We start from the raw sequence: 54333 nt of genomic DNA on the forward strand, positions 1-54333 counted from the left end.
GCAAAGCCGCGCCAGCTCTTGCTCGACGCCATCGGAGTGCCGGTCATCAACACAGATTTGTGACAGAGCCAAATTCTACCGCCTACGTTCGATAGCTGGATGCGCATTCTGCAGGCTGTGCCGGGCAGCGTACTATGGTTGCTGCAGGACAACCCGTTCGTCCTGCCCAATCTGCAGCGCGAAGCGCAGGTACGCGGCATAGACCCGCAACGGCTGGTGTTTGCCCCGCGCATGGAGCTGGACATGCATCTGGCCCGCCACAGCCTGGCAGACCTGTTCCTGGACACCTTGCCCTATAACGCCCACACCACTGCAAGCGATGCCTTATGGGCTGGCCTGCCGGTATTGACTTGCGCGGGAGCGTCATTCGCTGGCCGTGTGGCTGCAAGCCTGCTGCACGCAGTGGGGATTCCTGAGCTGGTGACTGACAACCCTGCTGATTACGAAGCGCGCGCGATTGCGCTGGCTGGCGACTCTTCTCTGCTGCAATCAATTCGTAGCAAGCTGCGTGCACAGATTGCGACGGCGCCGCTATTCGACACCCAGCGCTTCGCACGAGACATCGAATCGGCCTATGTTGCTATGCATGCACGCAGCCAGGCAGGGCTTCCCCCCGACGTGATTGACGTCTGATATCAGCGACTCAGTGCTGGTGAGCTTCCTGCTGGTACAAGTGGCGATGAGCGTTTTGGCCCTTGTCCTGCACCGCTGGTACGGGCCGTGCGCGATGATGGGCGCATGTCGCAGCTTCCCGATTCCCATGTACTGGCCGGTGTGGACATCGGCGGCACCAAGGTCGCCGTGTGCCTGGCCGCCTTCTCCGACTCCGATGCTCCCCCGACGCTGCTCGCGCGCCTTGCCGAGCCCACGGTGAAGACCGGCGCGCCCGACGCGCTCGCGCGCCAGGTGCTGCGCCTGCTGGACGCGGCCTGTGCCGGGCGCGGCCTGGGGCGGGGCGACGTGGCGGCGGTGGGCGTCGCATCGTGCGGGCCGTTCGTGCGCGTGGACGGCATGGTGGAGGTCACCAACCCCAACATCTGCGGCGGCCTGGCCGGCGCGGCCCGCGGCCTGCACAACGACTGGACGCGCGTGCCGCTGCAGGCGCCGCTCGCGCAGGCGCTGGGCGCGCACGTGCACATCGCCAACGACGCCGTGGCCGCGCTGCAGGCCGAGCGCCGCTGGGGCGCGCTGCGCGGCGCGGCCGACTGCGCCTACGTGACCTGGAGCACCGGGATCGGCGTGGGCCTGTGCGTGGATGGGCGCGTGCTGCAGGGCAAGAACGGCAACGCGGGGCATGCGGGGCATTCCTTCGTGGGCGACGTGGCGGGCGAGCCCGCGGTGTGCGGCTGCGGCAACCGGGGCGACGTGGAGTCGCTGGTCGCGGGCAACGCGCTCCCGCGCCGGCTGGGCGTGGATGCGCCGGCGCTGCTGCGGGCGGCGGGCGCGGGGGATGGGGCGGCCCTCAATGAAGTGCGGGGGCTGTGCGTGCTCATGGGGAGGTTGCTCTACAACCTGGTGGCCACGCTCGACCTGCAGCGCATCAGCCTGGGCGGTGCGGTGTTCCTGCACCACGAGGCGCTGCTGCTGCCGCTGCTGCGCCAGGAGCTGGCGCGCTACTTTCCCGCGCTGACCGAGGGCGTGGAACTGGTGCGCGCAGGGCTGGGCGACCGCGTGGGCGATTACGCGGCGCTGGCGCTGCTCGGTGCGGATATTCAAAAAGAATAGCTGCTCGCGCTTGCTGGATAAGCGCTGGAGGCCGATTTGGCTTCTATTCCTGTTCTTCCCCTTCCAGCGCGCGCAGGAAGTTGCGCCGCCACCAGTGCACGTCGTGCTCGCCGATGCACGCCATCAGCCGCTGGTGCCGCGCCTGCCGCTCGGCCAAGGGCATGCGCAGCGCGGTCTGGATGGCCTCGGCCATGCCCTGCGTGTCGTAGGGGTTGACCAGCAGCGCGTCGCGCAGCTGCTCGGCTGCCCCTGCGAAGCGCGAGAGCACGAGCACGCCGGGGTCTTCGGGGTTTTGCGAGACCACGTATTCCTTGGCCACCAGGTTCATGCCGTCGCGCAGCGGCGTGACCAGCCCCACGCGCGACGCGCGGCACAGGCCGGGCACGCGCTTGCGCGCCACGGTGCGGTGGATATAGCGCAGCGGCATCCAGTCCAGGTCGCCGAAGTCGCCGTTGATGGCGCCGCACAGGCCTTCCAGCTCCTGGCGCAGGTCGGCGTAGGCGTTCACGTCGTCGCGGCTGGGCGAGGCGATCATCACCAGCGTGGCGCTGTGGGCGTTCTCCGGGTAGCGCTCCAGCAGCTGGCGGAAGGCCCGCACGCGGTGCGGGATGCCCTTGGAATAGTCCAGCCGGTCGATGCCTAGCAGCAGCTGGCGGCGCGAGTATTCGGCGCGCATTTCCTCATAGGTCTGCATGGCGTCGGGGGTGCGCCCCAGGCGCTGGAATTCCTCCACGTCGATGCCGATGGGGAACGCCGCCACGCGCACCGTGGCGTTGAACGCGCGCAGGCGCTGGGCGCCCAGGTCCTGCGCGTCGGCCTCCACGGTCATGTAGCGCGTGAAGTGGGCCACGTCGGCCTCGCTTTGCAGGCCCACGAGGTCGTAGGCGAAGAACGAGCGCATCAGCCACTCGTGCTGCGGCAGCGCGGCCAGCACCAGCGGCGGCGGCACGGGGATGTGCAGGAAGAAGCCGATGCGCTGGCGGCAGCCCAGCGCGCGCAGCTCGGCGGCCAGCGGGATCAGGTGGTAGTCGTGCACCCAGATCACGTCGTCCTCGCGCAGCAGGGGCAGCAGCTTGTGCGCGAACATGCGGTTCACGCGGCGGTAGCCGTCCAGGTAGCCGGAGGAGAAGTCGGCCAGGTCGAGCCGGTAGTGGAACACGGGCCACAGCACGCTGTTGGCGTAGCCGTGGTAGTAGGCGGCATGGTCTTCGGCGCAGAGGTTGACGCTGGCCAGCGTGACGCGGCCGGCCTGGCGGGTCTGCAGCTCGCCTTCGCCGGGCGTGCCGTGCGCAGCGACGGTGCCGCTCCAGCCGAACCACAGCCCGCCGGTGCGGCTGAGCGTGTCGCCCAGCGCCACGGCCAAGCCGCCGGCGGCGGGCTTGCGCGGGTCGGCCAGGCGGTTGGAGACGACGACGAGGCGGCCCATCAGATCACGCTGTCCCAGGGGGCCGACAGGCGCATGGCGGCGTTGATGATGCCCACCATCGAATACGTCTGCGGGAAGTTGCCCCACATCTCGCCGGTGGTGGCGTGCGTGTCTTCCGACAGCAGGCCCAGCGGGTTGCGCACGGCCAGCATGGCCTCGAAGATCTCGCGCGCCTGCTCGCGCCGGCCGGTGCGGGCCAGCGCGTCGATGCGCCAGAAGGTGCAGATGTTGAACGAAGTCTCGGGCTTGCCGAAATCGTCCGCCGCCTCGTAGCGGCGCATGTAGGGGCCATCGCACAGCGACCGCTCCATGGCGTCCAGCGTGTCCACGAAGCGCGGGTCGGTGGGGTGGATCAGCCCCACCTCGGCCATGAGCAGCACGCTGGCGTCCAGCTCGCTGCCGCCGAAGCTCTCGGCGAACGCGCGGCGCTGCGGATTCCAGGAGCGCTCCAGGATCTCGGCGCGCATGGTCCGCGCGTGGCCGTGCCAGTGGGCCGCGCGCTCGGGCAGGGCCAGCGCCTCGGCGATCTTGGCCAGGCGGTCGCAGGCGGCCCAGCTCATGAGGGCAGACGAGGTGTGGATGCGCGCGCGCGTGCGCAGCTCCCACATGCCCGCGTCGGGCTGGCCGTAGACCTGCACGGCGAGCTGGCCGATCTGCTCGAGCCGATGGAACTCGGCCGGACCGGCCGGGTGCAGCAGGCGCCGGTCGTGGAAGGCCTGGGCCGCGCCCAGCACGATGTTGCCGTACACGTCGTGCTGGAAGTGCTCGGCCGCCTGGTTGCCCACGCGCACCGGGCCCATGCCGCGGTAGCCGGGCAGGTGTTCCACGATGCTCTCGGGCAGCTCGCGCTCCAGCCCGATGCCGTAGAGCGGCTGGATGTGGCTGCTGCCCGCCTCCACCACCACGTTGCCGAGCCAGCGCAGGTAGTCCTCCATGGTGCCGATCTCGGACAGGCTGTTGAGCGCGCGCACCACGAAGAACGCATCGCGCAGCCAGCAGTAGCGGTAGTCCCAGTTGCGGCCGCTGTGCGCCGCCTCGGGGATGCTCGTGGTCATGGCGGCGACGATGGCGCCCGTGTCCTCGAACAGCGACATCTTCAGCGTGACGGCCGCGCGGATCACCGCGTCCTGCCACTCCAGCGGCAGATGCAGGCGCTGCGTCCAGCGCTTCCAGTAGGCGATGGTCTCCTGCTCGTAGTGGCGTGCGGTGTCGGCGATGCCGGTGGGCAGCGACTCGTCGGCGCCCAGCAGGAAGCTGTGCTCGCGGCCCACCACGAAGGGCTGGCCCGAGAGCACGTAGGTCACCGGCGCGTCGGTGTTCAGGCGCACCGTGAGCGCGGGGCCCACGTAGCGCACGTGGTTGCTGCCGCGCGTGATGGCGGGCGCGCTCTCGCCCCAGTCGTAGCGCACGTTCAGCAGCACGCGGATGCGCGGCGAGCCGCGCACCGGGCGGATGCGGCGCACCAGCATCACCGGCCGGAAGAGGCGCGAGCGCGCGAAGAAGCGCGGCGCGAAGTCGGTCACCTCCAGGCAGTTGCCGTGGGTGTCGGTCAGGCGCGTGCGCAGCACGGCGGTGTTCGGCTCGTACCACTGCTCGCTGCTGGCGAAGTCCTCCAGCGCGATGGCGAAGCGGCTGCCCTCCTCGCCGGGGTGCAGCAGCGCGTTGAACACCGGGTCGCCGTCGAAGCGCGGCAGGCAGCACCAGACCACGGTGGCCTGCTGGTCCACCAGCGCGCTGATGGTGCAGTTGCCGATCATGCCCAGCGCGAGCGAGTGCTGCGCGCCGGTGTCTTGCGTACTGCTCATGGATGGCACTCCCCGGCCAGGGCCGGCGCCTGCTGCGCCAGCGCTTGCGCGGCCAGGCGCAGCCAGGTGCGCACTTCGGCCGGGGAGCCCAGGCGCGCGTGCGCCTGAGTGGGGCCGTCGCCCACCTTGATGCCCACGCCGCCCAGGGCCTGCACGGCCGTGAAGCCGGCTTCGTCCGTCACGTCGTCGCCAATGAACAGCGGCACGCGGCCGGCGAACGGCGGCTGGCGCATGAAGTCCGCGATCGCGCGGCCCTTGCTCGGGCCGGCGGGCTTGGCCTCCAGCACGCACTTGCCTTGCAGCAGCTCCATGCCCGGGGCCTGGCGCAGCGCATCGTGCATGGCCTGCAGGCACAGCGCCTGCAGGTGCGGCGCGCGCCGGTAGTGCAGGGCGACGCCGGCGCTCTTGACCTCCACCAGCAGGTCGGGGTGCTGCGCCACCAGGGGGCGCAGCACGTCCAGCAGAGGCGCCAGCGGCGGCGCAGGCAGGCTGCCCGCGCGGCCGTTGCCCAGGCGGTACTGCGCGCCGTGCTCGCAGGCCATGGGCAGGCGCAGCGGGCACAGGTAGCGGTCGATGTCGGCCATGGTGCGGCCGGTGACGATGGCCAGCGCGCCGTGCAGTGCGGCATGCAGCGCCTGCAGGCCTTGCGGCACTTCGGGCAGCACGTGAATGGCGTGGGGTTGTGCGGCAAGGTCGGCGAGTGTGCCGTCGAAGTCCAGGAACAGCGCGTGCCGCGGCGTCAAAGGCGGAGGGGTATGCATCGCAGGCCACCATACCCCAACCGCGCGCGGCCGGTGTAGGCCGGGGGCGCACGGTAGCGTCGGTATTGAAAAAGGGCCCTGGGCTCCGCATCTGGCGGGCATGAGCGAAGCACTGCACATCGTTTGCCCCCATTGCCACACCACCAACCGCGTGCAGGCCGCGCAGCTCGGCAGCGCGCCCGACTGTGGCCAGTGCCACCGGCCCCTGTTCACGGGCGAGCCGCTGGCGTTGGACGCCGCCAGTTTCGACAAACACGTGGGCCGCAACCACGTGCCCGTGCTGGTGGACTTCTGGGCCCCCTGGTGCGGCCCCTGCCGGCAGATGGCCCCGGCCTTCGCCCAGGCCGCGCGCGAATTGGAGCCGCAGGTGCGGCTGGCCAAGCTCGACACCGAAGCGCAGCCGCAGATCGCGGGGCGCTACGGTATCCGCAGCATTCCCACCATGATCCTTTTCAAGGGCGGCAAGGAGGCGGCGCGCGTCTCCGGCGCCATGGGCGCGGCCGACATCGCGCGCTGGGTGCGCTCAGTTCCCTGATTCAGCCGCCGCGCAGCCACTGCGCCAGGGCGTCCTCGCGCGCGCGGCGTATCCATTCGCCCACCTGCGGCCCCCGCACTCCCGCGGCAGCGGCGCGCGCGGCCACCTCGGCCGTGGGCAGGGCCAGCGCGGCCTGCAGCGCCGCCCCGAGGCGCCCGCGCGGCGGGTAGGGTGCCTCCTCGAAACCCAGGCGCCCGCGCGCGTCGCATTCGCAGGCCAGCAGCACGTCGGCGAAGCGCGCGGGCTTGCGCAGCGCGTCGCAGCGCTCCAGCAGCCGCAGCAGGGCGGCGGCGCCCAGGTCTCCGCTGCGGTGGATGTTGCCGTGCTCGCGGGCCACCACGTCGGCCGTCTCGCGGCAGTCCACGGGCACGCGCAGGCGCTCGGCCACGCCCTTGAGCAGCCGGCTGCTGCGCTGCTCGTGGCCGATGTGGCGCGGCAGCACGTCGGCCGGCGTGGTGCCCTTGCCCAGGTCGTGCGTCAGGCAGGCGAAGCGCACGGCCAGCGGCGCGGCCAGGCGCGCGGACATGTCCAGCACCATCATCAGGTGCACGCCGGTGTCCACCTCGGGGTGGTATTCGGCGCGCTGGGGCACGCCCCACAGGCACTCCACCTCGGGCAGCAGCACGGCCAGCGCGCCGCAGGCGCGCAGCACCTCGAACATGCGCGAGGGCTTGTCCTCCATGAGGCCGCGCGCCAGCTCCTGCCACACGCGCTCGGGCACGAGGTGGTCGGCTTCGCCGGCTTCGACCATCGCGCGCATCAGCGCCAGCGTCTCGGGCGCCACCGTGAAATCGGTGAACCGCGCGGCGAAACGCGCCACGCGCAGGATGCGCACCGGGTCTTCGCGGAAGGCATCGGTCACGTGGCGCAGCACGCGCGCCTGCAGGTCGCGTGTGCCGCGGTATGGGTCGAAAACGGCTCCAGCGCCCGTCCAGTCAGCGGGAGCAGCTATCGCATTGATAGTGAGGTCGCGCCGCGCCAGGTCTTCCTCCAGCGTCACGTCGGGCGAGGCCTGCACCACGAAGCCGCGGTAGCCGCGCCCGCTCTTGCGCTCGGTGCGCGCCAGCGCGTATTCCTCGCGCGTCTCGGGGTGCAGGAAGACGGGGAAGTCGCGGCCCACGGGCAGGTAGCCCTGCGCGGCCATGTGCTCGGGCGTTGCGCCGACGACGACCCAGTCGTGGTCGTGGACGGGCCGGCCCAGCAGGCGGTCGCGCACGGCGCCGCCAACCATGTAGATCTGCATGCGGGGAGTGTAGGCGGCGCAGACGCGGAGCTATGGTGCGGCGTGTGCGCCCAGGGCAGCATCCCACACCGACGGAGTGCCGATCCGCTGCTGCAGATGCTCGGTGAACGCACGGATGCGCGCGCTCGCGCGTGGCAGTGCACGCAGCAGGTAAATGCCGCTTTCCGGAGGCGGGCTGGCGTCGGAAAGCGTGATCAGCACCAGACGCCCGGCGCCGATATCCGCGCCTGCCGACCAGTTGGGCATGAGTGCGATGCCCAGCCCCTCCAGCGCGGCGAAGCGGCGCGCGTCGCAGTCGTCGCACTCCAGGACAAACCGTGCGTGCTGTGCCCACTGGCCATCGCCCAGTTCGCGCCAGCCGCGCACGCTGGTGCTGTGGCGCCGGTCGATGAGACGGTGGCGAGCGAGATCCGCCAGTGTGTGGGGCATGCCGTAGCGTTCGAGGTACGACGGCGCGGCGCATAGGAGATAGCGGTGGCTGCCGATGCGCTGGCCGATAAGGCTGCTGTCGGGCTGCTGCCCCACGCGCACCACCACATCCATGCGCTCGACCACCGGATCCACGACGCGCTCGGTCAGCTCCAGTTCCACGCGCAGGTGCGGGTGGCGTTCGCCGAGCTGGCCGAGCATGGGAATCACGTAGCGCCGCGCGAAGGCGGGCAGGCAGCTCACGCGCAGCAGCCCCTGCACGGTCTGCTCCAGGGAGATGACCTCCGAGCGTGCCTCCGTCATATCGTGGAGGATCTTCACGGCGCGCTCATAGAGCACTTCTCCCGCCTCGGTGGGCACCAGCGCACGCGTGGAGCGCACGAACAGCGGCACTTTCAGCTCGGACTCCAGTGCCCCAATCTGCCGCGCCACCGAGGAGGCCACCATGCCACGGCGGCGCGCCACTTCCGAGAAGCTCTGGGTGCGTGCCACGTCTACGAAGATCGACAGGTTTTCTGCGAATTTGACGGTTTCCATCTGTGCGTGATGTGCAAAGGCTTTTGGCGTGGAGGAGGGATTATCGAAAGGAGCTGGTGTGCCTACGATGCCGTGGATCCCGGCATCTTGGCAATTTTGGCAAAGAACGCTGCGGGTGTGCACTCTCATCCACCCTACACAGGAGACAGCCATGAACCTTTCACCCCTTCCTTCCCGCGGCCGCCGCCTGCTGCTGGCCGCAGCCCTTGGGGCCTGCGCCTGGGCCGCTGCCGCCAGCCCGGCCGCGGCGCAGGCATATCCTTCCAAGCCGGTGACCGTGGTCGTGCCCTTTGCGGCGGGCGGCACGGTGGACAAGGTAGCACGGCAGGTGCAGCAGGTGCTCCAGGACAAGCTGGGACAGTCCGTCATCATCGACAACCGCGGCGGGGCGGGCGGCACCATCGGCATGGCACATGTGGCCAAGTCGGCTCCTGACGGCTACACGGTGGCGATGGTCTTCGACTCCTACGCTACCGAGCAGCACATGTACCCGCGCCTGCCCTACAGCCACGAGCGCGACCTGACGGGTGTGTCGTACATGGTGCGCTCGCCCATGGTGCTGGCGGTGAACGCGGCCAGCCCGTACCAGACCCTGGCGGACTACATCGCCACGGCGAAAAAGAGCGGCGTGTCGTTCGCGTCGGTGGGGTCGGGCAGCTCCAACCACCTCGCGGCGGAGTTGTTCCACCAGACCGCGGGCACGAGCGGCATCCATACTCCCTACAAGGGCGGTGGTCCGGCGGTGTCGGACCTGATCGGCGGCCATGTGGACTCCATCATCGCCAGCCTGCCGCTGGTGCTGCAGCATATTCAGAGCGGCAAGCTGCGTGCTCTCGCGGTGACCGCTCCGCGGCGCGTATCCGCGCTGCCCGGGGTGCCGGCGATTGCCGAGACCTTCCCGGGGTTCGAGATCTATTCCTGGGTGGGCATGGTCGCTCCGGCGAAGGCCCCCGAAGCCGTGCTGGACACGCTGGCGGCAGCGACCACCGCCGCTTTGCGTGATCCGGGTGTCGCTCAGCGCATGCAGGAATCCGGCTTCGAGGTGGTCGCGGGTGGACGTGAGGAGATGAATCGCCTCGTGCGCTCGGAATCCGTCCGCTGGGGCCAACTGATCCGCAAGCTCAACATCACTGCGCAATGACGATACGCACTGCATTCACCTACCAGGCGCGCGCGCAGCGCGTCGTGTTCGGCGCGGGCAGCCTGGCCCGGCTTCCCGAGGAAATGCACGCACTGGGGCTGTGCCGGGCACTGGTGCTGTGCACGCCGGCGCAGCGTGCCCAGGCCGAGCAGGTGGCCGTGCTGATCGGCCCGGCCCAGGTGGCCGGTGTGTTCGATCAGGCCGTGATGCACGTGCCCATCGGCACTGCCCACGCTGCGCGCGAGGCGGCGCGCGCACGGGGAGCGGACTGTGCTATTGCCATCGGCGGGGGCTCGACCATTGGCTTGGGCAAGGCCATTGCGTTGGATACGGATCTGCCCGTGCTGGCTGTGCCCACCACCTACGCGGGTTCGGAGATGACGCCTATCTACGGCATCACGGAGGATGGCCTGAAGCGGACCGGCAAGGACGACCGTGTGCTGCCGCGCAGCGTGGTCTATGACCCCCTGCTCACCGGAGGCCTGCCGCTGGCCCTGAGCGTGACCAGCGCCATCAACGCCATCGCCCACGCGGCCGAGGGGCTGTATGCGATGGATGGCAATCCGGTCATGGACCTGATGGCGCAGGAGGGTATCCGCGCGCTTGCACAAGCCATCCCCGCCCTTCATGCGGGAAGCCTCGACGGCGCTTCCAGCGCGCGCGCCGGCGCGCTCTATGGGGCCTGGCTGTGCGGTGCGGTGCTGGGCAGCGTGGGCATGGCGCTGCACCACAAGCTCTGCCACACCCTGGGCGGCAGCTTCAACCTGCCCCACGCGGAGGTGCACACGGTGGTGCTGCCGCATGCCCTGGCCTACAACGGCCCGGCCGCGCCGCTGGCCATGGAGCGCATTGCGCGGGCGCTGGATGCGCCGCACGCAGCGCAGGGCGTGTATGACTTGGCGCAGCGCCATGGCGCTCCGGTGGCGCTGCGCGACATTGGCATGCGGGAGGCCGATCTGGAGCGCGCCTGTGATATCGCCCTGCAGACGCCCTATCCCAACCCGCGCCCGCTGGAGCGGGCGGCGTTGCGGCAACTGCTGCAGGACGCATACGAAGGGCGGAGGCCACTCCGTTAGATTGATGGGCTGCCAAACATAGAAAGACTGTCCATGCGCCCACCGTCCGACCTGTTGATCCGCAACGTCCGCCCCCTGGGCGGAGCGCCTGCCGACGTGCTCTTGCGCGCGGGCTGCATCGCCGCCGTCGGCCCCGCGCTGGCCGCACCCGCGGGCTGCGCAGTGGAGGAGGGCGGCGGCGCGCTTCTGCTGCCCGGCCTGGTTGAGAGCCACACGCACCTGGACAAGACGATGTGGGGCATGGACTGGTACCGCAACGAGGTTGGCCCGCGCCTCACCGACAAGATCGACAACGAGCGCGCCTGGCGCGCCGCCAGCGGGCACGACGCGGGCGCGCAGTCGCTCGCGCTGGCCCGGGCCTTCCTGGCGCGCGGCACCACGTGCGTGCGCACGCACGTGGACGTGGACACGCAGGCCGGCCTGCGCCATGTGGAGGGCGTGTTGCGCACGCGCGCCGCGCTGCAGGCGGTGCAGCGCATCCAGGTGGCGGCGTTTCCGCAGTCCGGCCTGCTGGGCCGCCTCGGCACGGCCGAGCTGCTGGAGGCGGCGCTGGCCGCCGGGGCCGACGTGCTGGGCGGGCTGGACCCGTGCGCCATCGACGGCGACCCGGTGCGCTCGCTGGACACGCTGTTTGCCATCGCCGAGCGGCGCGGAGTGCCGCTGGACATCCACCTGCACGAGCCGGGCGCCATGGGCGCGTTCTCGCTCGGGCTGGTTTTGGAGCGCACCGCCGCGCTGGGCCTGCAGGGGCGGGTGGCGGTCAGCCACGGCTTCTGCCTGGGCGACGTGCCCGAGGCCGAAGGCCGCGCGCTGCTGGAGCGCATGGCGCGCCTGGGCGTGGCGCTGGTCACCAGCGCGCCGCCATCGCGGCCCGTGCCGCCGCTGAAGATGTGCCTGGAGGTCGGCGTGGTGGTGGCGGGCGGCAACGACGGCATCCGCGACGCCTGGACGCCCTACGGCAGCCCCGACATGCTGGAGCGTGCCATGTTCATCGGCCTGCGCCACAACCTGCGCCGCGACGACGAGATCGCGCTGGCGCTCGGCTGCGTGACGCAGGCCGGCGCGCAGGCCTGCGGCTTCTCGGATTACGGCCTGGCGCCCGGCTGCCGGGCCGACCTGGTGCTGGTGGATGCGCAGGCCGTGGCACACGCGGTGGTGGCGCGGCCCGTGCGCAGGCTGGTGGTGTCGGGCGGGCGCATCGTGGCGCGCGGTGGCGAATTGATCGTTTAGCGCCCCAGCCGGTACGGCTCCTCGAATTCGCGGAAGTCGGCTTCGGCCAGTGCGCCGTCGATCCATGCCTTCACGCCGGGCAGCGCCTGCACGCGCTGCACGTAGGCGGCGATGGCTTCCGGCAGCGGCAGGGCGTAGGTGGCCAGGCGCATGCATACGGGGGCGTAGAACGCGTCGGCGATGGTGAAGGCGCCGAACAGCATGGGGCCGCCGTGCTGCTCCAGCAGCGCGCTCCACATCTGCACCAGGCGCTGCACGTCGGCGCGCACGCCGGCCTGATCGCGCCAGAGCAGGGCGCCCACCTCGGGCAGGCGCGCCTCGATGTTCATCGGGCAGTGGCTGCGCAGCGCGGTGAAGCCGCTGTGCATCTCGGCCGTGACGCTGCGTGCGCGGGCGCGCGCGGCCTTGTCCTGTGGCCACAGGTGCTTGTCGGGGTGCGCCTCGGCCACGTATTCGGCGATCGCCAGGCTGTCCCACACGCTCACGCCGCCATCGACCAGCACGGGCACCTTGGCCGTGGGAGACACGGCCTGGAGCTGGCGCTTGAATTGCGAGCCGGCGTCGAAGCTGTCGAAGCGCACGGGCACTTCCTCGAAGGCGATGCCTGCCTGGCGCAGCAGCACCCAGGGGCGCATGGACCAAGACGAATAGTTCTTGTTGCCGATGTAGAGCTGGAGCATGGTGAGCCTTTTTTGGTGGAGCCAGGTATGCGTTACATGCAGCACTGAAGGCGGGTGCGGCCCAGGCGCGGGTAGCCGCGCAAGGGCCGCCCCGCCGCGCTGGCTGCGTCCTCCCTCCCACGCGGAGCGTGAGAGAGGGGGGAAGACGCGAAGCGTCTCAGGGGAGTGTTCCTCATACCGGCCAGACGACGCCGTTGTCGTTGAGGATGGCGTCGAGCGGCAGGTCGTGCGGCTCGGGCTCGAAGTCGTCCAGGTAGCCCACGGTGTAGCCCAGCCCCACGGTGGCCGGGCGCGGCTGCAGGCTGGCCAGCGTGCGGTCGTAGAAGCCGCCGCCGTAGCCCAGGCGGTAGCCGCCAGGGCCGTAGCCCACGCAGGGCACGAAAAGCAGCGTTGGCACGATCAGCTCGGTGTCCTTGGGCTTGGGGATGCCGTAGGCGTCTTCCTCCATGGGGCAGCCGGGGTACCAGGCGTGGAAGGTGAGGGTCTTGTGCGCCTTGTTCACCACGGGCAGGCCGATACGGCGGCGCTGGGGCTCGTCGAGCAACTCGCCGTCTTCCTTCCAGCGGTGCAGGGCGGGCAGGGGGTCGAATTCGCCCTTGATGGGCCAGTAGGCGCCGATCACAGTGTCGCTCTGGTTCAGCAGCCACAGGCGCATCACGCGCTGCAGCGCGTCGGCCCGCTGCAGGCGGTCGGGCAGGTTCAGGCGCTCTTCTACCAGTGCGCGACGCAGGGCTGCTTTGTCCATTACATAATTCCCGGATGCAATTGCTGCCGAAGATTTTGACACCGCTCGTCGCTGCCGCGGCGATCGCCCTGGCAGCGCCGCTGGCCATGGCGCAAAACCGCGGCGACGAGGCCCTGCTGGAGATGCGCCAGGCCTTCCGCAAGAGCGACCGGCCCAAGCTCGCCGGGCTGCTGCCCGCCGCGCGCGGCCATGTGCTGGAGCCCTGGGCCGCCTACTGGGAACTGCGCGCGCGGCTGGAGGAGGCGCAGCCTGCCGAGGTGGAGGCCTTCCTGCGCCGCTGGGCCGGCACCTACCAGGAGGACCGGCTGCGCAACGACTGGCTGCTGCTGCTCGGCCAGCGCCGCGAGTGGGACCGGTTCGCCGAGGTGCACCCGCACTTTCGCATGTCGGACGACCGCGAGGTGCGTTGCTACGCGCTGGTGATCGACCAGCTCAAGGGCACCGCCGCCGAGGATGCGGGCGCCGAGGTGCTGCGCAACTGGTACGCGCTGCGCGACGTGGACGACGGCTGCTCCAACGCTGCCGCCGAGATGCTCGCCGCCAAGAAGATCAAGCCCATCGACGTGTGGCGCAAGGCGCGCCAGGCCGCAGAGGCCAACCGCCTGCGCGCCGCGCGCAAGGCGGTGGAGATCGTCGCGCCCGATGCGCTGCCGCAGCTGCGCGAGGCGCTCGACGCGCCCACCAAGTACCTCACCGGCCGCGCCACGGCCCGGGGCAAGGAGCGGCAGGAGCTGGTGGTGCTGGCCCTGGTGCGCATGGCCATGAGCGACACGGCCGCCGCCGCGCGCCTGCTCGACAGCAAGTGGGGCCCGCAGCTCTCGCCCGAGGAGCGCAACTGGCTCTGGGGCCTGATCGGCAAGCAGTCGGCCATCGCGCTGTCGCCCGATGCGCTGGGCTACTTCGGCAATGCGAGCCGCGACGCCGACCTGACCGATGACATGCTGGCCTGGAAGACGCGCGCCGCGCTGCGCGCCGGCCAGTGGAAGCTGGCCGGCCGCAGCATCGACGCCATGAGCCCCGCGGCGCGCCAGGACAGTGCCTGGACCTACTGGAGGGCGCGCGCGCTGATGTCCAACCGCCCCGGTGACGAGGACCGCGTCAACGCCCGCCGCCTGTTCGAGAGCATCGCCGGCACCACGGGCTTCTACGAGCAGCTGGCGCTGGAAGAGCTGGGCGAGCGCGTGGTGCCTCCGCCCGCGCCCGCGCCGCTGAGCGACGAGGAAAAGGCCGCCGCGCGCGCCAACCCGGGCCTGAACCGGGCGCTGTACGCCATCCTGCTGGGCTTGCGCAGCGAGGGCGTGCGCGAGTGGAACTACACCACCAACCTGCACACCCCCGGCGGCATGGGCGAGCGCGATCTGCTGGCAGCGGCCGACTTCGCCTGCCGGCAGGAGGTGTGGGACCGCTGCATCAACACCAGCGAGCGCACCAAGGGCGTGATCGACATGGCGCAGCGCTTTCCCATGCCGTTCCGCGGCGCGGTGGTGGAGCGTGCGCAGGGCATCGGGCTGGACCCGGCCTACGTCTACGGCCTGATCCGGCAGGAAAGCCGCTTCATCATGGACGCGCGCTCGGGCGTGGGCGCCTCGGGCCTCATGCAGGTCATGCCGGCCACGGCGCGCTGGACGGCGCGCAAGATCGGCCTGGCGGGCTTCACGCCGGACCAGATCTACGACCGCGACACCAACATCACCATCGGCACGGCCTACCTCAAGCTGGCGCTGGACGACTTCGACGGCTCCATGCCGCTGGCCGCCGCCGCCTACAACGCCGGGCCGGGCCGCCCGCGCAACTGGCGCAACGGGCCGGTGATCGACGCGGCCATCTGGGCGGAGAACGTGCCCTTCACCGAGACGCGCGACTACGTGAAGAAGGTGCTGGCCAACACGGTGAACTACGCGGCCATCCTCACGGGGCAGCCGCAGTCGCTCAAGAGCCGGCTGGGCCTCGTCGGCCCGCGCGACGCGGGGCGCCCGGAGCCCAACAAGGATTTGCCCTGATGCTATCGAATAAGGAGCTGCTGGCGCTTGCTGCATAAGCGCCAGAGGTCGATTCGGCTTGGATCCAGGCGCCGCCTACACCTCGGCCCACAGGCGCAGCAGGTTGTGGTAATGCCCCGTCAGCGTGACCGTCTCGGGCGTCTCGCCCAGGCGCGCGCGCAACTGCTGGATGGCCTGGTCCATCTCGAACAGCATGGCGCGGCGTGCGTCGTCGCGCACCATGCTCTGCGACCAGAAGAACGAGCACACGCGCTCGCCGCGCGTGACGGGCTCCACGCGGTGCAGGCTGGTGGCGGGGTAGACGATCAGGTCGCCCGCGGGCAGCTTGACCTCGTGCGTGCCGTAGGCGTCCACCACCACCAGCTCGCCGCCGTCGTAGTCCTCGGGGTCGCAGAGGAACAGCGTGCTCGACACGTCGGTGCGCAGCCACCCGGGCGCGCCCGGCACGCGGCGCACCGAGCCGTCCACGTGCAGGCCGTAGGTCTCGCCGCCCGCGTAGCGGTTGAAGAGCGGCGGCGCCGTGCGCGCGGGCAGCGCCGCGGCGAAGAAGACCGGGTTGGCCGCGAGGGCCTGCAGGATCACCTGGCCCTGCGCGATCGACACCGGCGAGGTGTCGGGCAACTGCCGGTTGCGCTTGACCTGCGCGCCTTGGCTGCCGGCGGTGGCGCGGCCGTCCACCCAGTCGGCGGCGTCGATGGCGGCGCGCATCTGGCGCACCTGCTCGCGCGTGAGCACCTGGGGGATGTGCAGCATCATGGTGGAAGCTCCTCAATGAAAAAGCCCCGGCGCAGGGCGTGTCATCCAATAATTCCCCACGCGCTGGCCCCGCAAGGGGGATGGATGCGCGAAGCGCGGCGCGGCCAATAGCCGCAGCTATTGGCAAGCCGTGCGACAAAGCAGACGCCCCATTGCGGAGCCAGCCCGCAGGGAGGGGCATCCGGGCGGCGCATTGCGTCGTTGCGGCTCGCTTGCGTAGCCGAGCTACGCGGCACTCACCGCGCCTAGCACTGCACCGCCCGGATGCCCCTCGCGTGGTGAATTATTGGATGACGCGCCCTGGGCCGGGGCGCAAGCGTAACGCCCGCGCGCGGGCGCCCTTGGAAAGTCAGAAGCGGAAGTTCGCCGTCACGCGCGCCGAGCGCGGGATGCCGGGGAAGTAGCGGTAGCCGCTCTTGTTGATGGCCGCCACGTATTCCTTGTCGAACAGGTTGTAGACGTTGAGCTGGATGTCCACGTTCTTGTTCACCTGGTAGGAGGCCATGGCGTCGAACACCCAGAACGACTCGGTGAAGTTGGGCGTGCCCACGGCGCCGTCGGTGCCGCGCTTGAGGCCGCCCGAGTAGCGCGCGCCGCCGCCCACCGTCAGGCCGAAGGGCAGGCGGTAGGTGCTCCACAGCGAGAAGGCGTCCTTGGGTGTGTAGGTGAGCTGGTCGGAGCCGTCCGCCGCCAGGTTGGCGCCGTGCGCGATCTTGGTCTTCTGCACCGTGTAGCCGGCGCTCACGCCCCAGTCGGCCGTGATCTGGCCGGCGGCGGACAGCTCGAAGCCCTGCACGCGCTTCTTGCCGGTCTGGTCCACGGAGCCGTCGGAGGTGGAGACGATCTCGTTGTTGACCTCCGTGCGGAACACCGCGCCGGCCAGCAGCAGGCGCTTGTCGAACAGTTCCCACTTGGTGCCGATCTCGGCCGTCTTGGCCTTTTGCGGATCCACGTTGGGGCTGTTGGCGTTGTTGGCGGTGGCCGACAGCGTGAAGTTGCTGCCGCCCGGCGGCTGCTGCGACAGCGCGTAGTTCACGTAGACGCTGCCGTTGGGCGCGGGCTTGTAGAGCAGGCCGGCCTTCCAGCTCAGGATGGTGTCCGACGTCTTCAGGCCGTTGGAGGTCGTGGGCACCACCGTGCCTGCGGGGTTGGTGCCGCAGGGCTGCGTTGCCGAGGTGGCCGCGCAGACGGCCGTCTGGTAGTACTTGGTCTTGTAGTGGTCCCAGCGCAGGCCCAGGTTGGCCTGCCATTGCTCGTTGAACTTGAGCGTGTCGAAGGCGTAGAGCGCGAAGGTGTTGGTCGTGCCCTGGCTGTCGGCGCCGTTGCGCAGGTAGGCGGGCAGGGTGACGCTGGAGTCCGGGTCGTACACGCTCACGCGGCCCGGCACGGTGCCGGTGGTGGCCAGGCCGTAGTTGTTCTGCTCCTCGCGCGTGAACTCCACGCCGGTGCTCAGGTCGTGCCGCACGGAGCCCGTGGCGAAGCGGGTGCTCAGGTTGGTCTGGTTGGTCAGGATGCGGTTGACCTGGTCCTTCACGTTGATCAGGCGCGACATGGTCCAGGTGGACGGGTCGGCGGGATTGGGCGTGAGCAGCGAGCCGTCCGACCAGACGCCGGTCGTGGCGTTCTGGGAGCGGCCCGCGGCCATGAACGCCGACAGCAGGTAGTCCTGCTTGGTCTGGCCCCAGCGCGTGACGTTGCGCAGCGTGGTCGTGGGCGACAGGTCGCGCTCCAGGCGCAGCGTGGCCATGTCGGCCGTCACGTCGTCGTGGTCGGAGGCCGTGCCGTAGAAGTTGCGGCTGTTCACGCGCGCCGCGCTGTTCAGGAAGTTGCGGCGCAGCGGGTCGTTGGCGCGGTCGGGTGTGCTGTAGCCCGGCATGCCCATGGTCAGCACGCCGCCGTCGGGCACGTTGCTCTGCTTGACGTGCAGCAGGTTCACGAACACGCGGGTGTCCGTGTTCAGGCCGAAGGCGAACGAGGGCGCGATGCCCCAGCGGTCGTTCTCGATCTCGCGGCGGCCCGCCACGCCCGCGTCCTGCAGCACGGCGTTGAGGCGCAAGGCCGTGCCCTTCTCGTGGTCGAGCCCCTTGTTCCAGTCCACGGTGGAGCGCTTGTAGCTGCCGCTGCCCACGCTGATGGAGGTGCCGAAGCTGTCCACCAGCGACGGCTGCTTGGTCACCATGTTGATCGTGCCCGTGGGCGCGCTGCGGCCGTAGTCGGTGCTGGCCGGGCCCTTGGTCACCTCGACCTGCTCGGTGTTGAACACGTCGCGCGAGATGGAGCCCAGGTCGCGCACGCCGTCCACGAAGATGCTGTTCGACGTATCGAAGCCGCGCATGTAGATCGCGTCGCCCGTGCTGGTGTTGCCGTTCTCGCCCGCGTAGAACGTGCCCGCGCCGGGCACGTTGCGCAGCGCCTCGGTGAGGGTGGTGGCGCCCTGGTCCTGCAGCACCTGCTCCTTGATGACGGAGATGGTCTGCGTGGTGTCCACCAGCGGCTGGGTGAATTTCGGCGATGCCGGCGCGGTGGGCGTGTAGCCCGCGTCGCGCGAGGACTCCACCTTGACTTCCTTCAAGGTGGGAGCAGCGGTGGAGGTCTGTGCCTGGGCGGGAACGCCCAGTGCCATGAGGGCGGCCGCGGCCGCCATGCCGGCGGCATGCGGCCTGGCGGCCGGGGAATGCTTGCGGCTCTTGATGTATGAGATTTTGTGCGCCATGAGAGGGGCCCGTCTGAGAGGGTGCGGATGTTGGCTTGCCGCTCGGACGGGGGGTGGCACGGGCCGCCTGCCTGGAGCCTCGACGGCTGGCTGAGGTCAAGCTGCAGGGCTCGCGGAATGCGTAATCCATCGACTTGATGATGTCAATGATAACTATTCTTGTTTACATATCTATATTCAGATGCATTGATCCGACGCAGATGTAGTGAAACGGCAACAATTCGCGCGCTCGCTGGCGCGCGGCGCAGGCTCAGGCGTTGAGCAGCCAGTCTTCCTCGCGGCGCGCGGCGCCCGAGCGCACGAGGTCCTGCTCCAGCCGTTCCAGCCACGCCTCCAGCGGCTCGCTGCCGAAGTGGCGCGCATGCAGCATGCCGAAATAGGGCGTGGCCCGCACCCAGGCGTGCAGGTCGGCGATGCCGATGCGCTGCCATTCGAGCAGCTTGTACTTGAGCAGCACCTTGGCCGCATAGAGCGCATGCCGCTCGGGTGCGCGCACGAAGCCGTCCAGGCGGCGGCGCGCCGTGTCCAGCGCCTGCGGCACGTCGGCGAACACGCTGCCGTGGCCCGGGATGACGGTGCGCGGCGCGAGCGACGCGATGAGGTCCAGCGTGGCGTCCACCTCGGCGAAGGCGTGCTCCCCTTCGAGTTCGGGGAAGACCACGCCGAAGCCGTTCTGCCACAGCGCGTCGGCCGAGAGCAGGAGGGCATCCTGCGGCTCGAACAGCACGACGGAATGCGGGTCGTGCCCCGGCGCCGCGTGCACCTGCCAGTCGCGCGTGCCCAGGCGCAGGGTGCCGCCGGGCTGCAGCACGCCGTCCATGCGAAAGCGCGGGCATTCCTGGCCGGTGGGGGTGTAGCTCAGCGCGTAGGGGTCCCAGTCGCGCACCTGCCGGGCCTGGCCCGGCGGGATGAGCGTGCGCACGCCCGGCCAGCGCGCCTGCAGCGCGGCGTTGCCGCCGCAGTGGTCGCTGTGCAGGTGGGTGTTGACCAGCAGGTCGAGCGCCTGCCCACCCAGGGCGCCCTCCACCAGCGCCACCGTCTGCGCGGCATGGGTGCAGTAGCCGCTGTCCACCAGCGCGGCATGCCCCCCGCCCACGATGAGCACGTTGTTGGCCGAGAGCCAGCCGCGTTCGAATACGGTGATTTCGGGGGGTAGCGCAGGTGGGGTAAGCGTCATCAGCTATGAAAATGGAAGCGGTCAGCCGCGCAGCTCGCGGCGCAGGATCTTGCCCACGTTGGTCTTGGGCAGTTCGTCGCGGAATTCGATGTATTTTGGCCGCTTGTAGCCCGTGAAGTGCTCGTTGCAGTAGCGCACCACGTCGTCCTCGGTGAGCGAGGGGTCGCTGCGCACCACGAAGACTTTGATGGCCTCGCCCTGCTTGTCGTCGGCCACGCCCACGGCCGCGCACTCCAGCACGCCGGGGCACTGCGCCAGCACCTGCTCCAGCTCGTTGGGGAACACGTTGAAGCCGCTCACCAGGATCATGTCCTTCTTGCGGTCGATGATGCGGATGTAGCCGCCCTCGTCCATCACGCCCACGTCGCCGGTGCGCATGAAGCCGTCGGGCGTGAAGGCCTTGGCATTCTCCTCGGGCTGGTTGTAGTAGCCGGGCATGACGTTCGGGCCCTTGATGCAGATCTCGCCCGGCGCGCCCAGGGGCAGGCTGGCGCCCTCGTTGTCCTTGATGGCGATGTCGATGCCCGGCAGCGGCAGGCCGATGGCGCCGGTGAACGCGGTGTTGCTGACCGGGTTGTTGGTGCCGATGGCGCAGGTCTCGCTCATGCCCCAGCCCTCGATCATGGTGCTGCCCGTCACGTGCTGCCACTGCTGGGCCGTGGCCTCCGAGGCGGCCATGCCGCCGGCCTGCGACACGCACAGGTGGGAGAAGTCGAGCCGGCGGAACTGCGCGTTCTGCAGCAGCGCGTTGAACAGCGTGTTCACCGCGGGCAGCAGGTGGAAGGGGCGCTTCTTGAGCACCTCGACGAACTTGGGGATGTCGCGCGGGTTGGGGATCAGCGTCAGGTGCGAGCCCTGGCGGATGGCCAGCAGGCACAGCGTGAGCGCGAAGATGTGGTAGAGCGGCAGCGCCGCGATGCTGTTGGCGCGGCTCAGGTCGCCCATCTTGGAAAGCGCCGGGGTGAACCACGCCTCGGCCTGCAGCGTGGCGGCGATGATGTTGCGCTGCGTGAGCACCGCGCCCTTGGACAGGCCCGTGGTGCCGCCCGTGTACTGCAGGAAGGCCGGCGTGTCCGGCGCGACGCGCGCGGGGTTGAGCGTGCGCCGCTCGCCCAGGGCCAGCGCGCGCTTGAACGGCAGCACCTGCCGCCCCGCGGTCAGGGGCAGCTCGTAGGCAGGCACCATCTTGGCCAGGTGGCGCACGGCGAAGGTGATCCAGCGGCCGTACCAGGGCCCCAGCAGGTCGCCCATGGAGGCGATCACCACGTGCTGCACGGCGGTGTGGTCGATCACCTCGGCCAGCGTGTGGGCGAAGTTCTCCAGGATCACGATGGCCGACGCGCCCGAGTCCTTGAGCTGGTGCTCCAGTTCGCGCGCGGTGTAGAGCGGGTTCACGTTCACGCAGGTGTACCCTGCGCGCAGCACGGCGGCCATGGTCACGGCGAACTGCGGCACGTTCGGTAGCATGATGGCCACGCGCGCGCCGGGCGCCAGGCCCGTGCCCTGCAGCCAGGCGCCCAGCTGGGCGGAGAGGCGGTCCAGGTCGCGGTAGCGCATCCAGCGGTCCATGCACACCGAGAACGGGTTGTCCGCATGGCGGCGGAAGGACTCCTCCAGCAGTTGCGCCACCGACGCGTATTGGTCGGCATCGACGTCGTGCGGCACGCCGGGGGGGTAGTTCTTGAGCCAGATTCTGTCCATGCGGGAGTCCTTCGCTGAAAGTCCGCCGCGATTGTGGGAGCGCCCGGGGGCCGGGCAGTACCGGGAAAACCAACACGTGAAGACACCAACATGACAAACGCACGCTGGCAACGCTGGCTGGTCGGGGTCCATCTGCTGCTGATCGCCGGCTGGATGGCCTGGTTCTGGAGCCGCTCGCCCGCGCTGGCGCTGGCGGGCGTGGCGGCGGTGCCGCTGATGTTCCGGCTGGGCATGGTGCCGCAGTTCCTGCTCATGGCCTGGGCCAGCCGCGGCGACCCCGCCCCGCGCCCCGGCCCCGCGCAGCTGCTGCGCGCGTGGTGGGCCGAATCGCGCTGGGCCGGCCTGGTGTTCGGCTGGTGGCAGCCGTTTCGCCACCAGGCCGTGGCCGACTGGCTGCCCGCCCCGCCCACGGGGCGGCGCGGCGTGGTGCTGGTGCACGGCTTCCTGTGCAACCGGGGGTTCTGGACACCGTGGCTGCCGCTGCTGCGCGCGCGCGGCCACGCCTTCGTGGCGGTGACGCTGGAGCCGGCGTTCGGCTCCATCGACGCCTATGCGCCCGCCATCGACGCGGCCGTGCGCCGCGTGGCCGAGGCCACGGGCCGCGCGCCCGTGGTGGTGGGCCACAGCATGGGTGGGCTGGCCGCGCGCGCCTGGCTGCGCGCGGTGCCGGATGCGGCCGCGCGCGTGCACCGCGTGGTTACGCTGGGCACGCCGCACCACGGCACCTGGGCGGCCGGCGGCGCGCGCAGCGTCAACGGGCGGCAGATGCGGCTGCACGGCCCCTGGGTGCAGGCGCTGCGCGCGCAGGAGCCGGCGGAGGTGGCCGCGCGCTGCGTGTGCTGGTATTCGAACTGCGACAACGTGGTCTACCCCCCCTCCGCCGCCATGCTGGCGGGGGCGGACAACCGCTTCATCGCCGGCGCGGCCCATGTGGAGATGGCCTTCCGGCCCGAGGTGGTGCGGGACTGCCTGGAGTTGCTATTGGGAGAATAGCTGCTTGCGCTTGGCTGTTAGGCGCTGGAGGCCGATTTGGCTTCAATCCCCGGGCGCGAACTCCGGCAGCCCGCGCAGTTGCGCGTAGAGCGGCGCGAAGTCCTGGTCCGTCAGCTGGAAGAGCTGCTCGAAGCTGTCGATGAGAAAGTAAGTCTGCTGGTAGCTGTCGATCTTGTAGCGCGTGCGCATGGCGCGCTCCAGCGCCAAGGGCAGGCGCCGCGGCGCGGGGCTGTGCACGGCGTAGGGCAGCTCGCCGCTGGAGCTGAGGATGCCCGCGCCATAGGCGCGCAGCCCCCCGGCCTCGCGGATCAGGCCGAACTCGATCGTGTACCAGTACAGGCGCGAGAGCATCTCGCACGCGCCCAGCCGCGCGGCCTTCAGGCCGCCCTCGCCGTAGCGCTGCACGTAGTCGGCGAACACCGGGTTGAACAGCAGCGGCACGTGGCCGAAGAGGTCGTGGAACACGTCGGGCTCGACGATGTAGTCGAACTCCGCCGGCGTGCGGATCCAGTCCGTCACCGGGAACTTGCGGTTCGCCAGCAGTGTGAAGAACGGCACTTCCGGGATCAGCCCCGGCACGGCCACGAGCTGCCAGCGCGTGGCGCGGTACAGGCGCTCGTTGACGTCGTCGAAGCGCGGAATGCGCTCCTTGGCCCCGAGCAGCGGCAGGGCGGCGATGAAGGCCTCGCTGGCCAGCCCCGGCAGCAGGGTCGACTGGCGCTGGTAGAGCCGGTGGTAGGTGTCGTGGTCGGCCTCGGTGTAGGCCGCGAAGTTCTGGGCGCAGGTGTAGTCGTCCTGCGCGCGGCCGTAGTCGCCGCGCGGAGGCCGGTCGCTCGCGCCGTAGACAACGGGACGGGCGGTCATGTCAGGCCTTCGTTTCCAGCGCGCCGCGGCGGATCTGGTCGCGTTCCAGCGACTCGAAGAGGGCCTTGAAGTTGCCCTCGCCGAAGCCGTCGCGGTAGTCGCCCCGGCGCTCGATGAACTCGAAGAACACCGGGCCGAGCATCGGCGTGGAGAAGATCTGCAGCAGCAGGCGCGGCGTGCCGCCCTCGGTGGTGCCGTCCAGCAGGATGCCGCGCGCCTGCAGGTCGGGCACGTGCTGGCCGTGGCCGGGCAGCCGGGTTTCCAGCATCTCGTAGTAGATGTCGTTGGGCGCGGTGGCCAGCGGCACGCCGGCCAGGCCCAGGCGGTCCACCACGTCGGTCAGCCTGTCGCAGATCAGCGCGATGTGCTGGATGCCCTCGCCGTTGAACTGCATGAGGAATTCCTCGATCTGTCCGCCGCCCTGGCGCGCCTCCTCGTTGAGCGGGATGCGGATCTTGCCGTCGGGCGCCGTCATCGCCTTGCTGGTCAGGCCCGTGTACTCGCCCTGGATGTCGAAGTAGCGGATCTCGCGGAAGTTGAACAGCTTTTCGTAGAAGTTCGCCCAGAAGCCCATGCGCCCGCGGTAGACGTTGTGCGTGAGGTGGTCGATCTCGTTCAGACCATGGCCCGCGGGGCGCTGGTCCACGCCCTCCACCCATTCGAAGTCGATGTCGTAGATGGACTTGCCATCCTCGAAGCGGTCGATCAGGTAGAGCGGCGCGCCGCCGATGCCCTTGATGGCCGGCAGGCGCAGCTCCATCGGGCCGGTGGGAATCTCGATGGGCTGCGCGCCCAGCTCCAGCGCGCGCTGGTAGGCCTTGTGCGCATCCTTCACGCGAAAGGCCAGCCCGCAGGCCGAAGGGCCGTGCTCCGCGCCGAAATAGGCCGCCAGGCTGTGCGGCTCGCGGTTCAGGATGAAGTTGATCTGGTTCTGGCGGTACAGCAGCACGTCCTTGGAACGGTGCTTGGCCACCAGGGTGAAGCCGAGCTTCTCGAACACCGGCTCCAGCACGCCGGGCGTGGGCGAGGTGAACTCGACGAACTCGAAGCCCATGAGGCCCATGGGGTTCTCCCAGGCGCTGGTATCGCGGGTGGCTTGCGTGGGCAGGGCGGCGGTCATGGGGCGTCTCCGTGGGGTGTTGTGGTCGATCGGCCCACTGTAGGCCGCAGGCCCTTCACGTTTTGGGCGAAAACATCCCGGTTGCACCACGGAAATGCAGGAATATTGCGCATCGTCAATGCAGCGTGCAGCCCTGTGGCGTTAGGGAAGGTTCGGGTGCGGCGCGGCGGGCGCCTGCCTAGAATCCGCCGCCATGAGCGAACGCACCCCCGCCATTGACAAGCTGGACCGCGCCATCCTGCGCCGCCTGCAGGACAACGGCCGCGAGACCTACGACGTGATCGGCGAGCAGGTCGGCCTGTCGCCCAGCGCCGTGCTGCGACGGACCAAGCGGCTGGAGGAATGCGGCGTCATCGACCGCTACGTGGCCCTGGTGCGCCCCGAGGCCGTGGGCCTGGGCCTGACGGCCTACCTGAACGTGCGCCTGGAAAAGCACACCGAGAGCCACAAGCGCAACCCCATGGACCTGTTCCGCGCCAGCGTGCAGACCTGGCCCGAGGTGGTGGAGTGCGCCGCCCTCACCGGCGAGATGGACTACCTGCTGCGCGTGGTGGTGGCCGACATGGCGCACTACAGCCGCTTCATCATGGATACGCTGCTCAAGCACCCGAGCGTGCAGGACTGCAAGACCAGCTTCGTGCTCGACCGCGTCAAGACGACGACGGCCGTACCCGTGTGAGGGTTGTCGAAAATGATAGCTGCCAGCGCTTGTCCATCAAGCGCTGGAGGCCAATTGGGCTTGGAATGGAGGGAATGATGTTGCAATGCAGCAAAAATCTAGGGAAAACCCTAGAATCACGCCCATCATGCTTTCCTCCTGGCTTCGTGCGCGCCGCAGCGGCGCGCGTACACACCGAGCATCTGCCATGAACACTGTGATGGTGCCCATCCGTTCGCTGGGCCCGCAGCACCGCGAGCGCATCGCGGCGCACCTGATGCGCCTAGAGCCGCGCGACCGCTACCTGCGCTTCGGCTACTCCGCGACCGACGAGCAGGTGCGCCGCTACGTGCAGCTGCTCGACTTCGGGCGCGACGAGGTGTTCGGCATCTTCAACCGGCGCCTGGAGCTGATCGCCATGGCCCACGTGGCGTTCAGTACGGAGGAAGCGCACCGCGGCTGCGCCGAGTTCGGCGTCTCGGTGTCCGGCAGCGCGCGTGGCCGGGGCTACGGTGCGCGGCTGTTCGAGCGCGCCGTGGTGCTGGCGCGCAACCGGGGCGTGAGCATGATGTTCATCCACGCGCTGTCCGAGAACACGGCCATGCTCAAGATCGCGCGCAACGCGGGCGCCACCGTGCGCCAGGACGGCTCGGAGTCCGAGGCCTACCTGCAGCTGCCGCCCGCCGGCCTGGACACGCGCATGTCCGAGATCATGGCCGAGCACTTCGGCGAGGTGGACTACCAGCTCAAGAAGCAGGCGCGGCAGTTCTGGCACTTCCTGTCGCACGTGCAGGAAATCCGCCAGGGCGTGCGCGACGGCCGCCACCAGGCGGCCGAATAGAAAGCGCGCCGGGGCCGCGCCCGGCGATCCGCTATCCTAGGGGCCTGTTCCACCACCGCACGTCCTGCACTCCGCGACCGTGTCCGACCCGCACCCTGCGCGCGCCTCCGACAAGGAGGACAAGCGCACGTTCCTGCAGCGCCTCGTCGAATTCATCCACCCCGGGCCCGATTCGACCGACGAGCTGATCGCCACCCTGGCCGAGGCCGAAGACAACGAAGTCATCAACGCCGATGCGCGCGTGATGCTGGAGCGCGTGCTGCGCATGGCCGAGATGACGGCCGCCGACGTGCTGGTGCCCACGCACCGCATGGACCTGCTGGACATCGACGCGCCGCTGGAGGTGCTGATGCACCAGGTCATCCAGACCGCGCACTCGCGCTTCCCCGTCTACCAGGGCGAGCGCGACAACATCGTCGGCATCCTGCTCGCCAAGGACCTGCTCAAGCTGCAGCGCGCGCCGGGGCTGAACGTGCGCACGCTGGTGCGCCCCGCGCTGTTCGTGCCCGAGAGCAAGGGCCTCAACGACCTGGGCCGCGAGTTCCGCAGCACGCGCAGCCACATGGCCATCGTCATCGACGAGTTCGGCCGCATCGCCGGGCTGGTCACCTTCGAGGACGTGATCGAGCAGATCGTCGGCGAGATCGAGGACGAGTTCGACATCCCCGAGGACGAAGGCGACATCTTCGGCCTGGCCGACCGCACCTACCGCGTGAGCGGCGACACGCCCATCGAGCGCGTGGCCGAGGCGTTCGACACGCCCCTGCACGGCAGCGACCCCGACGAGACTTTCGACACCATCGGCGGCCTGATCGCGCACGAGCTCGGCCGCGTGCCGCGCAAGGGCGAGATCGTGGTGCTCGGCGGCCTGCAGTTCGTGGCGCTGCACACCAAGGGCGGCGCGGTGCGCTGGTTCAAGGTGTCGCCCGCGCCGGCCGCGGACGCCGCCGCCGAGGACTGATGCGCGCCGCCCTGCCATGGCTGCTGGCCCTGCTGGCGGGGCTGGCGCAGGCCGCCTCGCTGGCCTTGCCCGGCAGCGGCCAGCCGCTGTGGTGGCTGCAGATCCTGTCGCTGGCGGTGTTCGCCCGCGTGCTGCTGGGCGCGGGCTGCGTGCGGCGCGCCGGGCTGCTGGGCTGGCTGTTCGCCACCGCCTGGCTCGCGGGCACCTTCTGGTGGCTGTTCATCTCCATGCACACCTATGGCGGTCTGGCCGCGCCGCTGGCCGTGCTGGCCGTGCTGGGGCTGGCAGCTTTCCTGGGCAGCTACTACGCGCTGGCCTGCGCCTGTTTTCGGGCCCTGAGGCTTGCTGGGAAAGCGCAGACAGCTATGGTTTTCGCAGCACTGTGGTTGCTGGCGGAGCTGGCGCGCGGCGTACTGTGGACGGGCTTCCCCTGGGGCGCGGGCGGCTACGCCCACGTGGACGGCCCGCTGGCCGTGCTGGCGCGCGCCGTGGGCGTGTACGGCGTGGGCTGCGTGGCGGCGGCCCTGGCCATGGCGCTGGCGGCGCTGCGCCCGGCGGACGTGCGCCGCCCGCGCGCGTGGGCGGTGGTGGCGGTGCTCGCGCTGGCCTGGGCGGGACTGGCCGCGCAGCGGCACGGCGCGCTGGAGGGAGGCGAGACGCAGCCCCTGTCCCTGGCGTTGCTGCAGGGCAACATCCCGCAGGACGAGAAGTTCCAGCCCGGCAGCGGCGTGCCGCTGGCGCTGCACTGGTACGCCGAGCAGCTGCGCACGGCCGACGCCGCGCTGGTCGTGGCGCCGGAAACCGCCATTCCCCTGCTGCCCCAGCAGCTCGACCCCGGCTACCTGCCCGGCATCACCCAGCGCTATGCCGCGGGCGGGCAGGCGCTGCTGCTGGGCATCCCGCTGGGCGACATGGAGCGGGGCTACACCAACTCCGTGCTCGGCTACGCGCTGGGGCAGCCGCAGCCCTACCAGTACGACAAGCACCACCTGGTGCCGTTCGGCGAATTCATCCCGCCGTTCTTCCGCTGGTTCACGCGGATGATGAACATCCCGCTGGGCGACTTCCACCGCGGCGCCCTGCGCCAGCCCCCGCTGGCCTGGCAGGGCCAGCGCATCGCGCCGAATATTTGTTACGAAGATCTGTTCGGAGAGGAGATCGGCGCAGGCTTCGCCGACGCGGCCGGCGCGCCCACGCTGCTGGTGAACCTGAGCAACATCGGCTGGTTCGGCGACAGCGTGGCCGTCGACCAGCACCTGGCCATCAGCCGCATGCGCGCGCTGGAGTTCGAGCGCCCCATGGTGCGCGCCACCAACACCGGCGCCACCGCCGTCATCGACCACCGCGGCCAGGTCACGCACCGCCTGGCGGCGCACACGCGCGGCGTGCTGCACGCCGAGGTGCAGGGGCGGGGCGGCCCGGTCACGCCCTATGCGTGGTGGGTGGCGCGCTGGGGGCTGGCGCCCTTGTGGGCGCTGGGGCTGGCCGTGCCAGCGGGGGCGTGGCTGCGCCGCCGCAGGGTTTGATGGCGGTCAACGAGCAAAGGGCTTTCCCTTGGCCCCGCAGCGCGGTCGGCGCGCCGCGACACTGGATAATGGGCGCTTTCCTGCGCAAACCCTCTCAGAAATCAATTCCACAATGGCTGAATCCTTCTCGTACGACCAACTGATCGCCTCGGGCGAAGGCCGGTTGTTCACTCCCGACAGCGGGCGCCTGCCCCTGCCGCCCATGCTGATGTTCGACCGCATCACCCACATCGACAGCGACGGCGGCGCGCATGGGCTCGGGAGGATCGAGGCCGAGCTGGACGTGCGGCCCGACCTGTGGTTCTTCGCCTGCCACTTCCAGGGCGACCCGGTCATGCCCGGCTGCCTGGGCCTGGACGCCATGTGGCAGCTCATCGGCTTCTACCTCACCTGGCTGCGCCTGCCCGGCCGGGGCCGCGCCCTGGGCGCGGGCGAGGTCAAGTTCACCGGCGAGGTGGGCCCCGACGTGAAGCTGGTGCGCTACGAGATCGACATCAAGCGCGTCATCAAGCGCAAGCTCAACATGGCCATCGGCGACGCGCGCCTGCTCGCCGACGGCAAGGAAATCTACGTGGCCAACGACCTGCGCGTGGGCCTGTTCCTGCGCGAAGGAGAAACTGCGGCATGACCAGGAAGCGGGTGGTGATCACGGGCGCGGGCATCGTCTCGTGCATCGGCAACGATCTGGCGACGGTGGAAGCCTCGCTGCGCGAGGGCAGGAGCGGCATCCAGGCCGTGCCGAAGTTCACGGAGCTGGGCCTGCGCAGCCAGGTGGCCGGCGTGCCGCAGATCGACCTGGAGGCTCGCATCGACCGCAAGCAGCTGCGCTTCATGGGCGACGCGGCGGCCTACGCGCAGATCGCGCTCGAAGACGCCATCAAGCAAGCGGGCCTCACGCCCGAACAGGTGAGCCACCCGCGCACCGGCCTCATCATGGGCTCGGGCGGCGGCTCGCCCGCCAACCAGATCGAGGCGGCCGACACGCTGCGCGAGAAGGGCATCCGCCGTGTGGGGCCGTACCAGGTCACGCGCTGCATGAGCAGCACCGTCTCGGCGTGCCTGGCGACCAACTTCAAGGTCAAGGGCATCAACTACTCCATCACCTCGGCCTGCTCCACCTCGGCCCACTGCATCGGCGCGGCCGCGCAGCAGATCGCGTGGGGCATGCAGGACGTGATGTTCGCAGGCGGCGGCGAGGAGCTGTCGTGGGGCATGTCGCTGCTGTTCGACGGCATGGGCGCCATGTCCAGCAAGTACAACGACACGCCCGAGAAGGCCTCGCGCGCCTATGACGCCAACCGCGACGGCTTCGTCATCGCCGGCGGCGGCGGCGCCGTGGTGCTGGAAAGCCTGGAGCATGCGCAAGCGCGCGGCGCCACCATCCTGGCCGAGGTCGTGGGCTTCGGCGCCACGAGCGACGGCGAGGACATGGTCGCCCCCTCCGGCGACGGCGCCATCGCCTGCATGCAGCAGGCCCTCGAAGGCATCGAGGGCGGCGTGGACTACATCAACACCCACGGCACCTCCACCCCCGTGGGCGACATGCAGGAAGTGCGCGCGATGAAGGCGCTGTTCGGCGACGCCGTGCCGCCGTTTTCCAGCACCAAGTCGCTCACCGGCCACTCGCTGGGCGCCACGGGCGTGCAGGAGGCGATCTACTGCCTCATCATGCTGCGGCAAGGCTTCATCGCCGGCTCGGTGAACGTGGAAACGCCCGACCCGCTGCTGGGCGACATGCCGCTGGTCACGCAAACACGCGACGCGCAATTGAACACCGTGCTGTCCAACAGCTTCGGCTTCGGCGGTACCAACGCCAGCCTGGTGCTGCGGCGCTGGCAAGGCGTTTGAGCCAAGCGATCGCGTCGAACGGGGGCCTTGGCCCCCGTTTTCGCTTGCCAGCCTAAAATTACCGGTTCGCCGCGCGCGTGCCTTTTCTCCAGCCGTCATGCTCACTTTCCAACAAATCATCCTCCAACTGCAGACCTACTGGGCCAACCAGGGCTGCGCGCTTTTGCAACCCTATGACATGGAAGTGGGCGCAGGCACGTCGCACACCGCCACGTTCCTGCGCGCGCTCGGCCCCGAGCCCTGGAAGGCCGCCTACGTGCAGCCCAGCCGCCGCCCCAAGGACGGCCGCTACGGCGACAACCCCAACCGCCTGCAGCACTACTACCAGTACCAGGTGGTCCTGAAGCCCGCGCCGGACAACATCCTGGAGCTGTACCTGGGCTCGCTCGAAGCGCTCGGGTTCGACCTGAAGAAGAACGACATCCGCTTCGTCGAGGACGATTGGGAGAACCCCACGCTCGGCGCCTGGGGCCTGGGCTGGGAAGTCTGGCTCAACGGCATGGAGGTGACGCAGTTCACCTACTTCCAGCAAGTCGGCGGTATCGACTGCAAGCCCGCCACGGGCGAGATCACCTACGGCCTGGAGCGCCTGGCCATGTACCTGCAGGGCGTGGACAACGTCTACAACCTGACCTGGACGGATGGCCTCACCTACGGCGACGTGTACCACCAGAACGAGGTGGAGCAATCCACCTACAACTTCGAGCATTCCGACGCCGACTTCCTCTTCACCGCCTTCAACGCGCATGAGAAACAGGCCCAGCACCTGATGGCCGAGCAGTTGGCGCTGCCTGGCTACGAGCAGGTGCTCAAGGCCGCGCACACCTTCAACCTGCTGGATGCGCGCGGCGCGATCAGCGTGACCGAGCGCGCGGCCTACATCGGCCGCATCCGCAACCTGGCGCGCGCCGTGGCCAAGGCCTACCTGGACAGCCGCGCGCGCCTGGGCTTCCCGATGGCGCCGCGCGCGCATGCCGACGAAGTGCTGGCCGAACTCGCCAAGGCCGACAGCAGCAACAAAAAGAAGGCCGCCTGACACCATGACCCATCCGAATCTTCTCGTCGAACTGTTTGTCGAAGAACTGCCCCCGAAGGCGCTGCAGAAGCTGGGCGACGCCTTCGGCGCCGTGCTGCTGGAGCAGCTCCAGGCCCAGGGCCTGGCGGGCGCACATTCGCAGCTGACGGCCTATGCCTCGCCGCGCCGCCTGGCCGCGCACATCACCGAAGTGGCGCCGCAGGCGGCCGACAAGGCCGTGTCGCAAAAGCTGATGCCTGTGGCCGTGGGGCTGGATGCCGGCGGCCAGCCCACGCCCGCGCTGCTCAAGAAGCTTGCGGCGCTGGGCGTGGATGCCTCTGCCGTGCCTGCCTTGAAGCGTGTGAACGACGGCAAGGCCGAGGTGCTGTTCTTCGAGAGCACCGCCAAGGGCGCACTGCTGGCCGACGGCCTGCAGGCCGCCCTGCACGAGGCGCTGGCCAAGCTGCCGATTCCCAAGGTGATGCGCTACCAGCTGCAGGACGGCTGGACCAGCGTGAACTTCGTGCGCCCGGCGCACGGCCTGGTGGCGCTGCACGGCAGCGAGGTGCTGCTGTCGGTGCAGGCCCTGGGCCTGACGGCGGGCAGCGCCACGCACGGCCACCGCTTCGAGGCTGCCGTGGACCCCGTGGTGATCCGCAGCGCCGACAGCTACGCCGCCCAGATGCGCGAGGAGGGCGCCGTGATCGCCAGCTTCGCCGAGCGCCGCGCCGAGATCGCGCGCCAGCTCCAGGCTGCCGCTGAAAAGGTCGGCGGCGGCGTGCGTCCCATCGAGGACGCGGCCCTGCTCGATGAGGTGACGGCGCTGGTCGAGCGCCCCAACGTGCTCGTCTGCGAGTTCGAGCGCGAATTCCTCGCCGTGCCGCAGGAATGCCTGATCCTCACGATGAAGGCCAACCAGAAGTACTTCCCGCTGCTGGACGCGCAGGGCAAGCTCACGCACCGGTTCCTCGTGGTGAGCAACATCGCCCCGCAGGACGCGAGCGCGGTCGTCCAGGGCAACGAGCGCGTGGTGCGCCCACGCCTGGCAGACGCCAAGTTCTTCTTCGACCAGGACCGCAAGAAGACGCTGGCGAGCCGCGTCGAGCTGCTGGACAAGGTGGTCTACCACAACAAGCTCGGCACCCAGGGCGAGCGCGTGCAGCGCGTGCGGCAGATCGCCAAGGCCATCGCCGAGCCGCTCTACGCCGGGCTGGTCGCGCGCCACGACCTGCAGGGCACGCAGGACGCCGAGGTGGTGCTCGACTACCTCATGACCTGCGTGGACAACGCCGCGCTGCTGGCCAAGACCGACCTCGTGACCGACATGGTGGGCGAGTTCCCCGAGCTGCAGGGCATCATGGGCGGCTACTACGCCATCAACGACGGCCTGCCCGACGAAGTGGCTCACGCCATCGAGGACCACTACAAGCCCCGCTTCGCGGGCGATGCGCTCCCGCGCGAGAACGTGGGCACCATCGTCGCCTTGGCCGACAAGCTCGAAACCCTGGTGGGCATGTTCGGCATCGGCAACCTGCCCACGGGCGACCGCGACCCGTTCGCGCTGCGCCGCCATGCGCTGGGCGTGATCCGCATGCTCATCGAGAAGGACCTGCCGCTGGACCTGCAGCCGCTGCTGCAAAGCGCCGTGCCCGCCTTCGGCGACAAGATCGAGGACACCACGGCCCAGCTCGCCGACTTCTTCTACGACCGCCTCGCCGGCAGCCTGCGCGAGCAGGGCTACAGCGCCCAGGAGGTGGACTCCGTCATCGCCCTGCGCCCGCAGCGCCTGTCGCTGGTGCCGCGCCAGCTCGAAGCCGTGCGCGCCTTCGCCACGCTGGAGCAGGCCCCGGCCCTGGCTGCCGCCAATAAGCGCGTGACCAACATCCTCAAGAAGGCCGGCGAGGTGGACGCCCACGTGAACGAGGAGCTGCTGCGCGAGCAGGCCGAGAAGGACCTGTACGCCGCGCTGCAGCGCTTCGTGCCCGAGGCCAACGCCCAGTTCGAGCGCGGCGACTACACCGCCAGCCTGCAGACCCTGGCCGTGCTGCGCGCGCCGGTGGATGCGTTCTTCGACGACGTGATGGTCAACGCCGAGGACCTGCCCCTGCGCCTGAACCGCCAGGGCCTGCTCAAGACCCTGCACGTGGCGATGAACCGCGTCGCCGATCTCTCCCGCCTCGCGGTCTGACACATGCACAACCCCCTGAGCGGCTTCGCCGCTTCCCCCTTCTCTCACGCTTTGCGTGGGAAGGGGGACGCCGCCAGCGCGGCGGGGCGGCCCTTGCGCGGCGGCCCTCGCGTGGGGAGTGCCCTTTGCATGCGTTGTGAACGGCGCTCGGCGACGTGGGTTCATTGACCAGGACTGATGCGGCCCGGCGGCGCACCGCCTGGCTGCTGTTCGCCCCGCTGGCCGCCGTGGTCGGCGTGCGTTGGGTGCTGGCCTGGCTGGAGGACCGCGCCACGCCGTCCCCCGCCTGGCCGCTCGCGCCCTTCGTGGGCACGCAGGACCCGCTGGGCTGGCTGCACCCCCTGGGCTGGGGCGTGGGCGTGGCGCTGGCGCTGCTGGGCCTGGGTTGGGCGGCATGGCGGTGCTTCGGCGCGCGGCCGGTGCGCCGGGTGCTGGGCGCAGCCTGGGTGCTGGCGTGCCTGGCCGCCTGCGCGGCGCAGATCGGCCGCCACGTGAACCTGCGCGCATTGCAGCCGCAGCCGCCCGTGCTGGCCGAGGTGCTGGGCAGCCGTGCGCAGCCGCCCTCGCTGCGATCGGTAGGCGGCACGCTGCTGGTGCTGCGGCTGCAGGGCGAGGACGCAGTGCAGCAGGTGCTGGCCGAGGACCCCGCCACCGCGCAATGGCGCGCGGGCCAGCGCCTGCGCGTGCACTGGGCCACGGGGCGCGCCACGGGCCGCTACGTTACCGGGCTGGAGCCGATAATCGCGCCATGAAACTCGCCATCCTCGACCGCGACGGCACGCTCAATGCCCTGGGGGACGGCTTCATCGCCTCGCCGCAGGACTGGGAGCCGCTGCCCGGCGCGCTGGAGGCCGTGGCGCGCCTGAACCAGGCCGGCTGGCACGTCGTGGTGGCCACCAACCAGCCGGGCCTGGGCCGCGGGCTGTTCGACACCCAGGCGCTGGTGGCCATCCATGCCAAGCTGCACCGCCTGCTCGCCAGCCTGGGCGGGCGCATCGACGCGGTGTTCTACTGTCCGCATGCCGAGGGCGAGGCCTGCGCCTGCCGCAAGCCCGCTCCGGGGCTGATGCAGCAGATCCAGGAGCGTTACGGCGTGGAGGGGTCGCAGATCCTGGTCGTCGGTAGCTGTCTGGCGCATCTGCAGGCAGCGGCCGACCTGGGCGCGCAACTGCACATGGTGTGCACGGGACGCTCGGCCCACCTCGATGCCCACCAGGGCCTGCCGCCCGGCTGGCCGCCGGGTACCCGGGCGCATGCGAGCCTGGGGGATCTGGTGGACTGCATCGCATCGCAGGGGCCGCCTCCGCCGAATGCTCCTTGATCGATAGCTGCCTGCGCTTGCCTGATAAGCGCTGGAGCGTGAAAACAATTACATCTGTTCACCCATGGCCCTGATCCGTTCCGTCCTCCACCTGCTGGTGATGATCGTCACCGTGATCCCCTACACCTGCGCCATCCTGTTGGTGCGGCTGCTGGGCGGCGGCCCGGCCGCGCGCTACCGGGTGGCGCGCGCCTGGCTTGCGCTGTGCATCGACGCGGCCCGCGTGCTGCTGGGCATCCGCACGCGCATCGCGGGCATGGAGCATTTGCCGCAGGGGGAGACGCAAGGCGCGGTGCTGCTGGTCAAGCACCAGTCCACCTACGAGACCTTCCTCATGCCGGCCATCATGCCCCACCCCCTGGCCTACGTGTTCAAGAAAGAGCTGCTCTCCGTGCCCTTCTTCGGATGGTCCATCGGCAGCCTGGACATGATCCACATCGACCGCGGCCAGCGCGCGCGCGCCTTCGTCAAGGTGCTGCAGCAGGGGCGCCGGCTGCTGGCCAAGGGCACCTGGGTGATCATGTTCCCTGAGGGCACGCGCACCGCGCGCGGCGAGAAGGGCGAGTACAAGAGCGGCGGCACGCGCCTGGCCATCGAGGCCGGCGTGCCCGTGGTGCCCATCGCCGTCACCTCGGCCAAGGTCTGGCCGCGCAAGGCCTTCATCAAGCGCCCGGGCGTGGTGGACGTCTCCATCGGCCGGCCCATTCCCAGCGAAGGCCGCAAGCCGGACGAGCTGATGGATGAGGTCGAGGCCTGGATCGAAGCCGAAATGCGCCGCCTCGACCCCGAGGCGTACCGGGACTGACGCCATGCAGCGGCTGGTGCAGCTGGCGCTGGACTTCTGGAACGGCAGCCAGGAGATAGAGCCGAATCGGCCTCCAGCGCCCGCCCATCAAGCGCAGGAAGCTCCTTTAAAGGGAGCAAAACCCGCGCCCGCCGAGCCGCTGGCCGGCCTGCTCGCGCCCGCCGTCTTCCGCCATCCCGAAGCCAACCGCGAGGTGCTGCTGGGCGAGGCATGCGTCGCCTACCGGCTCGCGCGCGCGCGGCGGCGCAGCATCGGCTTCACCGTCGGCCCCGAGGGGCTGTCCGTGCGCGCCCCCGCCTGGGTCACGCTGGCGGGAGTGGATGCCGCGCTGCGCGACAAGGCCGCGTGGATCGTGCGCAAGCTGGGCGAGCAGCAGGCGCGCCAGCAGCGCCTGGAGAGCGCGCGCATCCAGTGGGGCGACGGGGCGGTGCTGCCCTACCTGGGCGAGCCCTTGCACGTGGTGCTCGACCCCGCGCACCGCTTCGCCGGGCGCGGCGGCGCGCTCGTGGCGTCGGCGCCGGGCGTGCGCGAACTGCACGTCGCCCTGCCGCACGGCGCCGCGCCCGCGCAGGTGCGCGACGCGGTGCAGGCCTGGCTGATGCGCGAGGCGCGCCAGCGCTTCACCGAGCGGCTGCAGCACTTCGCGCCGCTGCTGGACGTGCGCTGGACGCGGCTGCGCCTGTCCAGCGCCCAGACGCGCTGGGGCAGCGCGCGCGCCGACGGCTCCATCTGCCTGAACTGGCGCCTGATGCACTACCGCCCGGCCATCATCGACTACGTGGTCGCGCACGAGCTGTCGCACCTGCGCGTGATGGACCACAGCCCGCGCTTCTGGGACACGGTGGGCACGGTGGTGCCAGACTATGCCGTGCTGCGCGCGCACCTGCGCGAGCAGCCTGCCCCTCCATGGGATTGAACAGGAGACCGCTATGACGAACGATGGCTACGCGGGCGACGTAAGCCCGCAACTGGCCTGGCAATGGGTGCAGGCCGGCGAGGCCGTGCTGGTGGACGTGCGCACCGATGCCGAGCGCGACTGGGTGGGCTTCGTGCCCGGCGCCGTCGCCGTGGCCTGGAAGCAGTGGCCGGGCATGGCGCTGAACCCCGACTTCGACGCGCAGGTCCGCGCCGCCGTGCCGCCCGGCACCAAGGCCGTGCTGCTGTGCCGCAGCGGCGTGCGCTCGGTGGCGGCGGCGCGCCGCGCGGCGGCGCTGGGACTGGAGGCCTACAACATCCTGGGAGGCTTCGAGGGCGACGCCGACGAGAACGGCCAGCGCAACCGGCGCGGCGGCTGGCGCTTCCACGGCCTGCCGTGGCGGCAGACCTGATGCTCCCAAAAAAATAGCTGCCAGCGCTTGACCATCAAGCGCTGGCAGCCGTTTTGGCTTGAAACCTGATTACTTGGCCAGCGGCGGGATGCGCAGCTTCTGGCCGGGGTAGATCTTGTCCGGGTGGGTCAGCATGGGCTTGTTGGCCTCGAAGATCACCGGGTACTTGTTGGCGTCGCCGTAGAACTTCTTGGCGATGGCCGAGAGCGTGTCGCCGCGCACCACGTCGTGGTACTGCGCCTCGGGCTCGGGGTTGGTGACAGCCATCTGGTTGTCCACGCTGGTCACGCTGGCCACGTTGCCGCAGCACAGGGTCACCTTCTCCTTGACGGCCTGGGTGGGGGCGGTGCCCGTCACCGTCACCTTGCCGTCGGGGCCCTCGAAGGCCACCTTGACGTTGCTCACGCCGAGGTTCTGCGTGGCGATGTAGGTCTCGATGGCCTGGCCCGCCTTGGCGTTGAGCTCGGCCTGCGTAGGCGCGGCGGCGGCCGCGGCCTGGGCTTCCTTGCCGCCGAACAGTTTTTCGCCGGCTTCCTTGATGAAACTGAACAGACCCATGGTTCACACTCCTTTTTGAGGTTGCAAGAAACGATGCAGCGCCGACTGTAGCGGCTGCGGGAGTGCGCGGCATGTCGGACAAGGACGGGCCATACCATGGTTGACAATTCGTCGCATTGGGCGGGCGCTGGGGCCTTCCGGCAAAACTCGGGATAATCCGCGCCATGACTTTCCTGGCCATCGACGTGGGCAACACCCGCCTCAAGTGGGCGTTGTTCGATGCGGCACAGCCCGGCGCCGCCATGCGCGCGCATGGGGTTGAATTTCTGGAACACATCGAACGCCTGTCGGAAGGCCCCTGGGCCGAGCTGCCCGCTCCCACCCACATGCTGGGCTGCGTGGTGGCAGGCGATGCGATCAAACGCCGGGTGGCCGAGCAGATGGAGCTGTGGGACGTGCCGGCGCGCTGGGTCGTGCCCTCCAGCGAGGAGGCGGGCGTGGTCAACGGCTACGACCACCCCACGCGCCTGGGCGCCGACCGCTGGGTGGCCATGATCGGCGCGCGCCACCGCATGCTGGCGCGCGGCCCGGCGCGGCCGCTCATCGTGGTGATGGTGGGCACAGCCGTCACCGTGGAGGCGCTGGATGCGTCCGGGCGCTTCCTCGGCGGCCTGATTCTGCCGGGCCACGGCATCATGCTGCGCGCGCTGGAGACCGGCACCGCCGGCCTGCACGTGCCCACGGGCGAGGTGCGGCCCTTCCCCTCGAACACCAGCGACGCGCTCACCAGCGGCGGCACCTATGCCATCGCCGGCGCGGTGGAGCGCATGTACCAGCACCTCCTCGCGCACTGCGGGCAGGAGCCCGTGTGCATCATGGCGGGTGGCGCAGGCTGGAAGATGGCGCCCAGCATGGTGCGTCCCTTCGAGTTGGTCGAGAACCTGATCTTCGACGGCCTGCTGGAGATCGCCGCGCGGCGTTTCGTTCAGACCCCGGCCCTGTAGGCGCCGGCCAGGTGCGCCAGGTGCGCATGCTGCTCGGGCTCCAGGTAGGGCATGAGCAGCCCCAGCGCATGGTGCGCGCCCCGCAGCAGCGCCGCCTGGGCGCTTTCGGGCTCCAGGGCGCGGCGCGGGTCGCGCACGTATTCGAAGCTCAGCCAGTAGGTCAGCACCACCACCATGCTGGTGGCGGTGGTCTGCAGTTCGTCTTCGTTCCCGATGCTGAGCGTGCCGCTGCGGCCCATGCCGAGCAGCAGCTGGCGCATGGCTTCGGTCTTGGCCTGCAGCGCGGCGGGGAACTGCGCCTCCAGCACGCGGTTGTGGGTGACCAAGTGGTTCACGTCACGGTAGAGGAAGCGGTACTGCCAGATCAGCTCGAACAGCGTGTGCATGAAGAACCAGGCGTCCTCCACGCCCGCCACGTCGCCGCTGGCGGGCAGCAGGGCGCCCAGCTCCTCCTGGTAGCGCGCGAACAGCGCGTTGACCAGCCCGTCCTTGGCAGGGTAGTGGTAGTAGAGGTTGCCGGGGCTGATGCCCAGTCCGGCCGCGATGGCCGTGGTGGAGACATTCGGTTCGCCGAAGCGGTTGAACAGCCCGAGGCTGGCCTCCAGGATGCGTTCGGCGGTGCGGCGGGGTGCTTTTCGCGCCATGGGCTGTCTCCTCCCATCGTCGTGATGGGGTCTGACTCTACCCGCGCCGTGCGGGCTTGCGTACCCGGGTTTTCAGTCGTTGTCGCCCGCGGTGTTGCTGCGGCGCCGGGGCGCCGCGCGCGGGGCGGCCGCACGCTCGCGCGCCAGAGCCTGCTCCAGCGCGTCGACACGTTCGCGCAGCGCCTGCAGCTCGCCGGCCGTGGGCACGCCCAGGCGCTGCAGCGCCTTGGAGACACGCTCCTCGAAGATGCCCTCCAGCCGGTCCCACTGACCGGCCGCGCGCGCGCCCAGGCCCGAGGCCAGGCTGCCCACGCGCTGCGCCGCTTCGCTCCACTGGGCCTCGGTGGCGTTCTGGGTGTTGCGCTGCAAGGCCACGCCTTCCTGCACCAGCGCCTTGAAGACCTTGCCGCCTTCCTCCTGCGCCTTGGCGAAGGCGCCCAGCCCGGCCAGCCAGATCTGCTGGGCCGAATCGCGCGCCATGCGCGGCAGCTCGCCAGCGGGGGGCGGGGCGTCGTCGTGGCGGGAGCGGGGCATGGGCAATCCTTGTGCGTGGTGGAGCGCGCATTGTCCGGGCAAGGCGGGCGGTCCCGTGTAGGTTGCAGCCACTAATCGGACGCTGTTACAAGGCTAGGCGGCCCGATGGGATAATCAGCGTTTTGCCCCGGCGGCAGACGTTTTTCTAGCAAACCCATGATTCTGGTAACAGGCGGCGCAGGCTTCATCGGCGCCAACTTCGTGCTCGACTGGCTGGCGCACCATGCCGAGCCCGTGGTCAACCTCGACAAGCTGACCTATGCGGGCAATGTGCATAACCTGGACAGCCTGCGGGGCGACGCACGCCACGTGTTCGTGCAAGGCGACATCGGCGATACGGCCCTGGTCGAGCGCCTGCTGGCCGAGCACCGCCCGCGTGCCATCGTCAACTTCGCCGCCGAATCGCACGTGGACCGGTCCATCCACGGCCCGGGTGAATTCATCCAGACCAACGTGGTCGGCACCTTCAGGCTCCTGGAAGCCGCAAGGCACTACTGGCAAGCGCTGGGTGCTACGGAAAAGGAAGCGTTCCGGTTCCTGCACGTCTCCACCGACGAGGTGTACGGCACCCTGGCGCCCGATGCGCCCGCCTTCACCGAGTCGCACGGCTACGAGCCCAACAGCCCCTACAGCGCCAGCAAGGCCGCCAGCGACCACCTGGTGCGCGCCTGGCACCACACCTACGGCCTGCCGGTGCTCACCACCAACTGCAGCAACAACTACGGCCCGCTGCACTTCCCCGAGAAGCTCATCCCGCTGATGATCGTCAACGCCCTGGCCGGCAAGGGCCTGCCGGTGTACGGCGACGGCATGCAGGTGCGCGACTGGCTCTACGTCAAGGACCATTGCAGCGCCATCCGCCGCGTACTCCAGGCCGGGCGCGTGGGCGCAACCTACAACGTCGGCGGCTGGAACGAGAAGCCCAACATCGAGATCGTGCAGACCATCTGCGCGTTGCTCGACGAGCTGCGTCCGCGCGCCGACGGCCAGCGCTACGCCCGGCAGATCACCTATGTGACCGACCGCCCCGGCCACGACCGCCGCTACGCCATCGACGCGCGCAAGATCGAGCGCGAGCTCGGCTGGAAGCCTGCCGAAACCTTCGAGACCGGCATTCGCAAGACCGTTCAGTGGTACCTGGACAACCCCGCATGGGTCGAACAGGTGCAGACGGGCGCCTACCGCGAGTGGGTGTCCCAGCAATACGAGGCAGCATGAACATCCTGCTCTTCGGCAAAGGCGGCCAGGTCGGCTGGGAACTGCAGCGCAGCCTGTCCGTGCTGGGCCAGGTCACGGCGCTGGATTTCGACAGCCAGGAACACTGCGGCGATTTCAGCAATCCTGCGGGCATCGCCGACACCGTGCGCGCCCTGCGCCCCGACGTGATCGTCAACGCCGCTGCCCACACCGCCGTGGACAAGGCCGAAAGCGAGCCCGATCGTGTCCGCCTGCTCAACGCCACCACCCCCGGCGTGGTGGCCGAGGAGGCCGCGCGCCTGGGCGCATGGCTGGTCCACTACAGCACCGACTATGTCTTCGACGGCAGCGGCTCCCGCCCCTGGGTGGAAACCGATACGCCCGCACCCCTGTCCGTCTATGGACGCACCAAGCTCGAAGGCGAGCAATTGATCCAGCAATCCGGCTGCAAGCACCTCATCCTGCGCACGAGCTGGGTGTATGCCGCGCGCGGCGGCAACTTCGCCAAGACCATGTTGCGGCTGGCGCAGGAGCGCGAGCGCCTCACTGTCATCGACGACCAGTGGGGAGCGCCCACGGGCGCCGACCTGCTGGCCGACGTGACGGCCCATGCCATCCGGCACTTGGCGCGCAAGCCCGAGGACGGTGGCTTGTACCACTGCGTAGCGGGCGGGGAAACCACTTGGAATTCCTATGCAAAATACGTTGTAAGCCACGCTAGGAAAGCGCAGACAGCTATCGAAATAAAAGCAACCGAGATTGCGCCGGTGCCTACTAGCGCCTTCCCTACGCCAGCCGTGCGGCCCCACAACTCGCGGCTGGACACCAGCAAGCTGCGGGTCACCTTCGGGCTTACGCTGCCCCCGTGGCAGCAAGGCGTGGCGCGCATGCTCACCGAGATTCTCTGAATGACCATTCCACGCAAAGGCATCATCCTCGCCGGCGGCTCCGGCACGCGCCTGCACCCGGCCACGCTGGCCATCAGCAAGCAACTGCTGCCGGTCTACGACAAGCCCATGGTCTATTACCCGCTGAGCACCCTGATGCTCGCGGGCATCCGCGACATCCTCATCATCAGCACGCCGCAGGACACGCCGCGCTTCGCGCAGCTGCTGGGTGACGGCAGCCAGTGGGGGCTGAGCCTGCAATACGCTGTGCAGCCCAGCCCGGACGGCCTGGCGCAGGCATTCCTGATTGGCGAGTCGTTCTTGGCTGGCAGTTCCAGTGCTCTGGTGTTGGGTGACAACATCTTCTACGGCCACGACTTCCATGAACTACTTGCGCATGCACAGGCGCGCACGCAAGGAGCGAGTGTTTTTGCCTATCACGTACACGACCCCGAGCGCTATGGCGTGGCTGAATTCGATGCATCCGGCAAGGTGCTGTCGCTGGAAGAAAAGCCCGCGAAACCCAAGAGCAACTATGCCGTCACGGGACTCTATTTCTACGATGGCCAGGTGGTGGAACTGGCACGGCAACTCCAGCCATCGCCACGTGGCGAGCTCGAAATCACAGACCTAAACCGGCTTTATCTGGAACAGGGCCTGCTCAGCGTCGAGATCATGGGGCGGGGCTATGCTTGGCTGGATACGGGAACGCACGACAGCCTGATGGAGGCGAGCCAGTTCATTGCTACGTTGGAGCATCGCCAAGGGCTGAAGATCGCCTGCCCTGAAGAAATTGCATGGCGCCATGGCTGGATCGACAGTGCCCATCTTGCACAACTGGCCCAGCCATTGACCAAGAACGGCTATGGCCAGTATCTGCAGCGCCTGCTGAACGAGAAAGTGTACTAAGCCGATATGCGTGCTACCCGACTTGCCATTCCCGATGTGGTGCTTATCGAGCCGAAGGTCTTTGGTGACAGCCGAGGCTTCTTCTACGAGAGCTTCAACCAGCAGGCGTTCAACGAGGCCACTGACACAAACCATCGGTTCGTGCAGGACAACCACAGCCGCAGCAGCAAGGGTGTGTTGCGTGGTCTGCATTACCAGACGTCTCCCAAGGCGCAAGGCAAGCTTGTGCGTGTGGTACGGGGAGCCGTTTTCGATGTGGCCGTGGACATCCGCAAGGGCTCGCCCACCTTCGGCCAGTGGGTGGGAGCGGAGCTGACCGAGGACAACCACTGCCAGCTCTGGGTGCCCCCGGGCTTGGCGCACGGCTTCCTGGTGCTCTCGGAGTCGGCCGACTTCCTCTACAAGACCACCGACTACTACAGCCCCGAGCACGAGCGCTGCATCCGCTGGGACGACCCGCAGCTCGCCATCGGCTGGCCCGACCTTGGCGTGGCCCCGCAACTGTCCGCCAAGGATCAGGCGGGTCGCGCGTTCGCCGAGGCGGATCTTTGACCCAGGCGTGTTCCACCGGGGCGCAGCCGCCTGCGCTGCGGATCGCCATCCTGGGCACGCGGGGCATTCCGGCGGGCTATGGAGGGTTCGAGACCTTCGCTGAGCAACTGGCCACCCGGCTGGTGGCACGGGGCCATTGCGTTACGGTGTATGCCGAGGCCGATGGCGTGGCACCCGGTGCCGACAGCGACCATCTGGGCGTGCGGGTGCGTTACCGGCGCCGTCCCCGCTGGGGAGCCGCGTCGGTGCTGGCCTACGACTGCGCCTGCCTGTGGGATGCGCGCAAGGGGTACGACCTCGTGTATATGCTCGGCTACGGCGCCGCCTGGGCCTGCTGGTGGCCCCGACTGTCCGGCGTGCCGGTGTGGATCAACGTCGATGGGTTGGAATGGGCGCGCAGCAAATGGAGCGCCGTGGCGCGCATCTACCTGCGCGCGATGGAATGGGTGGCCAGCCGCGCCGCCACGCGGACCATTGCCGACGCGCAAGCCATCGCGGACCGGTTCCGGTCCCTCTATCCCCGGGGGGCGCCCTGCAGCTTCATCGCCTATGGCGCCGAGCTCGTGCAGGAGGCCCAACCGGCCATGCTCGCCCGCTGGGGCCTGCAGCCCTACCGCTATCTGCTCGTGGTGGCGCGGCCCGAGCCGGAGAATCACATCGAGGAGATCATCCAGGGCTGCCTGCTGCATGGCGGGCCGTGGCCACTGGTGGTGGTGGGCGGTGTGACCGGCGCCACGGCCTATCAGCGGCGCCTGCTGTCGATGGCGGGTGACAAGGTGCGCTTCGTCGGCGGGATCTACGACGCGGACCAGCTCCAGAGCCTGCGCGTGCATGCGGCCTGCTACTTGCACGGCCACTCCGTGGGGGGGACGAACCCGTCCCTGCTCGAAGCGCTCGCGTGCGGCAACTGGGTCTTCGCGCACGACAATCCTTACAACCGCGAAGTGGCCCGCGATGCCGCTGCCTATTTCGACACCCCGGAGCAGCTTGCCCGAAGCCTGGACCAATGGGCTGCATCCGCCGACGGGCAGCGGCCCGAACGCAGCCGCCGCGCACGGCAGCGCATCGCGGAAAGCTACACCTGGGAAGGGATCACGGACGCCTACGAGGCGCTGATCCGCTCCGAATGCGGCGCCCGCGCGGCGCATGCGTGACTTCTGGCCGTGTAGGAAAATCGCCCCATGAAGTCAACTTGCGTGGATCTGCTGCTGGCCACCTACAACGGCGCCAGGCACCTGGGCGCGCAGTTGGACTCCCTCCTGGCCCAGACGCACCAGGACTTTCGCCTGCTGGTCAGCGACGATGGCTCCACGGACGGGACGCTGACCCTGCTCGAAAGCTACAGGGCGCGGTTTGGCGGGCGGCTGGTGCTGGTGCCCAACGCCGCGCCGGGGCGCGGCACGGTGCGGAACTTCGAGAACCTGATGCAGTCCAGCCTGCGGGACGCCCAGGCCGGCTGGGCGGCGTTCTGCGACCAGGATGACATCTGGCTGCCCCGCAAGATCGAAGCCACCCTGGCGGAAATGCAGCGCCTCGAAGCGCGGGCGGGCGAGGGCGCTGCGTGCGTCGTGCATTCGGATCTGGTGGTCGTGGACTCTGCGCTGAACGTCGTTCACCCTTCCTTCGTGCGGCACCAGCGGTTCGACCCGGCGAACTGCACCGCCGACGCGCTGTTGAGCATCAACCAGGTGACCGGATGCGCGATGATGGTGAACCGCGCGCTGCTGCAGACGGCCCTGCCGCTGCCAGCCGCGGCGGTCATGCACGACTGGTGGTGCGCCCTGCTCGCGGGCAGTGGCCACCGGTCGTTCCTGGACGAGCCGCTGGTGCTGTATCGGCAGCATGGCGCGAACCAGCTGGGCGCCAAGGGGCGGACGCTGCGCAACCGGCTGGCCCGGCTGGTTGCGGATGCCCCAGGGGTGCTGCGCCGGGTGCGCGCACTGGGGCAGGCCACCCGCGCCCAGGCCCTGGCGCTGCGCGAACGGCTGGACAGCCTGGGGCGGGACGGTGGGTATGTGGAAGACTACCTAGCTTGGCGCGGCCGGCCCTTGTGGCGGCGGCTTGGCGGGCATCGGCGGTATTACGCCGGGCCTGCGCTGGACCGGTGCAGCCGTCTGCTGTTCTGGTAGGCATGGGGTATGACGTTGGCGAAGCTGGATAAAGGCGTGCGTGATGAATCAATTGGCTGAAACGGAAACCGTGCAGGAGAACGCCGCGGCCACGCCCAGGCTCGGTGAGATGCTTCTGGCGGAGCAAAAGCTCTCCCGCAATGATCTTGAGCGGGCCCTGGAAGTCCAGCGCTCGATGGGCGGGCGCATGGGGCGCCTGCTGATCAGCCTGGGGCTGGTGTCGGAGGTGGACGTCTATGCCGCGCTGGCCCGGCAGGCCGGGCTACCGCTGGTGCGCCTGGAGGCCTTTCCGCAGGACAGGCCCAACACCGCGCTGCTCAACACGAGCTTTCTCCTGTCCAACAACCTGCTGCCGCTGGGCGATGTCGAGAGCGAGGGGTCCATTCCGGACTTCGTATCGGCGGACCCTCGCAGCCCGGCCCTCCACAGCGCGCTGACCCTCGTGTTCGGGCGCGTGCCCAACCTGTATTTCGGGCTGGAGTCGGAGATCGCCACCCGGCTGGGCGAGTGGTTCCTCGAGGATGACGCGCAGGCGGATGAGGCGGAGGGCGGCCAGGCCGAGGCATCGGAATTCATCGAGCACCTGCGCGACATGGCGTCGGAGGCGCCCATCATCCAGCGCGTGAACCACATCCTTTCGCAGGCCGTGGCGGCGCAGGCATCCGACATCCACATCGAGACCTACGAAGACAAGTCCGTCGTGCGCATCCGCGTCGATGGGGAAATCTTTCCCATCGAGGAAATCGACAACAAGGATGCGCCAGCCGTCGTCTCCCGCATCAAGATCCTCTCCCAGCTGGACATCGCCGAGCGGCGCATGCCCCAGGACGGCCGCACCAAGATCCGCGTGCATGGCAAGGAGATGGATTCGCGCGTCTCCACCGTGCCCACCATGTTCGGCGAATCGGTGGTGATGCGCCTGCTGGAGAAGAACTTCGACCTGCTCTCGCTCGAAAGCCTGCAGTTCACGCCGCCCACGCTGCAGGCCATGCGCAAGCTGCTCAGCGTGCCGCACGGCATCCTGCTCGTGACGGGGCCCACCGGCTCCGGCAAGTCCACCACGCTATATGCCTCCATGCAGGAGATGGAGGGGCAGAACCTCAAGATCCTGACTGTCGAGGACCCGGTGGAATACCGGCTGGAGTGGCTCAACCAGGTGCAGGTCCAGCCCCAGATCGGGCTGACTTTCGCCAAGGTGCTGCGCTCCTTCCTGCGGCAGGACCCGGACGTCATCATGATCGGCGAAATGCGCGATGGCGAGACGGCCGAGATCGCCGTCCAGGCCGCGCTGACGGGCCACCTGGTGATGTCCACGCTGCACACCAACAGCGCGATGGGTGCCATCGTCCGGCTGATTAACATGGGGGTGGAGCCCTATCTCATCACAGCGTCCGTGGTCGGCGTGCTGGCGCAGCGGCTGGTGCGCCAGTTGTGCAAGGAGTGCAAGACGCCCCTCTCGCAGGACCAGGCACGGGCGGCCGCGGCATCCCTAGGGATGGTGCTGGAGGAGGGGAGGACGCTCTACGGGCCGGTCGGTTGTCCGCACTGCCGCGGCACGGGCTACCGGGGGCGGCTGGCCGTCCATGAATTGCTCCTGCTCACGGAAGAAGTCAAGCGGCGGGTGCTCGAAGAGGGAACGGCCGTGACTGGCGTCGACAGCGCTTACGTGGGAGGGAACTTGCTGAAAGACGGTGCCACCAAGGTCTTTCAAGGCTTGACGACGGCAGAGGAAGTGCTGCGCGTTGCCCGTCAAAATGACTGAATTCCACTACGCCGGAACCACCGCCGATGGCAGGCCATGCCAGGGCACCGTGCGCGCGCCCAACGCAGAGACTGCCCGGCTGCGGCTGATCGGCCAGGGCATCACTCCGGTGCGCTTCGCCGAGGGCGCGGCGGAGCAGAAGGCTGCGTCCGATCAGGGCGTGAAGCTCAAGCGGGCGGACGTGCTGCTGTTCAGCCGCGAGATGTCCCATCTCAAGCAGGCGAACATGCCGCTCGACAAGGCGCTGGGCATGCTCAAGGAGACAGCCAATACGGACCGGCTCAAGGCCTTCATCTCGAAGGTGGAGGAGGGGGTACGCGCGGGTAAGTCGCTCTACCAGTCGCTGCTGCCGTTCGAAAAGGAGCTGGGGCGCCAGTATCTGATCCTGATTCGTGCGGGCGAGGCGTCCGGCTCGCTGCACGTCATCCTCAAGGAACTCACGACGCAGCTGGAAGCGGAGGATAAGCTCAGGAACTACATCATCTCGTCCATGATGTACCCCATGATCCTCCTGGTGGTCGCGGTGTTGTCCGTCGTGCTGCTGCTGGCATTCGTCGTTCCGCAATTCCGGGACATCTTCGATTCCATGGGCGATGCGCTGCCGTACTCGACCAAGCTGGTCATTGACGTCAGCGACTTCCTGCGATTCCATTGGATGGCGATGCTGGCTGCGCTGGCCGCCGTGCTTTGGCTCGTATCCCGCTGGGTGGCAACGCCGTCGGGGCGCATGAAGCTCGATGGCGCGCTGCTGGGGCTGCCCCTTATGGGCAGGGTGCTCCAGAACCTGCAATTCGCGATCTACTTCCGCACCTTCGGCGTGCTGCTGCAGCGCGGCGTGCCCATGATCGATGCGTTGCGCATCTCTATCGACACGCTGACGAACACCGTCCTGCGCAGCGACATGGAGCCGCTGGTCGGCGTGGTCAAGGCGGGCCGCAGGCTCTCCTCGGGCTTCGTGTCCCGGTATTTCGCCAAGACCAGCACCCCCCAGTTGATCCGCGTCGCGGAAGAAACCGGGCAACTCGATGCAACCTTGTTGGGCTTGGCGGATCGGTATGAAGACGAAGGCCGGCGCACCATGGGCCGCGTGCTGGCCACGCTGGAGCCCCTCATCATCATTTTCCTGGGGATGATGGTCGCCTTTATCATCGTCGCGATATTGGGCGGCGTTCTGTCGATCAATGACACCATTTAAAGATTGTTTCCAAGGATTCCATACATGAAAAAACAGCAAATTGCTTATCTAGGGGGTTTTCAAAGGCCCCGATCCATGGGCTTCACGCTGATTGAACTGTTGGTGGTGCTCGTCATCCTGACTTTGCTGGCTGGCCTTGTCGGGCCCAAAGTGCTGGATCAATTGGGGGGGGCGAAATCGAAGACTGCCCGGGTTCAGATCGCCGAAATCGAACAAGGGGTTGATCTGTTCAAGCTCGACGTTGGGCGGTACCCGACTGATGCTGAAGGGCTGCGCGCGTTGGTGGATCGCCCCGGGGCAGCGTCGGGCTGGAACGGCCCCTACCTGAAGAAAGGGCTGCCTGCCGATCCTTGGGGTGGTGTCTATCAATACAAGCTGCAAGGCCGGCACGGCGGTCCTGACATCTTCTCGCTGGGCGGTGATGGCCGGCCGGGTGGTGACGGCGAGGATGCAGACGTCTTCAACTGACGCGGGACTTCAGGATCGGGCTACTTTGCCTTTATCTTCATGAGCCGTCGTTTTTTGTCAAAGGCAGGGCAAGCCGGTTTCACGCTGTTGGAACTGCTGGTCGTGCTTTCGCTGGCGGCCATGGCGGCGACATTGGTTGGTGGGGGTGCGCAGTCCTTCATGGAGCGCTCCCGCTACCACCAGACAGTTCGCGATGTGGCCACGCAGCTCGGACGTGCTCGGGCATTGTGTGTCCAAGAGGGCCGCACGGTAGTCGTTGCCTATGATCCGCAAGTGCGCCAACTGATCGTCGATGGTCAGCGTCGCTTGAATATCCCGCCATCGTTGCAGGTTAATTGGGAGCCCCTGCGGCTGCAACGCAATGAGCAAGCAGGGCCGCATCAGACTGTCTTCATATTCAATGCCGATGGCGGTGCCAGCGGCGGGCGGTTTGCTGTATCCCGTGACGGTGGCCAAGGGGTCGCATTTCAGGTGAACTGGCTGCTTGGTACGGTGGAGCAGGCAGCTGCCGTTGCATCATGAGCATGAAACAGCGTTCGCGGCGGGCCGGTTTCCTGGTCTGCGCAGGTGGATTCAGCCTGCTCGAAGCACTGGTCGCAATGGCGATTGCGTCCATCGCATTCGCAGCGTTGTACAGAACCGTGGGCCAAGGTTCCAAGAACGTGGTGGATGTTCAGTCGCGTGTGCAGGCTGCGTTGGTGGTGCGATCTGTTCTGGCTTCGGCGATTTTTGCGGAAGACCTGGTTCGGCAGCCTGCGGGGCAATTGGGGGCTTGGCAATGGAACATCCGGGTGGAGCCTGAACAGATTGCCGTGAGCGAGGACTTCGGCCAACCTGAAAGCCCGCCTTTGCGGGTCGCAAGGGTGACAGTGAGCGTTGCACAGGAGGGTAAATCCGTCCTGGTCTGGACCGCTCGGAAGCCGTATGGGGCGATGCAATGAGCCGTATGTTCCGGCAGCAAGACGGCTTTACGTTGCTTGAATTGCTGATAGCCCTCATCGTGACGACCGCCGTGGTGGGGCTGGTATTTGCGGGCTTTGGTGTTATAGGACGCACCGAGGATCGCAACCAGCAAATGATTGACCGAGCCGAACGGATGATGGTGGTGAGCCAATGGCTGGGTCGCAAATTCGATACGTTGCGCCTGCTTGTCCGGCAGGACGCCAATGCCATGGTGAACTTCTTTGTGGGTAATGCCGCGGGAGCGATGTGGGTTGCCCCTTTGCCGGAGCAGGGCAATGATGGCGGACTTTATGTATTCCGTTCAACACCTTTACGCCACGAGGATGGCCGGGTGGATTTGACGGTTGAGGTTCTTCCTTACGACGGTGCTGCGATGGCACTGGATTGGGGTCATTCCCGGCGTGCCACGCTGCTGGCCGATGTCCGGACTCTGCAATGGTTCTACCAGGACGGCAGTACCGGACAATGGGCCCAGCAATGGGACGCCTCCATGCGACGCTTCCCCGCTCGCATCCGGATAGAACTTGCCGATGCGCAAGGCGCATGGCCGCCGCTGATCTTTGCGTTGTCGAGGGCGCGATGAGCCTTGGCTTAAAGAACAAGCGAGGCACTGCGCTGGTGCTGGTGCTCTGGTTGGTGGCGGCGCTTTCCCTGCTGGTGCTAGTCAGCGCGAGCAGCATACGGCAGCAAACGCAGAGAGTGTCCGTCGATCTGGAACGCTTGAGGATGGAACTGGCGCTCGACACCGCATTGCAACTGGGCGTGCAAAAGCTCATGGCTGATCGCAGTGCTGCAGGCCTTTACCGCCGCCAGCGCCTTCAATTGGATGAGAATACCATTCAAATAGAAATCATTCCTGCCTCGGGATTGGTGGACGTGAATGTTGCCAGCGACGCGCTTTTGCAAGCCTTGCTTGAAAGAGCGGGAGGAATGACCTCTGGTGAAGCAGTGATCATGACTGCACGTATTAGAGATTACATTGATCCGGACAGCGAGCCGGGAGGGGTGGGCGGAGCAGAAGCACCGCAATACCGTGCGGCTGGCAAGCCGACAGGGCCTAAGAATGGGGGGTTGGATGACCTGTCTGAGCTGAGAATGGTCCTTGGGATGACCCCTGAGCTATATGAGATAATTTCCCCTTACTTGGCAATCAACGGGCAGTCACGTATCCAGATCGATGCAGCGCCTCCGTCGTTGATCGATGTGCTCTCGGGCCAGCAAGGGCTCGGCGAGCGCATCCACTCATCCCCCCCTGAATCACGCGAAAGCGAGCTCATGGCCGGTCCCGCGGCAGAATTTTTCTCTGTGGGTCAAAGCGGCGCAGGCGCGGTGAGAATGCGTGTCTCCATTCAGGCTGATGGCGGGCGCTGGTGGCAGCGTGAGGCATGGATCGATCTGAGCGCACGTCCTGACTCGTTGACGCCTTGGACAACGCTCTCGCTGGAACCTACGCGTCGAATGAACAGCCCAGAGAACAGGAACTCAACCCATGGCAGATAAAGGCGAGTTTCAGCATCGCATATCCACCGCTCTGGATCGGCTCGCCTGGGGGGTTGGCGATTGCAGGCAACTGCTCATCAAGCGCGGATGGTGGCCCGTGCTGGCGCAGCCTATAGTGTCCTCAGACTCGGTTCGCTGGTCGCTGGCGGGCGACTGGCTGCGCTCCAGACCTAACAACCGCAAGGCGACAGGCTTGCTCATACCGGAATCCGAATGCCTGTGGGGCTCTCTCAGATACGCGGATATGCCCAGCCGCGCTCTGGGCCCTGCCGTGCAGGAGGCTATGTGGCGTGTGTCGCCCTTGCCGCCCGATCAGATCGTCGCGGCGTGGCGCGCTGCTCCTGATCCTGCCGGAGGATGGTTGGTCGAATGGGGTATCTGCCGGCGTAGCATCCAAAACGAGGCGCTGGCGCAGCAAGCGTTGGATGCTGCGACTCCCGTTTACTTAGCCCGGCAAGGACGTGCTCTGCCTGTACGCAACGTGAATTGGCAGGCGTTGCGCAAGCGGCAATGGTGGATGAATGGATTGGGGTTGGCAGTGGTGCTCATCATTGCCGCTGCGTTCACGGTGCCTGCGCTTATGCCGTTGATTCTGAAACGCCAGGCCGTCGTGTCGGCTGTTCGGCACGTCAGCGAGGTCGAGCCCAATGCCGCACCTTTGCGTCTGCAGCTGGATGAGCTGCGTGCGCAGACTCTGGTGGCAGAGGATTTGCGGGCTGGCTCCAGCACGGCCCTGCCCTTGGCCAACGTGATTGACAAACTTTCTGAAATTCTTCCTGACGATACTTGGCTAGACCGTATCGAAATCAACGGCAACAGCATACGTATCACTGGGCTGACAGCCAATGCCGTCGAACTCATCGCGCGCCTGGGCCGGCAGGCGATGTTTGCCGACGTAAGAGCCACCTCGGCCAACGTGCGCGACAACGCGCTCAACAAGGAGCGCTTCGCTTTCGAAATGCGCTGGCGTGGTGAGGAGGCAAAGCCATGAATACTTGGACGCGTCGGGCTGTCGCCGCGGCACTGCTCTGTGCGTTGGCAGTGCTGGTATGCATGGCCCTTGCTTACCATGTGCTTTGGAATCGTTACGACAGCGCGCTGGAACTGCTCGAATCCCGCAGCGAGCGGCTCGATGGTGTTGTTAGTGCTGGGTCTGACATTCAGGCCTTGCTGGACAATGTGCATAAAAGCGTGAGCCCTCTGATCCATCCAGGTGGTGAAAGTGCGCAGAACGAAATACAGCAACAATTGCGCGAGCTCATCTCTTCGTCCGGTAGCACGCTCGTTTCTTCGCAGGTAGCTGTTGAGCCGGGGGGGGATGGCAAGCTTGCACGCGTTCGCCTGACAGCGACTGTCACTGGCGAATGGACCAAGCTCCTACGCTTTATGGGGACGCTGCAGACGCATACTCCTGCCTTCTGGGTGCGTGCAGCCAGCATATTGCGCGAAGGCTCCAACACCGGGGCGTCAGGCCAGAACGGCCGCATCACTCTCCAGCTTGAAGCGCCTGTGGCGTCTGTGACGTCAGAAAACAAAAAGCCATGAAGGGGAATCGATCGATGACAGACCCCAAGCCCTGGCTTCTGGGCCCCGTCCTTGCTGCTGTGGCCTTGGCCGCGAGTGCGTATTGGTGGCATACCCAGAAGGCGATGTGGACCCCGCCGCCCGAGCGCAGGCCTGAGCTGCCCGCATTCGCTTCCTTACCTGGCCCACAAGGTGCTGCTGTCCAGCATGCACAGGAGCGCCCAGTGCTCTGGGCATCGCGCCGGCCACCCCAAGTGGTCGAAAAGAAGAAGGACGAGGCCGCCGACAGCCTTGCACAGTCGCGCCTCATGGCGGTGCTGGAGTCGGGCCCGAATCGGGTGGCCGTGCTGCAGCAGCCCGACGGAAAAAAACTCAAGCTCACCACGGAAACCAAACCGTGGAGCATCGAATCATTCGATGGCCGCAAGGCCGTGTTCCTGTCTACCGACAACCGGCGCATAGAGCGGCTGCTGGAAGCGGGTGCCACCCCGCCGAAAGCTCCCGCGCCGGTGCGCGCGCGCCGGCCGTGAGCCGGGACGCGCCTGCGGTATGCAGCACCAATATATTGGAGTGACATCTCTATGAATATCAGGCCATCCATCCTCATGCTGGCATTGCTCGCAGTAGGTTGTGCCAGCACGAATGGCGTGCCCTCCGCAAATGAAGCCGTCCAGGCTCCACCGCAGGTGGTCTCCCTGCCGCCTGTCGCGCCGGTGCCTGCAGTCGCACCCCAACCCGTCGCGCAGTCTGGCGCACCGCAGGCGCAGGCAGAGCCTGTACCGACGACCAAGGCGCACCTGTTCCCGGGCAACGACAACCAGTTCAAGCCCGACCTCAAGCCCAAGGCCGATCCCATGCTTGCGCGTGGAGACAAGGTGTCTCTGAACTTCGAGAACATCTCTGTCGCCAATCTTGCTGAGGCACTGTTGGGTGACTTGCTCAAGCTCAACTACACCATCGATGCGGGTGGTGATGCAGTGGTCAGTTTGCACACCCGCCAGCCCTTGCCGCGCAGCCAGGTACTGGAAGTACTCGACGCCGTGTTGCTGCCGCACGACCTTGTCATTAACCGAGACAATGCAGGGGTCTACCACGTCACCAAGCGGTCGGTCACGGTGGGTACTCGCCCCATCGTGGGGGCGGCCAGTGTCAAGGATCTAGCAGGGTCGGGCACGGTCATCGTGCCGCTCAACCACATCGCCGCAGCAGAGATGGCCAAGATCCTGGCGCCCCTGGCATCGCGCGAAGCGATCACTTACGTTGACAGCATCCGCAACCTGCTTGTCCTCCAAGGTAGCAAGTCGCAGATCAGCGGGTGGTTGGAGATGGTGGAGGCCTTCGATGTGGACTTCCTCGCGGGCATGTCGCTGGGTGTATTTGTGCTGGAAAACGCCAACGTCAGTGTCGTGAACGAAGCCC

At 68.3% G+C, this 54333-nt stretch carries 55 protein-coding genes (1 of these 55 only partly in view); 39 read left to right on the top strand and 16 right to left on the bottom strand.

What is annotated here, in order from left to right; genetic code table 11:
* The first annotated feature begins 72 nt into the window (after positions 1–72).
* Complete coding sequence (locus tag AVS7_RS00005) at positions 73–633, top strand: hypothetical protein (RefSeq protein WP_255352326.1); 561 nt, start codon at positions 73–75, stop codon at positions 631–633.
* Positions 634–738: 105 nt separating this feature from the next.
* Positions 739–1725 (top strand): ROK family protein, encoded by a 987-nt coding sequence (locus AVS7_RS00010; RefSeq protein WP_020226443.1) that lies wholly within the window; start codon positions 739–741, stop codon positions 1723–1725.
* 43 nt (positions 1726–1768) lie between these two features.
* On the opposite strand, the gene AVS7_RS00015 is transcribed toward AVS7_RS00010, so the two are convergent.
* Genes AVS7_RS00015 through otsB form a run of 3 tightly spaced genes read right to left on the bottom strand, consistent with a single transcriptional unit; the run spans position 1769 to position 5717 of the window.
* Entirely contained in the window at positions 1769–3151 is a 1383-nt protein-coding gene (locus AVS7_RS00015; protein WP_020226444.1) for a trehalose-6-phosphate synthase, read from the bottom strand.
* Positions 3151–4956, bottom strand: a complete 1806-nt coding sequence (locus AVS7_RS00020; protein WP_020226445.1) for a glycoside hydrolase family 15 protein — start codon at positions 4954–4956, stop codon at positions 3151–3153. The genes AVS7_RS00015 and AVS7_RS00020 overlap by 1 nt, the downstream gene beginning before the upstream one ends.
* Positions 4953–5717, bottom strand: coding sequence for a trehalose-phosphatase (otsB, locus tag AVS7_RS00025; RefSeq protein ID WP_024000682.1), 765 nt, complete (start codon positions 5715–5717; stop codon positions 4953–4955). Before otsB ends, AVS7_RS00020 begins: the two co-directional genes overlap by 4 nt.
* A 100-nt stretch (positions 5718–5817) precedes the next feature.
* Here otsB and trxC point away from each other — a divergent pair, with 100 nt between their 5' ends.
* A complete protein-coding gene (gene trxC / locus AVS7_RS00030; protein ID WP_020226447.1) occupies positions 5818–6252 on the top strand; it encodes a thioredoxin TrxC in 435 nt (144 codons plus the stop codon).
* A gap of 1 nt (position 6253) precedes the next feature.
* On the opposite strand, the gene AVS7_RS00035 is transcribed toward trxC, so the two are convergent.
* Positions 6254–7495 carry a multifunctional CCA addition/repair protein gene (locus AVS7_RS00035; RefSeq protein WP_020226448.1) on the bottom strand — a complete coding sequence of 414 codons (1242 nt, stop codon included), beginning with the start codon at positions 7493–7495 and terminating at the stop codon, positions 6254–6256.
* A gap of 30 nt (positions 7496–7525) precedes the next feature.
* Entirely contained in the window at positions 7526–8461 is a 936-nt protein-coding gene (locus AVS7_RS00040) for a LysR family transcriptional regulator (protein ID WP_020226449.1), read from the bottom strand.
* Positions 8462–8612: 151 nt separating this feature from the next.
* On the opposite strand from AVS7_RS00040, the gene AVS7_RS00045 reads away from it, so the two are divergent.
* Genes AVS7_RS00045 through AVS7_RS00055 form a run of 3 tightly spaced genes read left to right on the top strand, consistent with a single transcriptional unit; the run spans position 8613 to position 11908 of the window.
* The gene (locus AVS7_RS00045) at positions 8613–9602 is read left to right on the top strand and encodes a tripartite tricarboxylate transporter substrate binding protein (protein WP_020226450.1); all 990 of its coding nucleotides are present in this window, start codon (positions 8613–8615) and stop codon (positions 9600–9602) included.
* Positions 9599–10678 (top strand): maleylacetate reductase, encoded by a 1080-nt coding sequence (locus AVS7_RS00050; protein WP_020226451.1) that lies wholly within the window; start codon positions 9599–9601, stop codon positions 10676–10678. The genes AVS7_RS00045 and AVS7_RS00050 overlap by 4 nt, the downstream gene beginning before the upstream one ends.
* 33 nt (positions 10679–10711) lie before the next feature.
* Complete coding sequence (locus AVS7_RS00055; protein WP_024000683.1) at positions 10712–11908, top strand: amidohydrolase family protein; 1197 nt, start codon at positions 10712–10714, stop codon at positions 11906–11908.
* On the opposite strand, the gene AVS7_RS00060 is transcribed toward AVS7_RS00055, so the two are convergent.
* Both AVS7_RS00060 and AVS7_RS00065 read right to left on the bottom strand, forming a co-directional pair.
* Positions 11905–12588: a glutathione S-transferase family protein gene (locus tag AVS7_RS00060; RefSeq protein ID WP_020226453.1), complete on the bottom strand. Its 684-nt coding sequence runs from the start codon at positions 12586–12588 to the stop codon at positions 11905–11907. The two genes, AVS7_RS00055 and AVS7_RS00060, sit on opposite strands and share 4 nt — an antisense overlap.
* A gap of 172 nt (positions 12589–12760) precedes the next feature.
* Positions 12761–13333, bottom strand: a complete 573-nt coding sequence (locus AVS7_RS00065) for a 5-formyltetrahydrofolate cyclo-ligase (protein ID WP_020226454.1) — start codon at positions 13331–13333, stop codon at positions 12761–12763.
* A gap of 14 nt (positions 13334–13347) precedes the next feature.
* On the opposite strand from AVS7_RS00065, the gene AVS7_RS00070 reads away from it, so the two are divergent.
* Positions 13348–15333: a lytic transglycosylase domain-containing protein gene (locus AVS7_RS00070; RefSeq protein WP_020226455.1), complete on the top strand. Its 1986-nt coding sequence runs from the start codon at positions 13348–13350 to the stop codon at positions 15331–15333.
* Positions 15334–15408: 75 nt separating this feature from the next.
* On the opposite strand, the gene AVS7_RS00075 is transcribed toward AVS7_RS00070, so the two are convergent.
* From AVS7_RS00075 to AVS7_RS00090, 4 genes are all read right to left on the bottom strand, one after another.
* Entirely contained in the window at positions 15409–16089 is a 681-nt protein-coding gene (locus AVS7_RS00075; protein ID WP_020226456.1) for a Fe2+-dependent dioxygenase, read from the bottom strand.
* A 349-nt stretch (positions 16090–16438) separates the two neighbouring features.
* A complete protein-coding gene (locus AVS7_RS00080; protein ID WP_020226457.1) occupies positions 16439–18802 on the bottom strand; it encodes a catecholate siderophore receptor Fiu in 2364 nt (787 codons plus the stop codon).
* Positions 18803–19052: 250 nt separating this feature from the next.
* Positions 19053–19979, bottom strand: a complete 927-nt coding sequence (locus AVS7_RS00085) for an MBL fold metallo-hydrolase (RefSeq protein WP_020226458.1) — start codon at positions 19977–19979, stop codon at positions 19053–19055.
* Positions 19980–20000: 21 nt separating this feature from the next.
* The gene (locus AVS7_RS00090; protein ID WP_020226459.1) at positions 20001–21680 is read right to left on the bottom strand and encodes an AMP-binding protein; all 1680 of its coding nucleotides are present in this window, start codon (positions 21678–21680) and stop codon (positions 20001–20003) included.
* Between the two features lie 90 nt (positions 21681–21770).
* On the opposite strand from AVS7_RS00090, the gene AVS7_RS00095 reads away from it, so the two are divergent.
* Positions 21771–22673 carry a triacylglycerol lipase gene (locus AVS7_RS00095; protein WP_020226460.1) on the top strand — a complete coding sequence of 301 codons (903 nt, stop codon included), beginning with the start codon at positions 21771–21773 and terminating at the stop codon, positions 22671–22673.
* 42 nt (positions 22674–22715) lie between these two features.
* On the opposite strand, the gene phhA is transcribed toward AVS7_RS00095, so the two are convergent.
* Both phhA and hppD read right to left on the bottom strand, forming a co-directional pair.
* Complete coding sequence (gene phhA / locus AVS7_RS00100) at positions 22716–23537, bottom strand: phenylalanine 4-monooxygenase (RefSeq protein WP_020226461.1); 822 nt, start codon at positions 23535–23537, stop codon at positions 22716–22718.
* A 1-nt stretch (position 23538) separates the two neighbouring features.
* The gene (hppD, locus tag AVS7_RS00105) at positions 23539–24657 is read right to left on the bottom strand and encodes a 4-hydroxyphenylpyruvate dioxygenase (protein WP_020226462.1); all 1119 of its coding nucleotides are present in this window, start codon (positions 24655–24657) and stop codon (positions 23539–23541) included.
* A 193-nt stretch (positions 24658–24850) separates the two neighbouring features.
* Here hppD and AVS7_RS00110 point away from each other — a divergent pair, with 193 nt between their 5' ends.
* The 13 genes from AVS7_RS00110 (at position 24851) to AVS7_RS00170 (ending at position 37148) form a co-directional block, all read left to right on the top strand.
* Complete coding sequence (locus AVS7_RS00110; RefSeq protein ID WP_020226463.1) at positions 24851–25336, top strand: Lrp/AsnC family transcriptional regulator; 486 nt, start codon at positions 24851–24853, stop codon at positions 25334–25336.
* A gap of 187 nt (positions 25337–25523) precedes the next feature.
* Positions 25524–26156: a GNAT family N-acetyltransferase gene (locus AVS7_RS00115; RefSeq protein WP_024000684.1), complete on the top strand. Its 633-nt coding sequence runs from the start codon at positions 25524–25526 to the stop codon at positions 26154–26156.
* Between the two features lie 79 nt (positions 26157–26235).
* Positions 26236–27117, top strand: a complete 882-nt coding sequence (locus AVS7_RS00120) for an HlyC/CorC family transporter (RefSeq protein WP_020226465.1) — start codon at positions 26236–26238, stop codon at positions 27115–27117.
* Positions 27117–28643, top strand: coding sequence for an apolipoprotein N-acyltransferase (gene lnt / locus AVS7_RS00125; RefSeq protein WP_020226466.1), 1527 nt, complete (start codon positions 27117–27119; stop codon positions 28641–28643). Before AVS7_RS00120 ends, lnt begins: the two co-directional genes overlap by 1 nt.
* A 112-nt stretch (positions 28644–28755) precedes the next feature.
* Positions 28756–29271 carry a bifunctional 3-hydroxydecanoyl-ACP dehydratase/trans-2-decenoyl-ACP isomerase gene (fabA, locus tag AVS7_RS00130; RefSeq protein ID WP_020226467.1) on the top strand — a complete coding sequence of 172 codons (516 nt, stop codon included), beginning with the start codon at positions 28756–28758 and terminating at the stop codon, positions 29269–29271.
* Positions 29268–30491 (top strand): beta-ketoacyl-ACP synthase I, encoded by a 1224-nt coding sequence (fabB, locus tag AVS7_RS00135; protein ID WP_020226468.1) that lies wholly within the window; start codon positions 29268–29270, stop codon positions 30489–30491. The genes fabA and fabB overlap by 4 nt, the downstream gene beginning before the upstream one ends.
* A gap of 97 nt (positions 30492–30588) precedes the next feature.
* Positions 30589–31527 (top strand): glycine--tRNA ligase subunit alpha, encoded by a 939-nt coding sequence (gene glyQ, locus AVS7_RS00140; protein WP_020226469.1) that lies wholly within the window; start codon positions 30589–30591, stop codon positions 31525–31527.
* A gap of 4 nt (positions 31528–31531) precedes the next feature.
* Positions 31532–33694, top strand: a complete 2163-nt coding sequence (gene glyS, locus AVS7_RS00145; RefSeq protein WP_020226470.1) for a glycine--tRNA ligase subunit beta — start codon at positions 31532–31534, stop codon at positions 33692–33694.
* Positions 33695–33849: 155 nt separating this feature from the next.
* On the top strand, positions 33850–34446 hold the full coding sequence (locus AVS7_RS25400) for a hypothetical protein (RefSeq protein WP_369799068.1): 597 nt from the start codon (positions 33850–33852) through the stop codon (positions 34444–34446).
* Positions 34443–35015 carry a D-glycero-beta-D-manno-heptose 1,7-bisphosphate 7-phosphatase gene (gene gmhB, locus AVS7_RS25405; protein WP_020226472.1) on the top strand — a complete coding sequence of 191 codons (573 nt, stop codon included), beginning with the start codon at positions 34443–34445 and terminating at the stop codon, positions 35013–35015. Before AVS7_RS25400 ends, gmhB begins: the two co-directional genes overlap by 4 nt.
* 64 nt (positions 35016–35079) lie before the next feature.
* Positions 35080–35820, top strand: a complete 741-nt coding sequence (locus AVS7_RS00160) for a 1-acyl-sn-glycerol-3-phosphate acyltransferase (RefSeq protein ID WP_020226473.1) — start codon at positions 35080–35082, stop codon at positions 35818–35820.
* A gap of 4 nt (positions 35821–35824) precedes the next feature.
* Positions 35825–36736 carry a M48 family metallopeptidase gene (locus tag AVS7_RS00165; protein ID WP_020226474.1) on the top strand — a complete coding sequence of 304 codons (912 nt, stop codon included), beginning with the start codon at positions 35825–35827 and terminating at the stop codon, positions 36734–36736.
* A 13-nt stretch (positions 36737–36749) separates the two neighbouring features.
* Positions 36750–37148, top strand: coding sequence for a rhodanese-like domain-containing protein (locus AVS7_RS00170; protein WP_020226475.1), 399 nt, complete (start codon positions 36750–36752; stop codon positions 37146–37148).
* 69 nt (positions 37149–37217) lie between these two features.
* On the opposite strand, the gene lysM is transcribed toward AVS7_RS00170, so the two are convergent.
* The gene (gene lysM, locus AVS7_RS00175; protein ID WP_020226476.1) at positions 37218–37706 is read right to left on the bottom strand and encodes a peptidoglycan-binding protein LysM; all 489 of its coding nucleotides are present in this window, start codon (positions 37704–37706) and stop codon (positions 37218–37220) included.
* Between the two features lie 164 nt (positions 37707–37870).
* Here lysM and AVS7_RS00180 point away from each other — a divergent pair, with 164 nt between their 5' ends.
* A complete protein-coding gene (locus tag AVS7_RS00180; protein WP_020226477.1) occupies positions 37871–38650 on the top strand; it encodes a type III pantothenate kinase in 780 nt (259 codons plus the stop codon).
* On the opposite strand, the gene AVS7_RS00185 is transcribed toward AVS7_RS00180, so the two are convergent.
* Both AVS7_RS00185 and AVS7_RS00190 read right to left on the bottom strand, forming a co-directional pair.
* Entirely contained in the window at positions 38632–39294 is a 663-nt protein-coding gene (locus AVS7_RS00185; protein ID WP_020226478.1) for a TetR/AcrR family transcriptional regulator, read from the bottom strand. The genes AVS7_RS00180 and AVS7_RS00185 overlap by 19 nt on opposite strands.
* A 72-nt stretch (positions 39295–39366) precedes the next feature.
* Positions 39367–39828, bottom strand: coding sequence for a phasin family protein (locus AVS7_RS00190; RefSeq protein ID WP_020226479.1), 462 nt, complete (start codon positions 39826–39828; stop codon positions 39367–39369).
* A 156-nt stretch (positions 39829–39984) separates the two neighbouring features.
* Here AVS7_RS00190 and rfbB point away from each other — a divergent pair, with 156 nt between their 5' ends.
* From rfbB to gspD, 17 genes are all read left to right on the top strand, one after another.
* Positions 39985–41046 carry a dTDP-glucose 4,6-dehydratase gene (gene rfbB / locus AVS7_RS00195; RefSeq protein WP_020226480.1) on the top strand — a complete coding sequence of 354 codons (1062 nt, stop codon included), beginning with the start codon at positions 39985–39987 and terminating at the stop codon, positions 41044–41046.
* Positions 41043–41933: a dTDP-4-dehydrorhamnose reductase gene (rfbD, locus tag AVS7_RS00200; RefSeq protein ID WP_020226481.1), complete on the top strand. Its 891-nt coding sequence runs from the start codon at positions 41043–41045 to the stop codon at positions 41931–41933. The genes rfbB and rfbD overlap by 4 nt, the downstream gene beginning before the upstream one ends.
* Positions 41934–42821 (top strand): glucose-1-phosphate thymidylyltransferase RfbA, encoded by an 888-nt coding sequence (gene rfbA / locus AVS7_RS00205; RefSeq protein WP_020226482.1) that lies wholly within the window; start codon positions 41934–41936, stop codon positions 42819–42821.
* A gap of 6 nt (positions 42822–42827) precedes the next feature.
* Positions 42828–43373, top strand: coding sequence for a dTDP-4-dehydrorhamnose 3,5-epimerase (gene rfbC / locus AVS7_RS00210; RefSeq protein WP_024000686.1), 546 nt, complete (start codon positions 42828–42830; stop codon positions 43371–43373).
* Entirely contained in the window at positions 43370–44527 is a 1158-nt protein-coding gene (locus AVS7_RS00215; protein ID WP_020226484.1) for a DUF1972 domain-containing protein, read from the top strand. Before rfbC ends, AVS7_RS00215 begins: the two co-directional genes overlap by 4 nt.
* Before the next feature lie 27 nt (positions 44528–44554).
* Positions 44555–45502 (top strand): glycosyltransferase family 2 protein, encoded by a 948-nt coding sequence (locus AVS7_RS00220; protein WP_024000687.1) that lies wholly within the window; start codon positions 44555–44557, stop codon positions 45500–45502.
* Between the two features lie 43 nt (positions 45503–45545).
* Positions 45546–47264, top strand: a complete 1719-nt coding sequence (locus AVS7_RS00225; RefSeq protein WP_020226486.1) for a GspE/PulE family protein — start codon at positions 45546–45548, stop codon at positions 47262–47264.
* Positions 47257–48459, top strand: coding sequence for a type II secretion system F family protein (locus AVS7_RS00230; protein WP_020226487.1), 1203 nt, complete (start codon positions 47257–47259; stop codon positions 48457–48459). The genes AVS7_RS00225 and AVS7_RS00230 overlap by 8 nt, the downstream gene beginning before the upstream one ends.
* Positions 48460–48483: 24 nt before the next feature.
* Positions 48484–48927, top strand: coding sequence for a type II secretion system major pseudopilin GspG (gene gspG, locus AVS7_RS00235; RefSeq protein ID WP_024000689.1), 444 nt, complete (start codon positions 48484–48486; stop codon positions 48925–48927).
* 39 nt (positions 48928–48966) lie between these two features.
* Positions 48967–49449, top strand: coding sequence for a prepilin-type N-terminal cleavage/methylation domain-containing protein (locus tag AVS7_RS23405; RefSeq protein ID WP_024000690.1), 483 nt, complete (start codon positions 48967–48969; stop codon positions 49447–49449).
* A complete protein-coding gene (locus AVS7_RS00245) occupies positions 49446–49868 on the top strand; it encodes a prepilin-type N-terminal cleavage/methylation domain-containing protein (protein ID WP_020226490.1) in 423 nt (140 codons plus the stop codon). The genes AVS7_RS23405 and AVS7_RS00245 overlap by 4 nt, the downstream gene beginning before the upstream one ends.
* Positions 49865–50473, top strand: coding sequence for a prepilin-type N-terminal cleavage/methylation domain-containing protein (locus AVS7_RS00250; RefSeq protein WP_024000691.1), 609 nt, complete (start codon positions 49865–49867; stop codon positions 50471–50473). The genes AVS7_RS00245 and AVS7_RS00250 overlap by 4 nt, the downstream gene beginning before the upstream one ends.
* A complete protein-coding gene (locus AVS7_RS23410; protein ID WP_020226492.1) occupies positions 50434–51390 on the top strand; it encodes a general secretion pathway protein GspK in 957 nt (318 codons plus the stop codon). Before AVS7_RS00250 ends, AVS7_RS23410 begins: the two co-directional genes overlap by 40 nt.
* Positions 51380–52381, top strand: a complete 1002-nt coding sequence (locus tag AVS7_RS00260; protein ID WP_024000693.1) for a PilN domain-containing protein — start codon at positions 51380–51382, stop codon at positions 52379–52381. Before AVS7_RS23410 ends, AVS7_RS00260 begins: the two co-directional genes overlap by 11 nt.
* On the top strand, positions 52378–52935 hold the full coding sequence (gene gspM, locus AVS7_RS23415; protein WP_024000694.1) for a type II secretion system protein GspM: 558 nt from the start codon (positions 52378–52380) through the stop codon (positions 52933–52935). The genes AVS7_RS00260 and gspM overlap by 4 nt, the downstream gene beginning before the upstream one ends.
* 14 nt (positions 52936–52949) lie before the next feature.
* Positions 52950–53444 carry a hypothetical protein gene (locus AVS7_RS24210; protein ID WP_024000695.1) on the top strand — a complete coding sequence of 165 codons (495 nt, stop codon included), beginning with the start codon at positions 52950–52952 and terminating at the stop codon, positions 53442–53444.
* Positions 53445–53519: 75 nt separating this feature from the next.
* A protein-coding gene (gene gspD / locus AVS7_RS00270) for a type II secretion system secretin GspD (protein ID WP_024000697.1) crosses the window boundary here: on the top strand, positions 53520–54333 show its 5' end (the start). 1571 nt of this gene lie beyond the right edge of the window; the window shows 814 of its 2385 coding nt (coding positions 1–814); it begins with the start codon at positions 53520–53522; its stop codon lies beyond the right edge, outside the window.

It is taken from the genome of Acidovorax sp. MR-S7, assembly GCF_000400995.2.
Taxonomy (GTDB): domain Bacteria; phylum Pseudomonadota; class Gammaproteobacteria; order Burkholderiales; family Burkholderiaceae_C; genus MR-S7.

What these genes read in the sequence shown, in the direction of transcription:
- AVS7_RS00010 (WP_020226443.1), top strand. Translation starts at nt 739, where the DNA reads ATGTCGCAGCTTCCCGATTCCCATGTACTGGCCGGTGTGGACATCGGC.
- AVS7_RS00015 (WP_020226444.1), bottom strand. Translation starts at nt 3,151, where the DNA reads ATGGGCCGCCTCGTCGTCGTCTCCAACCGCCTGGCCGACCCGCGCAAG.
- AVS7_RS00020 (WP_020226445.1), bottom strand. Translation starts at nt 4,956, where the DNA reads ATGAGCAGTACGCAAGACACCGGCGCGCAGCACTCGCTCGCGCTGGGC.
- otsB (WP_024000682.1), bottom strand. Translation starts at nt 5,717, where the DNA reads ATGCATACCCCTCCGCCTTTGACGCCGCGGCACGCGCTGTTCCTGGAC.
- trxC (WP_020226447.1), top strand. Translation starts at nt 5,818, where the DNA reads ATGAGCGAAGCACTGCACATCGTTTGCCCCCATTGCCACACCACCAAC.
- AVS7_RS00035 (WP_020226448.1), bottom strand. Translation starts at nt 7,495, where the DNA reads ATGCAGATCTACATGGTTGGCGGCGCCGTGCGCGACCGCCTGCTGGGC.
- AVS7_RS00040 (WP_020226449.1), bottom strand. Translation starts at nt 8,461, where the DNA reads ATGGAAACCGTCAAATTCGCAGAAAACCTGTCGATCTTCGTAGACGTG.
- AVS7_RS00045 (WP_020226450.1), top strand. Translation starts at nt 8,613, where the DNA reads ATGAACCTTTCACCCCTTCCTTCCCGCGGCCGCCGCCTGCTGCTGGCC.
- AVS7_RS00050 (WP_020226451.1), top strand. Translation starts at nt 9,599, where the DNA reads ATGACGATACGCACTGCATTCACCTACCAGGCGCGCGCGCAGCGCGTC.
- AVS7_RS00055 (WP_024000683.1), top strand. Translation starts at nt 10,712, where the DNA reads ATGCGCCCACCGTCCGACCTGTTGATCCGCAACGTCCGCCCCCTGGGC.
- AVS7_RS00060 (WP_020226453.1), bottom strand. Translation starts at nt 12,588, where the DNA reads ATGCTCCAGCTCTACATCGGCAACAAGAACTATTCGTCTTGGTCCATG.
- AVS7_RS00065 (WP_020226454.1), bottom strand. Translation starts at nt 13,333, where the DNA reads ATGGACAAAGCAGCCCTGCGTCGCGCACTGGTAGAAGAGCGCCTGAAC.
- AVS7_RS00070 (WP_020226455.1), top strand. Translation starts at nt 13,348, where the DNA reads ATGCAATTGCTGCCGAAGATTTTGACACCGCTCGTCGCTGCCGCGGCG.
- AVS7_RS00075 (WP_020226456.1), bottom strand. Translation starts at nt 16,089, where the DNA reads ATGATGCTGCACATCCCCCAGGTGCTCACGCGCGAGCAGGTGCGCCAG.
- AVS7_RS00080 (WP_020226457.1), bottom strand. Translation starts at nt 18,802, where the DNA reads ATGGCGCACAAAATCTCATACATCAAGAGCCGCAAGCATTCCCCGGCC.
- AVS7_RS00085 (WP_020226458.1), bottom strand. Translation starts at nt 19,979, where the DNA reads ATGACGCTTACCCCACCTGCGCTACCCCCCGAAATCACCGTATTCGAA.
- AVS7_RS00090 (WP_020226459.1), bottom strand. Translation starts at nt 21,680, where the DNA reads ATGGACAGAATCTGGCTCAAGAACTACCCCCCCGGCGTGCCGCACGAC.
- AVS7_RS00095 (WP_020226460.1), top strand. Translation starts at nt 21,771, where the DNA reads ATGACAAACGCACGCTGGCAACGCTGGCTGGTCGGGGTCCATCTGCTG.
- phhA (WP_020226461.1), bottom strand. Translation starts at nt 23,537, where the DNA reads ATGACCGCCCGTCCCGTTGTCTACGGCGCGAGCGACCGGCCTCCGCGC.
- hppD (WP_020226462.1), bottom strand. Translation starts at nt 24,657, where the DNA reads ATGACCGCCGCCCTGCCCACGCAAGCCACCCGCGATACCAGCGCCTGG.
- AVS7_RS00110 (WP_020226463.1), top strand. Translation starts at nt 24,851, where the DNA reads ATGAGCGAACGCACCCCCGCCATTGACAAGCTGGACCGCGCCATCCTG.
- AVS7_RS00115 (WP_024000684.1), top strand. Translation starts at nt 25,524, where the DNA reads ATGAACACTGTGATGGTGCCCATCCGTTCGCTGGGCCCGCAGCACCGC.
- lnt (WP_020226466.1), top strand. Translation starts at nt 27,117, where the DNA reads ATGCGCGCCGCCCTGCCATGGCTGCTGGCCCTGCTGGCGGGGCTGGCG.
- fabA (WP_020226467.1), top strand. Translation starts at nt 28,756, where the DNA reads ATGGCTGAATCCTTCTCGTACGACCAACTGATCGCCTCGGGCGAAGGC.
- fabB (WP_020226468.1), top strand. Translation starts at nt 29,268, where the DNA reads ATGACCAGGAAGCGGGTGGTGATCACGGGCGCGGGCATCGTCTCGTGC.
- glyQ (WP_020226469.1), top strand. Translation starts at nt 30,589, where the DNA reads ATGCTCACTTTCCAACAAATCATCCTCCAACTGCAGACCTACTGGGCC.
- glyS (WP_020226470.1), top strand. Translation starts at nt 31,532, where the DNA reads ATGACCCATCCGAATCTTCTCGTCGAACTGTTTGTCGAAGAACTGCCC.
- gmhB (WP_020226472.1), top strand. Translation starts at nt 34,443, where the DNA reads ATGAAACTCGCCATCCTCGACCGCGACGGCACGCTCAATGCCCTGGGG.
- AVS7_RS00160 (WP_020226473.1), top strand. Translation starts at nt 35,080, where the DNA reads ATGGCCCTGATCCGTTCCGTCCTCCACCTGCTGGTGATGATCGTCACC.
- AVS7_RS00165 (WP_020226474.1), top strand. Translation starts at nt 35,825, where the DNA reads ATGCAGCGGCTGGTGCAGCTGGCGCTGGACTTCTGGAACGGCAGCCAG.
- AVS7_RS00170 (WP_020226475.1), top strand. Translation starts at nt 36,750, where the DNA reads ATGACGAACGATGGCTACGCGGGCGACGTAAGCCCGCAACTGGCCTGG.
- lysM (WP_020226476.1), bottom strand. Translation starts at nt 37,706, where the DNA reads ATGGGTCTGTTCAGTTTCATCAAGGAAGCCGGCGAAAAACTGTTCGGC.
- AVS7_RS00180 (WP_020226477.1), top strand. Translation starts at nt 37,871, where the DNA reads ATGACTTTCCTGGCCATCGACGTGGGCAACACCCGCCTCAAGTGGGCG.
- AVS7_RS00185 (WP_020226478.1), bottom strand. Translation starts at nt 39,294, where the DNA reads ATGGCGCGAAAAGCACCCCGCCGCACCGCCGAACGCATCCTGGAGGCC.
- AVS7_RS00190 (WP_020226479.1), bottom strand. Translation starts at nt 39,828, where the DNA reads ATGCCCCGCTCCCGCCACGACGACGCCCCGCCCCCCGCTGGCGAGCTG.
- rfbB (WP_020226480.1), top strand. Translation starts at nt 39,985, where the DNA reads ATGATTCTGGTAACAGGCGGCGCAGGCTTCATCGGCGCCAACTTCGTG.
- rfbD (WP_020226481.1), top strand. Translation starts at nt 41,043, where the DNA reads ATGAACATCCTGCTCTTCGGCAAAGGCGGCCAGGTCGGCTGGGAACTG.
- rfbA (WP_020226482.1), top strand. Translation starts at nt 41,934, where the DNA reads ATGACCATTCCACGCAAAGGCATCATCCTCGCCGGCGGCTCCGGCACG.
- rfbC (WP_024000686.1), top strand. Translation starts at nt 42,828, where the DNA reads ATGCGTGCTACCCGACTTGCCATTCCCGATGTGGTGCTTATCGAGCCG.
- AVS7_RS00220 (WP_024000687.1), top strand. Translation starts at nt 44,555, where the DNA reads ATGAAGTCAACTTGCGTGGATCTGCTGCTGGCCACCTACAACGGCGCC.
- AVS7_RS00225 (WP_020226486.1), top strand. Translation starts at nt 45,546, where the DNA reads ATGAATCAATTGGCTGAAACGGAAACCGTGCAGGAGAACGCCGCGGCC.
- AVS7_RS00230 (WP_020226487.1), top strand. Translation starts at nt 47,257, where the DNA reads ATGACTGAATTCCACTACGCCGGAACCACCGCCGATGGCAGGCCATGC.
- gspG (WP_024000689.1), top strand. Translation starts at nt 48,484, where the DNA reads ATGAAAAAACAGCAAATTGCTTATCTAGGGGGTTTTCAAAGGCCCCGA.
- AVS7_RS23405 (WP_024000690.1), top strand. Translation starts at nt 48,967, where the DNA reads ATGAGCCGTCGTTTTTTGTCAAAGGCAGGGCAAGCCGGTTTCACGCTG.
- AVS7_RS00245 (WP_020226490.1), top strand. Translation starts at nt 49,446, where the DNA reads ATGAGCATGAAACAGCGTTCGCGGCGGGCCGGTTTCCTGGTCTGCGCA.
- AVS7_RS00250 (WP_024000691.1), top strand. Translation starts at nt 49,865, where the DNA reads ATGAGCCGTATGTTCCGGCAGCAAGACGGCTTTACGTTGCTTGAATTG.
- AVS7_RS23410 (WP_020226492.1), top strand. Translation starts at nt 50,434, where the DNA reads ATGGCCGCCGCTGATCTTTGCGTTGTCGAGGGCGCGATGAGCCTTGGC.
- AVS7_RS00260 (WP_024000693.1), top strand. Translation starts at nt 51,380, where the DNA reads ATGGCAGATAAAGGCGAGTTTCAGCATCGCATATCCACCGCTCTGGAT.
- gspM (WP_024000694.1), top strand. Translation starts at nt 52,378, where the DNA reads ATGAATACTTGGACGCGTCGGGCTGTCGCCGCGGCACTGCTCTGTGCG.
- AVS7_RS24210 (WP_024000695.1), top strand. Translation starts at nt 52,950, where the DNA reads ATGACAGACCCCAAGCCCTGGCTTCTGGGCCCCGTCCTTGCTGCTGTG.